Consider the following 57,157-nt stretch of genomic DNA (forward strand, 5'->3'; position numbering starts at 1 on the left):
CGGTCACGATGAGGAACGCCGGAACACCGCGGCGGTCGAGGAGCGTCGCGGCCAGCGGGTCGGTCTCGTGATGGTGCAGCACGACCTCACCGGTAGCGACGTCGACCCGGTGGACGTCGATGCGCCCGACGTCCGGGTTCATCGTGGCCAGCACGGTGCCGGGCGCCGAGGACAGCGTCTCGACGCCGAACACGCGCGAGCCCGGCCCCATCGGGGTGAGGTCGACCGCCGGGGCGGACGGGTCGTCGAGGTCGACGCGGTAGAGGTGGAAGTCCTCGTCGCCGTCGGTGTCCTGCAGGTAGAGCAGCCAGCGGGGGTCGTCGGTCCAGTGGTAGGTGGTGATGCCGCGGCGGGTGTCGTGGGTGACGGGGATGGCGTCGTCGTGGGTCTGGTCGACGCCGCGCACCCAGACGTTGCGCCGTCCGAGGTGCGGTGCCACGTAGGCGATCCGGATGCCGTCCGGAGAGATCGTGGGCACGACGAACGCCGGGTCGGCGAAGAACTCCTCGATCTCGACGAGCCTCGGCTGCGTGTCCGGGGCGGTGTCCGCGACGGTCATGTGATGTCCTCTCGTGGTGCAACGGGCGGAGCGGAGCCCGACCGGTCAGGTCGCTGGGGTGTGGCGCCATCGGAAGGGGTCGTCCTCGAGCCCGAGGCGGTCCCAGTACCCGCGGTTCGCGGCGGCTTCGTAGGAGCTGTGGAGGAACTCGGCGACCGCGCGATCCGGGTCGGGTGCGGCGCGGGCGACCTCGTAGGGCAGCAGGAACTGTTGGAACTCGGGGCTCCAGAACGCGCCTTCGGGAGCGACCGGATGGTCGGCGAACCCGTCGGGGCCGGGGTAGGCGTAGGAGTAGAAGGCGCCCTCCTCGCCGCCGCCGGGCCAGAACCCGCAGCTGGACAGCTCCCGGGAGTAGCCCTCGACCATCACCCAGTCCCCGCAGTTCGGTACGCCGCCGGGGTGCGGCGGGGCGGGCCGTCCGGAGAAGCGGGTGCAGGCCAGGTCCATGCCTCCCCAGAAGAAGTGCACCGGGGAGACCTTGCCGACGAAGTGCGACCGGAACTCCCCGATCACCCGGTTCGCCTGCAGTAGCTGCCGCCAGAACAGGGCGGCCGACTCGCGGTCGTAGGAGTCGTGGACGTGGTCCTCGGCGAACGGGATCGCCGGGTCGACCTCGTTGGGGTGCGGCCGGATCGGGGCCTCGATCGCGAGCTCATCGAGCGCGGCCATGACCCGGGCATAGAACTCCGCGACCGGCATCGGCCGCAGCGGGACGGTCCGGGTGCCGGTGTCGCTGCTGCGGATCTCCAGCCGGTGGGCGAGGAAGTCGAACTCGATCTCGAAGGCGCCGGTGCCGTACGGAACGGCTGAGGTCGTCAGCCCGCGCGGGGTGACGTAGAGAGCCACCTGCCACCAGTGATTGACCAGCGGGGCGTGCGCCATGCGGATCTTGCCCACGATCTGGGTCCACATGTGCACGGTCTCGCGCGTGGGCGTCCAGTCGCCGACCCGCAGGCTCGGCCAGTTCGTCGTCGATGTGGTCATCGGTCGTCACGTCCTTCGGCACCACGCGAGGTGGCAGTCGTCGTGTGGGTGTCCTGCGAGTCAGGTGCTCGATCCGTCACCCGTCGCCGGTCGGCGGAGTCCGTCCCGGTGGCCGCGCCTGAGAACAGGGCGGCGCCCGGTCGGCCGGGGTGAATCTGCGGCCCGGTGACCGCACAGTGCGCGTAGGAGGCGGGCCGGATGCGGGTGCCCGGCCCCGCCGCGCCCCGCTCTGCGACGGGGCGGCGGACGAACGCCGTCGCGAGCACGGCGGCGAGGACCATGAGCGTGGCGCTGATCAGCATCGCCGTCCGGAAGCCGGCGCCGAACGCGGTGGCGTCGGTGTAGTCCCCGCCGGTGATCCCGGCCGCGACCGGGATCACGGCGACGGCCAGAAGACCGGCCGCGCGTGCGATCGCGTTGTTGACCCCGGAGGCGACGCCGGCATTCCGGTCCGGCGCCGAGTCCAGGACCGTCGAGGTCAGCGGGGACACCACGAGCGTCAACCCGAGGCCGAACACGACCACCGGAACCAGCACGTCAGCGAGGACCGACGCGTCCGCCTCGATCCGGGACATGAGGACGAGACCGACGGCGGCGATCAGGGTGCCCCCCGCGATCGGGATCCGCGGGCCGATCCGCTGGCCGAGCCGCCCGGCGTGGGCGGACAGCGCGAGCATGATCACCGTCACCGGGAGGAGCGCCGCACCGGCCTGCAGGGGTGTGAGTCCGACTACCACCTGTAGCTGCAGCACCAGGAGCACGAACACTCCCCCGAGCGCGGCATAGACCATCATCGTCACGGCGTTTGCGGCGCTGAACGGCGCGTTGCGGAACAGCGACATCGGCACCAGCGGGTGGGTCGACCGGCGCTCGACCAGCACGAAGCCGACCAGCGCCAGCACGCCGGCCGCACCGACCGACACCACCACTGCGTCGACGCCCTGCTCACCGGCTGCGGTGAGGGCGTAGGTCAGGCCCGCCAGCCCCAGCACGGCGAGCGACGTTCCGGCGAGGTCGAGCCGCGGGGCGGCGTCGGGGTCGCGGGACTCCGGGACGTGCCGCGCCGCCACCACCACGATGAGGACGGCGACCGGCAAGTTCACCAAGAACACCGCCCGCCAGCTCCACTCGACCAGCCAGCCGCCGAGGAACGGGCCGAAGGCCCCGGCGATGCCACCGAGCCCCGACCACGCCCCGACCGCCGCCGCCCGGTCGGCGCCGTGGAAGGAGGCGGCGATGATCGCGAGGCTCCCGGGGGTGAGTAGCGCCCCACCGACGCCCTGCAGCGCCCGGGCGGCGATCAGCATCTCGATGTTCTGAGCCGCACCACACAGCAACGACGCGACCGCGAACCAGACGACGCCGATCACGAACACCCGTCGGCGGCCGAATCGGTCTCCCAGCGATCCACCGAGCAGGATCAGTGACGCCAGCGTGAGGGTGTAGGCGTTGAGCGTCCACTGCAGACCCGAGAAGCCGGTTCCGAGCTCGGCGCCGATCCGGCCCAGCGCGATGTTGATCACAGTGGCGTCGAGCATCGCCAGGCCCGACCCGAGCACGGTCGCGAGCAGCACCCAGCGGCCGCGCGAGGTTCCCATCCGCAAGTGCGGTTCTGCCGTGTCGGCCATGGCGGTTCCTTCCGGGTCAGGGGTCGGGAAGAAGCGGTACCGACGACCCCGGGGCCGCACTCCAGCGCCCGGTGCGCTCGGGCGGGCCGTCGACTCAGCGGTACTCGGGGTTGACGGCGTCCGGGTGGGTCCCGGCCTCCCACCGCGTGCGCTGGTTGCCGTAGGCGGGGAAGCCGCCCGCGGCCCGGATCATGGACGCGGTGTGGAGCAGGTTGTAGGTCATGAACGCAAGATTGCGATTGGTGAAGTCGTTGTCCGGGCCGCCCGAGCCCTCGTCGAGGTAGGACGGGCCGGGCCCGACCTCGCCCAGCCAGCCCGCGTCGGCCTGGGGCGGCACGGTGAACCCGATGTGCTGCAGGCTGTAGAGGATGCTCATCGCGCAGTGCTTGAGGCCGTCCTCGTTGCCGGTGAGCAGGCAGCCGGCGACCCGCCCGTAGTAGGCGTACTGGCCCTGTTCGTTCAGCACACCCGAGTAGCCGTAGAGCCGTTCGATCACCCGCCGGGTCACCGAGCTGTTGTCACCCAGCCAGATCGGACCGCCGATGACCAGGATGTCGGCGGCCAGGACCCGTTCCAGCAGGGCGGGCCACTCGTCGGTGGCCGCCCCGTGTTCGGTCATGTCCGGGCGGACGCCGGTGGCGATGTCGTGGTCGACCGCGCGGATCTGGTCGACGACGACGCCGTTCTTCTCCATGATCTCGACGCTGCGGTCGATCACGCCCTGGGTGTGGCTGCGGCCGGGCGAGCGGTTGAGGGTGCAGTTGATGTACATCGCGCGCAGCCCGGTGAAGTCGGGCTGCAGGGTCAGGGACGCAGCGGCGGACGATTCGGTGCTCACGGGCACAGTGTCGAGCGGAAGGCGCCGGGCCGAATCGGTCGTCCGATCGGTCGGTTCGTCCTGTTCCGGGCCGGGGAGCGCTATAACTGGACCGGGCCGCTGTCCTGCGCCCCGGGGGAAGGCGCGGTGACGATGGAGTTGTTCGGACGCAGCACCGAGACCGCGGTCCTGGACCGGCTGGTCGCTGCCGCAGCAGGCGGAGCGGGTTCCGGGCTGGTGCTGTGGGGCGAGCCGGGGATCGGCAAGACGGCGCTGCTCGACCACGCGGTGGGCAGGGCGTCCGGATCGACGGTGCTGCGGTGCCGGGGCACCCGGCTGGAGTCCGGGCTCGCCTTCGCCGCGCTGCACCAGCTGCTGTGGCCCGTCGCCGACCGCCTCGACACCCTCCCCGCGCCGCAGGCCGGGGCGCTGCGCGGCGCCCTGGGCCTGAGCGAGGAGAAGGCGAACCGCTTCCTCATCGGTGCGGCGGTGCTGTCGCTGGTCTCCGACCTGGCCCGGGAGCGCCCGGTGATCGTCGTGGTGGACGACGCCCAGTGGGTCGACGAGGCGACCGCGCATTCGCTGGGGTTCGTGGCACGGCGGGTGCGGACCGACGCCGTCCTGATCCTGCTCACCGGACACTCCGATCCCGCGTCGGGGCCGTGGGAGGGCCTGCCCGCGCTGGAGATCCGCGGCCTCGCCGACGACGACGCCCGCTCGCTCGTACGGGCTTCGATGCCGGGTGCCCGGCCGACGGTGATCGACGAGGTGACCCGCGCGGCAGGGGGCAACCCGCTTGCCCTGCACGAGCTGCCGACCCTCGACCGGGAGCCGGACGACACGCCGTTACCGTCGCTGGGCGACCCGGTGCCGATCGGCCCCCGGCTGCGGCGGGCGTTCCTGGCCCGGGTCGAGTCGATGTCGGGCCCGGCCCGTGCCCTGCTGCTCCTGGCCGCGGCCGAGGACCGGGGCGACCGCCTCGCCGTGCAACGGGCGGGGGCCGCATGGGACGTCGACGCATCCACCTGGGACGACGTGTCGCGCTCGGGCATGCTCCGCACGGCGGGGACACGCATCGAGTTCCGGCACCCCATGATCCCCGCGGCGATCTACGACGGCGCGTCGCTGTCGGAGCGGCACGCGGCGCACCGCGCGCTCGCCGCGGTCCTCCCCGCGGAAGCGATCGAGGAACGCGCCTGGCACCTGGCCGCCGCCGCCGAGACGCCCGACGAGGACGTCGCCGCGCTGCTCGAGCGCGCGGCCGAGAAGTCCCTGCGCTGCGGCGCGGGCCCGACGGCCGTGCGCACGCTGCGGCGGGCGGCCGAGCTGTCCCCGTCTGCGCCCGACGCCGCTCGCCGGCTCGCCGCCGCCGCCGGTGCCGCGTGGCACGCGGGCCACGCCGACGTCGCCAGGCGCCTGCTCGACGACGCCGGGCGCCTGGAGAGCGGGACCGACATCGCCCGGGCCAGCCGGGGGCTGCGCGGCATCCTCGAGTTCACCACCGGTATCCCGGAGCGCGCCCATCGCTATCTGGTCCACGACATGGACGCGGTGAGCGGCGCGCGGTCCACGGTCCGGCTGGGGTCGGTGGCGGTCCGCGCCGCCTGGTCCGCCGGGCGCAGCGACCTTCAGCTCGAGTCGCTGCAGCGGTTGCTGGCCGTGGACGCGGGCGAGGACGACTCGCTGGCCGAGCAGCTGCCCATGTTGCGAACCTGGTGGTCGTGCTACGACGAGTCCGGCGAGATCGCCCGGATCAGGCCGGACGGGGCCGGGGACACGTTCCGCAGGTTCTTCACCGCCGCGTGGGAGCTGCTGCCGCCGGTGCCGCTGGTCCAGGCCTGGGGTATCGAGGGTCCGCTGCGCGACGCTCTGCGTGTGCAGGCCGCCGAGCTCCGGCGTCGGCACGAGATCGCTGCCCTGGCCGTGGTGCTCTCCCAGGCCGCGGTCCTCGACCTGGCCGCGGGGCGGTGGGACGCGGTCGAGACCGAGGCGACCGACGGCCTGCACCTGGCCGAGGAGGTCGGCGCGGACCACGTGGCCACGCAGTGCCGCGGCACCCTGGGCTCCCTGGCCGCGGGTCGCGGCGACGAGGAGGGCGTCGAGGAGTACACGTCGAGCGCTCTGCAGGTGTCGGTCCCGCGGGGTGTGCGGGCCCTCACCGCGTCGGCGTACTGGCCCCGCGGACGGGCGGCTCTGTTCGCCGGTCGACCCGTCGAAGCGCTGAACCACCTGATGCCACTGGTCGGACAGGGCCACGAGGCCGCCCATCCCACCTTCGCGCTGCTCGCGGCCGCCGACACCGCGGAGGCCGCGGTGCAGGTCGGCCGGTTCGACGTCGCCGGGTCCCGGCTGAGCGCGGTGACGACGTGGGCACAACGGTCGGATGCTGCCTGGGCATGGGTGACCGTCCACCGGCTGCGGGCCCTCGTCGGGGACGGGCCGACGGTCGAGCAGTCGTACCGGGATGCGCTCGACGTGCCGGGGGCGGCGGACCGGCCCTTCGAGCATGCCCGCACCGGGTTGCTCTACGGCGAATGGCTGCGGAGGGCACGCCGTCGGGCCGACGCGCGGACGCAGCTGGCCGCGGCGGCGGAGGTGTTCGACCACCTCGGCGCGGAGCCGCTGCGCAAGCGCGCACTACGCGAACAGGGCCTAGCCGACGGGCCCACGGCCCGCCGCGGGCCCGGCCCGGCCGCCACCCTGACCGTCCAGGAGATGCGGGTGGCTCGCCTGGCGGCCGACCACATGACCAATCGGGAGATCGCGGCGCAGCTGCTGATCAGCCCGCGCACGGTCGGCCACCACCTGGCCAACGTCTATCCCAAGCTCGGCATCACCTCACGCGGAGAGCTCACCCGGATCGATCTCTCCGGCGACCTGCGACTCCGCGTGGGCGCCCACGACGGATGATCCGTTCGGCCGCGCGCCGGTGACCGATTGCGCGCCCGATTCGTGCGCATCGAGCCCGTCGTAGCGTCTGGCCCGTCGAGGAGTGATGCCCGACGTACCCACACGAGCATCACGCGCCCGGTCAGCATCCCCTTCACGCCCGAGGGCCGGGCCACACGGCCGGCGGCCACGAACCGGAAGGAACCACATGAGCACCGACGAACAGACCCGCGCCGCGCTCCGCAACGAGTTCCTGCAACCGCAGGAGCGGCGGCCGACCTCCAGCGCACGGGGCCTGCACCACACGGCCCTGATCTCCTCGGACGTCCGCACGACGATCGAGTTCTACCAGGGCGTCCTGGAGTTCCCGCTCACCGAACTGATCGAGAACCGGGACTACCCCGGCTCGTCGCACTTCTTCTTCGACATCGGCAACCGGAACCTGCTCGCCTTCTTCGACTTCCCCGGCCTCGACACGGGGCCCTACCGGGAGGTCCTCGGCGGGCTGCACCACGTCGCGATCTCGGTCGACCCGGACCGCTGGGAACACCTGCGCGACAGGCTCACCGCCGCCGGGATCGAGTTCGTCCTGCACAGCGAGGTGTCGCTCTACTTCAGCGACCCCGACGGCGCCCGACTGGAGCTGATCGCCGACCCGCTGGGCGAGATGTACGGCGAGATCGTCCTCTGACCGGCCCACCATCGAGCGCTGCCGCTGGAGGCACCATGACCACGATCGCCCCCGCCGGGCTGCACCACGTCACCGCCATCGCCGCGGACCCCCGGGAGAACGTCGCCTTCTACACCGATGTCCTGGGACTGCGGCTGGTCAAGCGGACCGTCAACTTCGACGACCCCGGCACCTACCACCTCTACTACGGCGACGCCTCAGGTTCACCTGCCTCGATCCTGACCTTCTTCCCCTGGCGCGACGTGCCGACCGGGCAGGTCGGCACGGGACTGACGACCGCGACCGCGTTCAGCGTCCCACCGAGCTCGCTGGGGTGGTGGCAGAACCGCCTGTCCTCGCTCGGAGTCGACGCCGACGCCCCGGTCGACCGCGACGGCGTCGAGATCCTGGCCCTGCGCGACCCGCACGGCCTCGTCCTCGAGCTGGTCGCCTCCCCGGGCGACCACCGTTCCGGATGGGACGGGGCGGCCGCCATCCCCGACGAGCACGCGGTGCGCGGCCTGCACTCGGTCACCCTCACCGAGGCGGTCACCGAGCCCACCCAGCGCCTGTTGACCGGGATGCTCGGCATGAGCCTGCTCGAGGAGAACGGCGACCGCAGCCGGTTCGCGATGGCCGACGGCGAGGCGGGGGCCCTCGTCGACGTCACCGGTTCCACCGGCCGCCGCGGGGTGCAGGCCGGCGGGACCGTCCACCACATCGCGTTCCGCGTGCCCGACCGGGCGATGCAGGAGGACTGGCGGCGGCAGCTGGCCTCGGCCGGGCTGCACGTCACCGACATCCTGGACCGGCAGTACTTCACCTCGATCTACTTCCGCGAGCCCGGCGGCGTGCTGTTCGAGATCGCCACCGACACACCCGGCTTTACCGTCGACGAACCGCTGCTGACCCTCGGCCGCACTCTGAAGCTGCCGCCGTGGCTCGAGCCGAGCCGGGCGCAGATCGAGCGGGTGCTGCCCACGCTCGAGCCGGCGGAGGACGCTGGGACGACGCCGTGACCGATGTCCTCGACCGCCCTCACGTGTGGCTGCCGGGCTCCCCGGGCCACCCGCCCCTGTTGTTCCTGCACGGGACCGGCGGGGACGAGCACGACCTGCTTCCACTGCGCGAGCACCTCGATCCCCGTGCCCCGGCGCTGTCCGTGCGCGGGACCGTGCTGGAGAACGGCGTGCCCCGCTTCTTCCGCCGGCTCGCCGAAGGCGTCTTCGACGAGGACGACCTCCATCACCAGGTCGACGCCCTCGCCGAGTTCCTCGTCGCCGCAGAACAGCGCTACGGGGTCCCGGCCGGGTCCTGGACCGCGGTCGGCTTCTCCAACGGCGCCAACATCGCCTCGGCGTTGCTGTTCACCCACCCGGAGCGTCTCGACGGGGCGATCCTGCTCGCCGCGATGATCCCGTTCCGCGACGGACCACCGCCGTCGGACCTGTCCGGTCGGCGGGTGCTGATCTCCAACGGCCGGCACGACCCGATGGCCACGGCCGTCCACACCTCGACGCTGCTCGACCAGTTCCGGTCGGCGGGCGCCGAGACGACGGCCGCTCCGCACGACGGGGGACACACCATCTCCCCCGCTCGGCTGCCGCGCATGGCGGCCTGGCTCGCATCACACACGACCGACAGGAAGAGGAACGACGATGGCCACCATCAGTGACACCTTCAACCACGACGTCCCGTGGGAGTCCGCCTACGGTTACAGCCAGGCGCTCCGGGTCGGCGACACCGTGTACGTCTCCGGCCAGCTCGCGCACGACGACCAGGGCCTGCTGGGCGAGAACGACATCGACAAGCAGCTCGAGGTGTCCTTCGCCCACCTCGACCGCGCGCTGGGGCACTTCGGTGCCACCCGCCGTCAGGTCATCGAGACCAGGGTGATCATGACCGAGTTCCGGGCGAACTTCGGCCCGGTCGCCGCCGCGCACAGCGCCTACTTCGGCGACCACCGGCCGACCAGCACGACATTCGGCGTCACGGAGCTGGCACTGCCAGGTCAGCTCGTCGAGATCGGCGCGATCGTGCTGCTCGACCTCCCGCGCTAGCCACGACCGCGACGGTCCTCACGGCGGAGACCCGTGCCGTGTCACCACGAGAGAGGCAGACATGTCCGATCCGATCCTGGTGCTGGGAGCGACCGGGGGTCAGGGTGGCGCCGTCGTCCGGGCCCTGCGCGGACGCGGGGCCACGATCCGCGCACTGGTGCGGGACCCGGCCGCACCGCGCGCGCGAGCTCTGGCCGAGAACGGGGTGGAGCTCGTCGCGGGCGACCTGTCCGACCGGGCCTCGGTGCGAGCGGCGATGGACGGTGCGGTCGCCGCGTTCGCCGTCACCACCCCGTTCGAGGCAGGCACGGACGCGGAGGTGGCTCAGGGCAGGGCCATCGTCGGCGCCGCCCTCGACGCCCGGCTCCCGCACATGGTGTTCAGCTCGGTAGCCGGCGCCGATGCGGGCACCGGCGTCCCGCACTTCGAGAGCAAAGGCCTGATCGAGACCGAGCTGCGCGCGTCCGGCCTGCAGCACACCGTCCTGGCCCCGACCTACTTCTTCGACAACGCCCTCGGCAGCCGCCACGAGGCGCTCGCCGGGGTGCTGCGGCTCCCGATCACCTCCGACCACCCGCTCCAACAGCTCGACCGCGCCGATCTCGCCGACCTCGCCGCGATCGGGCTGACCGACCCCGGGCGCCTGGCCGGGCGGCGAATCGAGGTCGCCGGCGACGCGCCAACGCCGGCGGAGATGGCCGAGGCACTCACTCGCGTCCTCGGGCAGGAGGTCCGCCACGACCGGCAGGACATCGCCACGATCGGTGACCCCGACATGCACGCGATGTGGACATTCCTCGCCGAGGAGGGCTACCAGGCCGACCCGGTCGCCCTGCGCGCTGAATTCCCCGAGATCGCTTGGACTCGGTTCGCCGACTGGGCCGGGAATGCGCTGACCCCGTTTACGTGACCGGCACCGGTGTCGTAGACCATTCTCCAGTGCAGCTGCTCGTCCACAGGCCACCACGCAGGGCCAGCATTGCGACCCGGTCCTATCGAGTTCCGTTGCGGCACACCGCGTGATTATCGGAGTCGGGTAGCTGGATTCGTGGCCACCGGCCTTCAAAGGATAGCCGTGAGGGACAGGGCTGAGCAGCGCTGAGAGCTCCGATCTCATCGCAGCGAAGCGGCGCATCGCCGAGTTGGGGTTCGAGCTGGCCGCGCACCGGCGGGCCGGCGAGCTACTGGTGAAGGCGGTGGCCAAGGGGCGCTGTGAAGCGACGGCGGTGTGGCCGGCGAGGGCCTGCCCGTCCAGGTCGCCGCCCGCGTGCTCACCGTGTCGAAGTCGCGCTACCTCCGGTTTCGCAGCCGCGGCCCCTCTGCCCGACAGGTGCGGTACGCCCTGTTGACCGACGTGATCCGGGAGCTGCACCAGCCCTCGTGCGGCACCTTCGGCTACCGGCGCGTGCTCGCCCTGGGCCGCGGCCTCGTGATCGCGCACGGCATCGTGGAGCTGCTGATGGCGCGCGCCGGCCTGGCCGGGTCAATTGAACGGCCGCGATGGGAGGAAACCCGCCCGGATCTGATTACAAGGACCTGGTGGATTGCCAGTTCCACCGCGATGGAGCCTACCAGATTGGACCGTTGGAGTCGTCGCCCGGCGACCGACTGCCCGGTCGTACCGGTGCGATCACGGCATTCCGACGGTGGGTCGGCAACCACTTGAGGTCGCGGCTACGCCGGATGGCTCTTAGCCAACTTACTTGACCAAAATGGAGGATGACATGACCGAGCACCTGTCTTTGACCGGCGGCACGATCGCCTACGACGTGAGCGGCGAGGGTCCGCTCGTGGTTCTGGCCCACGGCATGGGCGACACCCGCCGTTCCTACCGGTTCCTCGTGCCGGGGCTGGTGGCGGCCGGGTACCGGGTCGCCAACGTCGACATCCGCGGGGCCGGGGAGTCCAGCACCGGCTGGGACGGGTACAGCCGCACCGACGTCGCCGGTGACCTGGTCGCCGTTGTCCGTCACGTCGGCGGCCCCGCCGTCATCGTCGGCCAGTCGCTGAGCGGGGGCGCGGCCGCGATCGCCGCAGCGTCGGCCCCGGACGTGGTCACCGGGGTCGTGCAGCTCGCCCCGTTCACCCGCAAGCAGACGGTTCCCCTCGGCGGGCTGTTTCGCGTCGCCCGGTACCGGAAGGCGTTGACGCTCCTGACAAGGGTCGGGCTGTTCGGCAGCCTGTCGGCGTGGGTGCAGTACCTCGACCTCGCCTACCCCACTAAGCCAGCCGACTGGGCCGAGGAGCTGGGTCGGACGAAGGCGACGTTGAGCGACCCCGAACGCATGAAGGTCCTGCAGGCCATGGGCCGCAGCGCCCCCACCGATGCCGGCGCGCAGCTGCCCTACATCGTCTGCCGGGTCCTGGTAGTCATGGGCGGTCTGGACCCCGACTGGGCCGACCCCCGCGCCGAGGGCGAGAAGGTCGTCGCCGACCTTCCCGCCGACCTCGGCGAACTGGCCGTCATCGACGGCGCGGGCCACTACCCCCACGCCCAGACCCCGGACAAGGTCCTCGAGCTCACCCTGCCCTTCCTGAACCGGACCCTGGCCCGTGCCTAGGTGTACTGATCGGAGACGTTGGTCGAGGTCGTGTGACGACACGGTCTGACTGATCTTGATAGGTGAGGACCCCCTGGGGTGGTGTGGAGCTGTCTGACGGCACCCACACCACGACCCAGGAGGTCCTCACCGTGCACGCTAACGCCGCGCTGACCCCGACCGCACGACTACGGCTGGGGAAGCTGGTCGTCGAGCAGGACTGGCCCGTCGCCCGGGCTGCGGAACGGTTCCAGGTGTCCTGGCCGACGGCGAAACGCTGGGCCGACCGGTACGCCTGCGAGGGCGAGGCCGGCATGCAAGACCGGTCCTCCCGCCCGCACCACTCACCCTGCGCGACGCCGGCCCCGGCGGTGCGCAAGGTCGTGCACCTGCGCTGGAAGCAACGCCTGGGGCCGGTCGGAATCGCCGCGATCCTGGGGCTGTCGACCTCCACGGTGCACCGCATCCTGACCTCGTGCCGGATCAACCGGCTCTCCCACCTGGACCGGGCCACCGGGGAACCTGTGCGCCGCTACGAACATCCCCACCCCGGCGACCTGGCCCACGTGGATGTGAAGAAGCTGGGCAACATCCCCGACGGCGGCGGATGGCGCTTCGTCGGACGCGCCCAAGGCAAGCGTCATCGGGCCGCGACCCCGGGCAAGCCGCGCAACCGTCACCACCATCCCAAGATGGGCACCGGCTACCTGCACACCGTCCTGGACGACCACTCCCGCGTCGCTTACACCGAGATGTGCGACGACGAAACCGCCGCCACCGCGGTCGCCGTGCTGCACCGGGCAGTGGCCTGGTTCGCCGCCCGCCACGTCACCGTCCGGGCGGTCCTGACCGACAACGGCGCCTGCTACCGCTCACACCTGTGGCGCGAGGCCTGCGCCGAGCTTGAGATCCGCCACCGCCGCACCCGCCCCTACCGCCCGCAGACCAACGGCAAGGTCGAACGGTTCCATCGGACCCTGGTCGAGGGATGGGCGTTCCGCCGGCTCTACGCCAGCGAAACCCACCGCCGCAAAGCCCTACCGGGCTGGATTCACGAGTACAACCATCACCGACCCCACACCGCCTGCGGCGGACACCCACCGATCACCAGATTGACTAACCTGTCCGATCAGTACACCTAGGGCCGGGTTGATGGCAGCCTCGGTCACCGAGTCGGCCAGGGCGCCGGCGAATGACCATCGCGTCTGGGCCCGGCTCGGCGAAGTCGGCATTTCCCAGCGCATCGAGCACCGGGTCGAGGTTCGCCTCGAACAGCGCCAGCAGTGCCGCGTTCGCACCCCGGCCTTCGCCGTCCGCCACCTCCGCGATGCGCGCGTCGGTCGTGGGGTTGCCCTCCGGCAGCTCCGACGTGTGCACGACATGCAGGCCTGCGTCAGGCACGAACCGTGCGAGCCGAGCGGGGAGTTGCGCGTCGACGAGGAACTTCACGCCGCGCCGAGCGGAACCACCCGACCGCCGCCGCGAGCGCCCCGGCCTCCAGAGGTCCGAGCAGGTCGTCATGCTCAAGGTCCGGGTAGTCCTCGAGCACCTCGCCGATCGTCATCCCGGACGACAGCTACGAAGTCGACTCTCCTGGGCTGATGAAGACGCCCTACCTACATCGGAGGTGCCACCTGCAGGACCCAGCACTCGTCGCGGTCGCCCCAACGGAGCGCGGCCCGCTTGCCGATGACGAGGTACCGTGATCAATCACGGAACGCCGTGCCGACGACGGCATCGGGGGTCCGCGACGAGAGGGGCGTCTCGTGGCCCACCGAGTGGCGCTTCCGGAAGCGGTCCTGACCCTGGGGCTGGTAGACGGCGTCGACTACTGCGACTCCTACGCCTGCCCCCGCCGCGTCACCGATCCACCCGCCCGGATCCGCGACGGCCGGTCGGCCGACCAGGTCACCGCTCTGGCATTCGGCACACTTCCGACCTGGCTGCGCCAGATCATCGCCGGCGTCCACCGCCACGTGCTCAGACTCGACCTCGAGCGTCCGTCCACAGTGCCCGTTCCGGGGTGGCGCCGGGTGCACTCCGGGCCGGACCAGGCCGTCTACGCCGTCGACGGCTCGCTCCTCGCGGCCCGACTCGTGGTGTCGGTGACCCCCGCGACGGTCCAGGTCAGCACGCTCGTCCACTACGAGCGGCCGGTGGCCCGCATCGTCTGGGCCGGTGTCGGTCCGATCCACCGGATCATCACCCGCCTCGTGCTGGACCGCGGAGTCATCGCGGAGGGCCGCCGCGACGCTGACTTCCGGGACTCGTGAGCGAACGTCGCCGACGTCGTCACATCCGGTGCGCCCCCCGTTCCTGAACCGCGACGTCAGCTACACCCGCACCCCACCTCCCGAAGCCACGAGGGCGATCAGGATCCACGCCTGGGCGAGAGTGCGATCCCGGGCGCCGACAGCGTCACGCCCGCAGTTGCGGGAACTGATCGTCGCGCCACTCGGCGCTCGCAGCCGCGTCGGGCTCGTCCTGCTCGCGGCGGCGCAGGTCGACCCGCCGGATCTTCCCGGAGATCGTCTTCGGTAGCTCGCCGAACTCCAACCGCCGGATCCTCAGGTACGGCGCCAGGTGCTCGCGGGTGTGCCGGAAGATCGCCAGGGCGGTGTCGCGGTCGGGCTCCCAGCCGGGAGCCGGCGTCACGTACGCCTTCGGCACGGCCAGGCGCACCGGGTCCGGCTGCGGCACGACGGCGGCCTCGAGCACGGCGGGGTGCTCGATGAGCACGCTCTCCAGCTCGAACGGCGAGACCTTGTAGTCCGAGGCCTTGAACACGTCGTCGGTGCGCCCGACGTAGAACAGGTAGCCGTCGGAGTCCCGGGTGGCGGTGTCCCCGGTGTGGTAGTAGCCGCCCGCCATGACCTCGTCGTTCTTCTCGGGCATGTCCAGGTAGCCGACCATGAGGCTGGTCGGACGTCGCGACAGGTCCAGGCAGATCTCGCCCTCGGTCTCCGACGGCTCCCCGGTGACCTCGTCGACGAGGACGACCGGGACACCGGGCAGCGGGCGGCCCATCGATCCGGGCTTGACCACCGAGCCCGGGGTGTTCCCCACCGAGGCGGTGCCGGGCGTAGTTGTAGAGGAAGATCGTCGCTCCGGCGATCCACGGCGCGAAGAAGCAGCTCCAGGCGTGCTTCACCCAGCCCGGTGAGCTGATGTTGAGGTGCACGTCGCCCGGGGTGATCCCCAACCAGAACATCGTGGACAGGTGTCCAACCGGGTAGGACTCGTGGGTGTGCTGCACCAGCTTCGGGCGATGCGCGGGGTCATGTACAGCGCGGTGCGTGAGCACCTGCCCATCGGCGACATCGCCGTCCGCCACGCCGGCGTCGTCGTCGGCAAGATCGCCCGCGACGTCACGGCCCAGACAGGTCGGGAACCGCGCTCCGCGAACTGGCGGACATCGCCCGTTCGACGGTCGATCCATGCTCCGCGCCAAGCCGAACCGCGCCGCGCCGGAGTGCCTGAGCCGGCTGTTGACCGGGGAGGCCGGTGCGGCCTGGCGGACGACCCGTGCCATCGAGAGGCCCACCGTGTCACCGAGCGAACCGCGGGCACTACAGGTGGGGGTCGGCCGCACTGATGTCGGCGAGCACCGAATACGGATCCCGGTCCATGACCAGATCACCCAGGCTGACGACCCCGACGACACGACCGTCCAGCACCACCGGCAGCCGCCTCACCGCGTGCCGTCGCATGATCAACGCGGCCTCACGAACCGGCGTGTCCGGTCCGACTGCGACCACACCGCGCTCGGTGCACGCCTCCCGCACCGGGGTGTCGGGGCCCCGCTTCACCGCGGTGACCCGCACCGTGATGTCGCGGTCGGTACAGATCCCCAACAGCTCCCCGGCCTCGTCGAGGACGACGACGGAGCCGATGCCGTTCTCGGCCATCCGGCGAGCCGCCTCACTGACCGGCCAATCGGCCGGTACCGCGACCGGGTCGGACGCCATCACCTCGGCAACGGTCTCGGCCGGAACCGTGAGCCGCTCCTCGTTCGACGGACCCATCGTGCTCAACGAAAGCGCTCCCCCTCGTGGTCGGTGCAGTGGCGCATCTCCCGCAGTTCGGTGACTACCCCGTGCACACGGATCTACACGGCCCGCCAGACCCAGTTCCTCCAGCCGATCGGTGGCATGAGGCCAGAACAGACGCCTCGGCGGACGCGCGACAACGCTTCGCAACCCGATCCCCCGCCCCGGCGGCGCGATCCGCGCCGCGCACGCCGGAACGGCGCCGACGGGGATCCTGGCCACGAGACGGGCCCCCTCCAGGCTGCACAGTTCGAGCGGGCCGTTGCGAGCCGCGATACGACCGGGCTGGCATCTCGCATCCTGACGGACCGCCGCGCCATCGACGAGGCCGGGCGTCTGAGCACTCCGTTCGACGTCCCGGTGTCCGGCGCCGTCGAGGCACCGGCGAGGGACTGTCCGACGAACGGTGTAACTGGTCCGACACGCCGAGCGCAGCTCGGGGGAGGGATCAGCAATGACCGAGACGATCGAGCCTGTGCCGGATCGGATTGATCAGCAGCAGCTCGCCCAGCAGTTGGTGGAAGCAGCCCGGGCCGAGGGGGTGGAGCTTGTCGGCCCGGGCGGTCTGCTTACCGGGTTGACGAAGACGGTGCTCGAGACCGCACTGGAGGCGGAGATGACCGAGCACCTGGGCTATGACCGCCACGACCGGGCCGGGCAGGAGAACCCCAACTCCCGCAACGGGACTCGCGTCAAGACGGTGCTGACCGAGATCGGGCCGGTGCAGATCGAGGTGCCCCGTGACCGGGACGCCAGCTTCGACCCGGTCATCGTGCGCAAGCGCCAACGGCGTCTGGACGGCATCGACGAGATCGTGTTGTCGCTGACCGCCCGCGGCCTGACCACCGGGGAGGTGGCGGCGCATTTCGACGAGGTCTACGGCGCGAAGGTCTCCAAGGACACGATCTCGCGGATCACCGACAAGGTCCTCGACGAGTTGGGCGAATGGGCCCAGCGTCCGCTCGACGCGGTCTACCCGGTGCTGTTCATCGACGCCATCCACATCAAGGTCCGCGACGGCCAGGTCACCAACCGGCCCTTCTACGTCGTCATCGGCGTCACCGTGGACGGGCACCGCGACATCCTCGGGATCTGGGCCGGCGACGGCGGCGAGGGCGCGAAGTACTGGCTCCACGTCCTGACCGAGATCAAGAACCGCGGCGTGGTCGACGCCTGCATCGTGGTCTGCGACGGCCTGAAAGGCCTCCCGGAGTCGATCACCACCGTGTGGCCCCCACGCGCTGGTCCAGGCCTGTGTGCTGCACCTGATCCGCAACACCTTCCGCTACGCCTCCCGCCGCTACTGGGAACAGATGGCGCGGGATCTGCGCCCGGTCTACACCGCGCCCACCGAGGCGGCCGCCGAGGACCGGTTCGCCGAGTTCGCCGCGACCTGGGGCGGGCAGTACCCGGCGATCATCGCGTTGTGGCGCTCGGCCTGGTCGGAGTTCGTGCCGTTCCTCGACTACGACGTCGAGATCCGGAAGGTCATCTGCAGCACGAACGCGATCGAGTCGATCAACGCCCGCTACCGGCGCGCGGTCAAGGCCCGCGGCCACTTCCCGACCGAGCAGGCCGCGCTCAAGTGCCTCTACCTGGTCACCCGAGCGCTCGACCCGACCGGGAAGGGCCGGGCCCGGTGGGCGATGCGCTGGAAGCCGGCGCTGAACGCCTTCGCGATCACCTTCGCCGGACGTATCGTTCCCAGCAACGGAAGCTAGCCATCACGACCGGTTACACCGTTCATCTGACACTCCCACCGGCGATGACGTGATCGGCGCGTCAGGTGGTGCCGATGCGTTCGCGAAGCGTGGCGAGGGTCCGGCTGAGCAGGCGGGAGACGTGCATCTGCGTCACGCCGACCTGCGCACTGATCTGGGTCTGGGACAGCTCTCCGAAGAAGCGGAGCACCACGATGGTGCGCTCGCGTTCGGGCAGGTCGTCGAGGGCCTTGCGGAGTTCGTGACGGTATGCGGCCGCGTCCAGGGCGGTGTCGACCATGCCGACGATGTCCGCGAGGACCGTGTCGGTGCCGTTGTGGCCGACGATCGCGTCGAGGGAGTCGGGGTGGTGGGCCTGCCGGGCGCCGAGAGCATCGACGACTTCCTCGACGGTCGTTCCGAGGTGGGCTGCGATCTCGCTGGGTCGGGGCGCGCGGCGGAGTGTCGATGACAGGGTGGCCACGGCGTCGCGGATCGGGACCTGGAGATCCTTGAGGCGGCGAGGAACATGCATGCTCCACGTGCGGTCCCGGAAGTGGCGCTTGATCTCGCCGGTGATGGTCGGCACGGCGTAGCCCAGGAAGTCGATCCCGCGTTCGGGATCGAACCGGTCCAACGCCCCCAGCAGGCCGATCGCACCGATCTGCTGGAGATCGGCCAGAGGCTCACCGCTGTCTCTGTACCGGCGCGCGATGTGGACCACGACCGGCCAGTACCCGCTGGTCAGTTCATCGCGCAGCGCCCGCCGTCGCGGATCGCCTGCCGGCATCGCTGCGAACTCGGCGAGCTTGGGCCTCAGATGCTGGTACTCGTTCGGATACGGCCGGGTGGCCGTTGCGCTGAGTGCGCCCGCGGGCGAGGTCTCGTCGACCTGCTCGGTGACCACCAAGATCGCGGGTGGAGAGGAACGCTGCACCAGCGCACTCGGCTTGCGGGTGACGACCGCGGGGGAAGAAGGCCGCTTCATACTCACCAGCCCTTCACGATGAAGGACGCGCTGCTACACAGCCGAGTGGCGGCACAGTCCGACGCGTCGATGCCGGGCTGTGTGTTCAACCGTGCTCGACGCTAGATCGACCGCGCACAGTCGGCAACTGCACGCACGACCGCGCTCCCCACGAGCCCGCTCGCACCGGTCACGAGAACACGCATCTCGACGAGGGGCTGGGTGCCGTGGCCGGGGACAAGCCTCGCGGACGGTGAACGGCCGGGGAAGACGCGGACGGTGCGGGTGATGGCGGTGCCAGGATGGGTGACCTGCCGCCGCCGGTCGCGCCGTACTCGCCCTGCTCGTCGCCGACGATCCCGACTTCACCCGCTGGTGGACCGAGCACGAAGTGTCCGAGCGAGGACCCCGCCACCCGTCGCTCGACCCGGCGGTGCACTGAGCCGCCCTGCCGGGCCGGACCGGCCCGTTGTCGGTATTGTCCGACATTGCTGGTGGTGACCGGGTCCCCGTCGCCCCAGGCTGCTCCACGCGCACACCGGAGCACCGTTCTCCACCGCTCACGAAACCGGGACCCCGCTCTTGCACGCCACCTGCGATCGACGACGCCCCGTACGCCGATGCGCGCGGTCCGATCATCATCGGGCCGGACCGCGTGGTTGAACCGGGATCGGTGACCCGTGCCCTGTTGGCCATCGCCCGCGACGGCCTCGACGATCACGCACTGGCCGAACGGATCTGTCGAGCCTGCGTCGACGGGCTCGACGTTGACGGCGCAGCCATCTCGTTGTTCACCACGAGCAGCGCGCGAGAGACGTTGTGGGCCACCGACGCCACCGCGGCACTCCTGGAAGATCTGCAGTTCACCCTCAACGAGGGCGCCTGCATGGAGGCCGCGACCACCGGCCTCCCGGTCTTCGTGGCCGACCTCGGCCACAGCACCGAAGCGGCCCGATGGCCGGTGTTCGCCGGCGCGGTCGCCGAGCAGGCCCCGGTCGGCGCACTGTTCGCGCTCCCGCTGCACTGGGGCGCGATCAACCTCGGTGTGCTGGACCTATACCGCACGACTCCCGGCGAGCTCGACGAGACCCAGCGCCGCGACGCCCTCGCCGCCGCCGACACCGCGACCCTGATGCTGCTCGGACAGCGGACCGATCCCGCTCCGGACCGACCGGGACACGACACCGGGTGGGTCCACCACAACGGCGGCGGACCCCGCGCGGAGATCCACCAGGCCACCGGGATGGTCCTGGCCCAGCTCGACGTCAGCGCCACCAACGCCCTCGCCCGGCTCCGAGCCCACGCCTACCGGCACCGACGCCCGCTCCTCGACGTCGCCCGCGACGTCGTGGACCGCACGCTGGTCTTCACCGAGGATATGAACTAGACCGATGCCCGACGACGGAAGGGACACCTGAGGCAGCCCGCCGTCCCGGGGAGAATCTGCCCGCGTCGGCCGTGCCGAGCAAGACATGACGGGGTTTCGCACCGCTCCCGATCGGGCTACCTCGACGAACGGGCATCACGCTGGTCCGCAACGAGGTGCGGAGGAGTCGTCCGGATGGTCGATCATCGCGATGCACCACGGGTGCCGATCGCCATCCACGGAGGCAGAGGATCTCTGTTCGCCCTGCTGGTCTTCGGGCGCTCACCCTTCGGGTACGTGACGATGCTCGGTCGATTGACCGCCCGAGGGACACCGGTGCTCGAGGACGCTGCCCTGGGGCTGCGGCGCGAGGGCTTCCGCTACCTCACGATCGACGAGTCCGGACTGATCACGACCAACTCGGACGGCGCGATCTCGATGCGCCTGTTCCGGGAGCAGTTCGAGATCATGCCCGGCTCCGCGTCCGACCTGTCCTGACCGACTTCCGGTACCGCCCCCAGGTGCAGCGACGACTCGCTGCACCTGCGCACGTAGGGTCCCGGACTGATGGAACCGGACAGCATCACCACGGCGATGTGGATCGAGACGCTCACCCGGGTGATCGACGGCGGTCATCTGGCCCGGGGCGAAGACCTCTCCGGACTCATCGACCTCGCCGCCCGCCCCCTCGGGCTGAGGGTCGAGCTGTTGATGGTCGATCTGGCACAGCAGTCGCTCATCCCCGTCCGGACCGAGTCACGGCCCCCGGTGGGCATCGCCGGCACGATGGGCGGCCGGGCGTTCCAGCTCGGCGAGATCCTTCCCTGCCTCGACGACGGCATGCGGACGCTCTGGGTGCCCGTCCTCGACGGAACCGATCGAGCCGGGGTGATGCGGGTCGGGATCGGCGACCTGCGCGACGACGGGGACCTGCGGCGGCGGCTCTGGACCCTGGCCGGTCTGGCCGGTCACCTCCTCATGACCAAGCTCGCCTACAGCGACCGGCTCCGTCGCCTGCGCAGCAACGGCCCGCTGTCGCTGGCCTCAGAACTGCTCTGGCACCTGCTCCCACCCCGGACCTTCGCCACCGAACGCGTCGTGGTGGCCGCGCTGCTTGAGCCCCACGCGCAGGTCGCGGGCGACGCCTACGACTACAACATCGACGGCGACATGATCGACCTCGCCGTCTTCGACTCCCTCGGCCACGACATCCGCGCCGCACTCACCAGCACGCTCGCCATCACCGCCGTCCGCAACGCTCGACGCGACGGGGAGACAGACCTGGAGGTCATCGCCGCGCGGGCCGACGAAGCGATCCTGAGCCAGTCCGGACCTCGTCAGTTCGCCACCGCCGTCCTGGCCCGGTTCAACACGTCCGACGGAGCCCTGGAGTACCTGCTCGCCGGACACCCACCGCCGCTGCTCGTACGCCACAACCGGGTCGTCAAGGAACTCGTCACGACGCCCCGGCTGCCCCTGGGGCTGCAGATACCCGGGGTGCCTCTACCGGTCGTGGGCCGCGAGCAGCTCGAGCCCGGCGATCGCCTCCTGCTCTACTCCGACGGCATCGTCGAAGCACGTGACGGTGACGGCGCGTTCTTCGGCGAGGCACGCCTCGTCGAGCTCACCGAGCGCGCGGAGGCGGACGACCTCTCCGCCCCGGAGACGCTGCGCCGCCTCGGTGCGGCTGTGCTCGCTCATCAGGGTGGAGAACTCCAGGACGACGCCACACTCGTGATGCTCGACTGGTCCGACCGGGGGCACCTCCGCCTGTTTCCGTCTTCGACGTCAGAATCAGAGCCGCCGATGGACATACGCGACTCACCCACCGAGCGGTGACGGGCCTCTCCCACCTGGTCGTGGGTTGGGTCGTGAACTGTCGCAGTACCCCCATCCCCCGCTTCCCCGTTGTCGTCAGTACTGCACCGACGGCGCACTGCAGGGGAATCCGGGGGCCCACTCCGGCGGCGGCGAGGCCGCGTAGGCCGAGAACGGCGGATCTGCCCGGGGGGCATCACGCAGATCCGCCGCTCTTCTGTCTTGCCGCCTGCGCGGCGGAGCAAACGTCGGGTCGGTGCCCGTCGCCGCTGGTGATCACCTCGAGTTCGTGCGGGTCGACTGATGCCGGGCCCTGGCCGTTGGCCTGCGTCTCGGCGGATGTGGGGCCGTCGGCGGGGCTCCCCACTTCCTGACCGGATCGGTTCTCGCTCACGGCGACGCTTCTCAGTTCAGGACGGTCACGGTGCGCACGGTCTCGCCGAGGGCCGGGATGTCCTCCGGGATGCCGATGCCGGCGGTGAAGTACCCGATGAACCCGCCGTCCACGGCTCGGACGGCGACGATGGCCGTCGACCCGGCCTCCCCGTAACCGGTCGCGGTGCTGGTAGAACCACCAGCCCTACGACCCCGCCGACCACCGCGCCCTACGACCCCTGCTCCACCCCGACACCGTGGCGGCCTGACCTGGCTCTCCGAGGTCGGGTCCGGGCAACGCCCGGCACCCGGAGGGAGTCGGCCGCCAGGACCGGAGCTCGAAGCCTGTGCATGGGTGCACCACCGGCCGGATGATCAGCTGGTCTCTTCTCGCGTCGGCGCGACGGGATCTCGCCCGGGTTCGGGTGGCGGTCCAGGCTCGCCGGACGCGACCGCGCAGCGGCCGCAGAGCTCGGACCGGCGCCGGGTTCCCGGCACCGTCACAGCGTCGATGCGACGGGAGACCCATGCCTGGACCCGGCGACACCACCCCCGACGCCCGCCGGCCTGATACCGACCTGCGATCAGCCCAACGACGCAGCCCAGAGCTGGCCCTCCACCACTCCGCGCACGGTCCGCATCCGCGCCGAAACGGCCGCCCCGCGGCGATCCAGGCAAGGTCCGATGCTCGCGAACCTCGACCGAACAGATGAGTTCGATTCCGGGCAAACGTCTCAGACAGCACAAGCTCTCCAGCCCGATCTCCAGGAGACACCATGACCGCCCAGTTCCACCCACACCTGTACTTCGAGACCGAGTGCCGCGCTGCGATGACCCGGTACCAGGCGGTCTTCGGGGGCGACCTCCAGCTCAACACCTTCGGCGAGATCGGAATGGAAGGCGATCCGGACAAGGTTCTCGGGGCATCGCTGAGGACCCCCGACGGCCTCGTCCTGACGGCCGGCGACGTCACCCCGGGCTCCAGCGCGGGCACGGGCGGCTCCATCTCGATCACCGGCGACGAAGCGACGCTCCGCGGCTGGTTCGACGCTCTCGCCGAGGGCGGAGAGGTCCACATGCCGCTGGAGAAGCAGATCTGGGGCGAGGTCTTCGGACAGTGCGTGGACCGCTTCGGCATCACCTGGCTGATCAACGCCGAGACCGGCAGAAGCTGATCCGCGCTCGCCCCGGCGGCCAAGACACACACCAGCGTCCCGTCCCGGACGCGGAGACGACGGCAACGGATCGATTGCCTGGCGAACGCGACGGCGCCGACCCAGGCACTCGACCAGACCGACGCCGCGGAGTGTCTCCCAACACTGAGCGCTCGGCCACGGCTCTCGCTGCCCGCGACGAGCTCGGTGTCAGCCGCGATCGGACCTACAGAGACGCGCCGACGGGTGCATCCCGAGGGCCCCGTCCCGTCCGGGCAGAGGCGTGTCGAAGAACCGCGCGTTGTCCGCGACGAACGCCTCGTGCCCAGCTTCGACCGCCCGGTCCAGGTGCTCGGGTGCTCGGGTGCTCCGTCCATGCCCGCCTCGCGAGCGCCCTCAGGACTCGTCGATGGTCACAGCACCCACCGCAATTGTGGAGAACACTGCGCGCGAGGCTCTGGCCTGACCGATTCCCACCTCGCCCGGCCACAGATCGACCACCGGGTCGACCGTGTGGTTTTCTGGTGGTCGATCCGTGGTCAGAACGACTAGGACCGTGGTCCGGGTCGTGCTCCACATAGATCTTCCGGAGCTGCTGTCGCCCCTCCATCGCAGCCCGTCCGACGCGCAGATCCGGCGTGCTCTCCTCGTGCTCGTGCGCCCCAAATGCGCCCTAAACGGCCATTGGATCTTCATAAGTGCAGCTCAGAGGCCTACGACCCGCTCCACTACGACGTCTGATCGAGGCGTTCCGCTGACCTTCTGATCAGCGCCGGAACGGCGGTTGACCAGGCAACACGTCTCTCGACGGTTGCCGGTGTCAACCGCCGTTTCTCGTGCCCGTGTGCCACGGATGTGCCACGAGCCGAGATCACCTCTCGACCTGTCCGGTTCGACGAACGAATCGTCGGATCGGCATCTCCGACGGGCCGGCTGGGCGTGCGCGACCGGCTTGTCGATCCTCCACGACCACACCCGGCAACGACGCACACCTCGGCCGATCGCGCGCCGCAGGACGACAGGCATCACGATCCCTCGATCGGCGGCCTGACGAGCACGACCAGCCCGAATCGCCCCTGCGGGCTCCTCGTGCGTCACGACGACCACGCGGCGATCACTCCGCACCGGGGAACGCCCCCGTTCCCGCCCTCCGGAGGCAGAAGGCAGCCTTCTGCACATCTCGCTGCCCCCGTGGTCATGGCTGTCCCGTCAGCTCAGGACTCTGGCCGTCACCGGTCGCGGGAGCCGCGTCGGCCGGGCCGGCTGAGGTGGGCCAGCGCATCGCGCGGAAAGCGGCGGTCGGCGAGCGCGCCACCGTGGCCGCGGCCGGGGTAGAGGGCCAGCCGCCCGTCCGCGACGCCGTCGGCGGTGGCCCGGAACAGGGCCGCGGGATAGGCGAGGTCGTGGTCACCGCCGATGACGAGCGTCGGTGCCGTGATCTCGGCCAGGCGGTCACCGAGGTCGAAGCGGGCCTCGGCGCGCAGTGCGGCGACCCAGTCCGACCGGTCGATGTGGCGGCCGAACACCAGGGGTTCGGACAGCCACTGCAGGTCGCCGAGCAGCCGTTGTCCGGTCGGCGACGTGGTGCTCGCCCGGGCGAACGCACGGTAGGCCGCCCGGCTGTCCCCCCGCTCGTGCAGGTCGGCGACGGCGCGCAGCACTTCCCGCCCGAGGTCGCCCACCCGGTGGGCGGCCCCCACGACGACGAGCCTGCGCACGAGATCCGGCCGGTCCGCGGCCAACTGGAGCGCGACGGAGCCCCCGGTGGACACACCGAGCACGTCGACGGGGCCGTCGACCGCCGTCGCGAGCGCCGTCGCATGGTCGGCCGCCAGATCGGCGAGGGTGGTGTCCGCTGCGAGGCCGCGCCGCCGGTTGACGAGCCAGACCCGGCGGTCCCGGGCCAGGCCGCGGAAGGTGAACAACACGGCCCGGCGGGCCAGGCCGGTCGGGTTCGCGTGCACCGGCGTGGCGCCCCCGAGCACCACCAGAGGGCAGCCTGAACCGAAGCGCAGAACCGGAAGCCCGGCTCCGATCACACCTGACTCCACCGTCGGATCCACCCCGCAAGATTCGCACCCGACCGGCTCCGTGCAAAGGGCGCCGTCACCCCGAGGGGCACCGGGATCGCCCGACCCGGGATCGGTGACGTGGCCGGTGGCGCGCGGCCGGCGACTATCGCGTGCACAGTGCTTTGGCTTCCCTGCCCTCGCCACCTCATCCGCCCTCGACGGTCGGCTCTTCCCGTCTGACGGATCAGGTCCGATCGGTCGAGCACCGATAGAGACGAAGCCGACGATTCCCAGCGATCCGAAGCACGCGGACACACTCGAGTTCATCGCATTACGCCTTTCGGCGGCATGCCACCGGCCACACCCACTGAGGCGGTCGCGGCCGACAACCCCACGTGTCACCATTCCCGGAAAGTGGCCGCATCGCGAAGAGCTCCTTCGACGACGGCACGGCATCCACGATCCTCCGCCGGAGGCGACTCCTCGCCCCCTGTCCGACCGATCCGAAAGGACCAGAGGCACAGGTGCGTGCGGAGATCGAGCAGGCTGCCGATGACGATCCGTCCCCTGCGGTGGACGTCGTACCGCCCCCGCCCGGCCGCCGTGGGGCGTCGCACGAGTACGCACACCTGACACCGGTCCTGGTGGAGTTCGCCAACCTCTCCGCCACCGACCCCCGGCACCGGGAACTCGAAGAAGCGCTGCTGAGCGCCTTCCTCCCGGTCGTGCGGAACATCGCTCGTCGGTACCGCGACAGCGGTGAGCCGCTGGCCGACCTCGAGCAGGTCGGCGCCATCGGGCTCCTCGGCGCGCTGAAGCGGTTCGACCCCGGTACCGGCAACGACTTCCTGAGCTTCGCCGTACCGACCATCACCGGCGAGATCAAACGTCATTTCCGCGACCGTTCCTGGGCGATGCACGTCCCCCGCCCGATCAAGGACCTGCAATCACGCCTGCACGCCGCCGTCGAGGAACTGTCGACCACGTCCGGGCAGGCGCCACGGCCCAGCCAGATCGCCGCACACCTCGGCGTGAGCACCGCGAAGATCCTGGACGCACTGGACGCTCAGCAGACCACCCGGAGCAGTTCACTCGATGAGCACCTCGCCGGATCCGACACCGCTCTCAGCGAGTTCCTGGGCCATCCGGACACCGGCTTCGAACTCGCGGAGCACCGTTCCGGACTGCGCTCGGCCCTCACCGCGCTCTCGCCCCGGGAACGGCACATCCTCGGGCTGCGCTTCTTCGAAGATCTCAGCCAGACACAGATCGCGATGCGGGTGGGCATCTCGCAGATGCACGTTTCACGCACCCTCGCGAAGTCTCTTGCCACCCTCCGGCGCAGCCCCGCTCTGAACCACCAGGGGTCCTGAACGGTAACGGAGCACACCAACCGCCGCGCTCGGTGCGGTCAGCCGCAGAGTGCGGCGAAGAAGGCCGCGTTGTCGTCGGCGATCGGTGCACTCCCCCGCACGATCTGGCCGAACGGAACCGGCACCGTCCGAGCCGCTCCGGAGATCGCCTGCCCGTTCGCCCGGCAACCCCCACCGCTCCCGGCCGGGGTCTCACCCGGCGCCGCGGACGCCACCGCAGGGAACAACACCAGACCCACCAGCACCGCGCCGCCGCAGACGATCGCTCGCACCCGTCGCATCGTGCTCCTCCTCATCCGGTGACGCCGTCCCGGCACCACCGGAAGGGTCGCCCCGATCTTCCGCCTCGTTACCACCGGGGACGGGTGGGGCGGGAAACGCGGGAGTGTCAGATGAACGGTGTAACCGGTCGTGATGGCTAGCTTCCGTTGCTGGGAACGATACGTCCGGCGAAGGTGATCGCGAAGGCGTTCAGCGCCGGCTTCCAGCGCATCGCCCACCGGGCCCGGCCCTTCCCGGTCGGGTCGAGCGCTCGGGTGACCAGGTAGAGGCACTTGAGCGCGGCCTGCTCGGTCGGGAAGTGGCCGCGGGCCTTGACCGCGCGCCGGTAGCGGGCGTTGATCGACTCGATCGCGTTCGTGCTGCAGATGACCTTCCGGATCTCGACGTCGTAGTCGAGGAACGGCACGAACTCCGACCAGGCCGAGCGCCACAACGCGATGATCGCCGGGTACTGCCCGCCCCAGGTCGCGGCGAACTCGGCGAACCGGTCCTCGGCGGCCGCCTCGGTGGGCGCGGTGTAGACCGGGCGCAGATCCCGCGCCATCTGTTCCCAGTAGCGGCGGGAGGCGTAGCGGAAGGTGTTGCGGATCAGGTGCAGCACACAGGCCTGGACCAGCGCGTGGGGCCACACGGTGGTGATCGACTCCGGGAGGCCTTTCAGGCCGTCGCAGACCACGATGCAGGCGTCGACCACGCCGCGGTTCTTGATCTCGGTCAGGACGTGGAGCCAGTACTTCGCGCCCTCGCCGCCGTCGCCGGCCCAGATCCCGAGGATGTCGCGGTGCCCGTCCACGGTGACGCCGATGACGACGTAGAAGGGCCGGTTGGTGACCTGGCCGTCGCGGACCTTGATGTGGATGGCGTCGATGAACAGCACCGGGTAGACCGCGTCGAGCGGACGCTGGGCCCATTCGCCCAACTCGTCGAGGACCTTGTCGGTGATCCGCGAGATCGTGTCCTTGGAGACCTTCGCGCCGTAGACCTCGTCGAAATGCGCCGCCACCTCCCCGGTGGTCAGGCCGCGGGCGGTCAGCGACAACACGATCTCGTCGATGCCGTCCAGACGCCGTTGGCGCTTGCGCACGATGACCGGGTCGAAGCTGGCGTCCCGGTCACGGGGCACCTCGATCTGCACCGGCCCGATCTCGGTCAGCACCGTCTTGACGCGAGTCCCGTTGCGGGAGTTGGGGTTCTCCTGCCCGGCCCGGTCGTGGCGGTCATAGCCCAGGTGCTCGGTCATCTCCGCCTCCAGTGCGGTCTCGAGCACCGTCTTCGTCAACCCGGTAAGCAGACCGCCCGGGCCGACAAGCTCCACCCCCTCGGCCCGGGCTGCTTCCACCAACTGCTGGGCGAGCTGCTGCTGATCAATCCGATCCGGCACAGGCTCGATCGTCTCGGTCATTGCTGATCCCTCCCCCGAGCTGCGCTCGGCGTGTCGGACCAGTTACACCGTTCGTCGGACAGTCCCGGAAACGCGGCCGGCACTGCACCGGCCTGGAGACCGATGAGTCCGTGGGCGGTGTGTCGTCATCAGTCCGTGAGCGCGGTGTCGGGCCGCGCTGGACCGATCTGGCTACAGGGGGACGTCGTGACGGTTGGGGAAGTCCGTGAGGCTGTGGTCGCAGAGCGCCGCGCGCAGGTCGCCCTGTACGCCTCGCTGACCGAGGCGCAGTGGACGGCGCCGAGCCTGTGCGCCGGCTGGAGTGTGCACGAGGTGCTCGCCCACACCACGATGCCTTTTCGATACTCGTTGCCGCGGGTGCTGCTCGAGGTCGTCAAGGCGCGAGGGAACTTCGATCGCATGGCTGATCGTCGAGCGCGTCGGGATGCCGCGGACCTGGCTCCGGAGCAGCTGCTGTCGTCGTTGCGTGACAACGTGGGGCACCCGTGGGCGCCTCCGGGCGGTGGCCCGCTCGGTGCGCTGTCCCACGACGTGATCCACGGTCTCGATGTCTCGGTGGCGTTGGGGCGGGACGACCACGCCTCCCCGCAGCGGATCGCGATGGTGCTGGCGGGTATGGAGCCCGAGCATCGCGCCGTGTTCGGGGTGGACCTCACCGGCATCGAGTTGCGGGCGACCGATGCGGATTGGTCCTACGGCTCCGGGGACGTCGTCCGGGGCGGCGTCCAGGAGCTACTGCTGATCGTGTGTGGACGTCCGGTGCGGGCCGAGCGGCTCGACGGCGACGCGGTGACGCGGTTGGCCACGGTGCGGGCGTAGTGCGCTGGGCATGGGCGCTCCGTGGTGCTCGTCGGTTCACCGTTCGCGGGTCCCGGGTCGCCGCTCCCGCACGCTCGGTGTTCGGCGCTCACCTCTTGTCCACGGTCCGCGCGACCCAGGTGACCACCAGGCCCTGCGTTCTCAGGGCGGACGTCAAGCCATCGGCCTTACCGAGAAGGCGACCCGGTGCCCCCAGGTGCATCTCCGACGACGGCCGCCGACACTTCCCGGCCGCGCCCCATCGGTCAGGGGCCGATCCTCGCCGGCATCCGGATCGCCGCGCCTGCCCGGGAGCGATCGATTCGTTGCCGGGGACTCGGGTGCGTCTACACTTACCGTTCGTGGCAGCTTACGGAGACGCGGGGTTGGGTCTGCTCGGTGACCCGACCCGTCGCGCCATCTTCGAGCGTCTCGCCCGCGGACCGCTCTCGGTCCAGCAGCTCGCCGACGAGCTCCCGATCAGCCGCCCCGCGGTGTCCCAGCACCTGCGCGTCCTCAAGGACGGCGGCCTGGTCGACAGCCGGGCCGAGGGCACCCGCCGCATCTACCGCCTCAACCACGACGGCGTCACCGCGCTGCGGGCGTGGCTGGACGGGGTCTGGGCCGACGCATTGACCGGGTTCCAGAAGGTCGCCGAAACCCCTCCCGCACCCCGACAGGAGAGCCCATGACCACGACCGCGCCGATCCCCCCGATCACGGGCACCACCACCGTCGCCGTGCCGATCGAGGAGGCGTTCCGGGTGTTCACCGGCTCCATCGACGCGTGGTGGCCCCACCAGTTCCACATCGGCGCAGCCGAGGTCGCCGAAGTCGTCCTGGAACCCCGCGTCGACGGCCGCTGGTACGAACGCGGAGTCGACGGCACCGAGTGCGACTGGGGCCGGGTCCTGACCTGGGAACCCCCGCACCGGCTCGTGTTCACCTGGCAGATCAACGGCACCTGGCAGCTCGACCCCGACCCCGAGCACGCCAGCGAGATCAACGTCCGGTTCACCGCGACCGGCCCGGCCGAGACCACCGTCGAGGTCGAGCACCACTCCTTCGAACGCCTCACCGGCGGCGGGACGATCAACGACGCGATCCGCGGGGGCGGCGGCTGGGTCCTGCTGCTCGACCAGTTCACCACCACCGTGGCGGCCCGGTCATGACCGCGACCGTGGACGCGATGAGCCTGGCCCGCGACGAACGAGCCGACCTCGCCGACTTCCTCGCCACCCTGAGCCCCGCCCAGTGGGAGGCCCCGTCGCTGTGTGCCCGGTGGCGGGTCCGCGACGTCGTCGCGCACATGTTCAGCTACGAGGAGCTGGGCCCGATCGGGCTGGTCGGCCGGTTCATCAAGGGTGGTGTCCTGCCGGACCGGGTCAACGCCGTCGGTGTCGCCGCCTTCGCGGACAGCGGCCCGGACGAGCTGCTGGCGCTGGTGCGCGACCACCAGCAGCCCCGCGGCCTGACCGCAGGTTTCGGCGGGAAGATCGCCCTGACCGACGGCGTCATCCATCACCAGGACATCCGCCGCCCGCTCGGCCTGCCGCGAACCATCCCGGCCGAGCGGATGCGAACGGTTCTGGACTTCGCTCGCACCGCACCCACCATCGGGGCGTCGAAACGGGTCCGCGGGCTCACCCTCACCGCCACGGATCTCGACTGGACGGCCGGACGCGGCCCTGTGGTCGAAGGACCTGCGGAATCGCTGCTCATGGCCATCGCGGGCCGGCCCGGAGCCGTCGAGGAGCTGAGCGGCCCCGGCCGGCGAGTGATCGCCGACCGCATCGGGGGGTAGCGCGGGCTCAACGCCTGTCGTGGCAGCGCAGTCCCGACGCTCACGCGCCGCCTCCCGTCAACCCCTGCCGTGACCGGCCCGAACGGGCCACACCTCGGGTCGTACCGGAGTCGCGTTCCGTGCCGGTCCCGTGGCGACACCGTCGTCGATCGTGCTGACGAGGATGGACGGGGTCCGGCGACTCGGACACCGTCGTATCGATGGCTGGAGCGCGAAGCCAGTGCGAGGCCATGGGAGTGAAGGTCTGGTTCGAGCACCGCGGGCCCCGTTTCGGACGATGCCCGAGTCACCGAACCCGCCGTAGTCTCCCACCGTGGCGGTCCACCGTTCCCGGCTCCCGTTCTCCTGGCTCGTCGGTGGTCTCGCGGTAGCGGTCACGGCTGCGGTGGTCATCGCCCGGCAGGGCCCGGCACCCCTCGGGGGTGCGTCCTACCCGGTGCTCGCCGCCGCGCTCGCCGCCGCCGCCGCGCTCGTGCACACCCACCTCACCCTCGACCCGGGGTGGATCACCTGGCGGCGCGCGGTGGCCGGGCTCGCGCTGGCCGCGCTCGCGGTTCCCGGCTGGTCGGCACTCGCGACGCTCCTCTCCGCGGCGGCTCCGAACACACCACTCGCCTGGGCAACGGCCGTTCTCGCCGGGACGGCACACCTGCCCGTACTGGCCGCCTTCTCACTGCTGCCGCTGCTCGCCGTGCGCTACCTGGGCCGCGGGTCCACCCGCCGCCCGGTGGCGGTCGTCCTCGGGCTGCTCGCGGCGGCCGTCCTGTCCTTCGCGGCGTTCTTCGACGACTTCGCCCCGCTCACCGCCCGCGCACCGCTGGCCTGGCCACCGGGCGTCGTCATCGGGACGTCGCTCAACGCCGCGTTCCTGGCCACCGTCCTGCTCGGTCCGCTGGCGGCACTGCTCGCCGCCCGTCGTGCCGGGACCGAGGCCGTGCGCCGGCTCGCCACCGTCGGAGCGTCCTCGCTGGCCGGAGCGGCACTCGTCATGCTCTGCGGGTCGGTGGGCCCGTCCGACGGGGAGGGCGCTGCCGCCGTCGTGTACGGCGGGATGTACCTGGCGCTGACCGTCGCCGTCGTGTGCGCGTCGCGCGCGGTGACGGCCCGGCCGCGCGGGGCCGATCAGAACTCCGACGACGCAGCGGTACCGATGGTCTCCGCTGCGCCGGACCGGGCGGCGCCCGGCCACCTGAGGTCGCTGACCGGACGCGAGAACGAGATCCTCGCGCTGCTCGCCGAGGGCCTGTCCAACGCCGGGATCGCCGCCCGCCTGGTGCTGTCCCAACGCACCGTCGACGCCCACCTGCGTTCGGTGTTCGCCAAGCTCGACCTGCCGGACTCCCCGCAGGACAACCGTCGGGTGCACGCCGTGCTGGCCTTCCACGACGGCACCCGCACCCCGCGTGCGACCGGTTAGGCGATTTCGCCGATGCAGCCCTGAGCAGCGGATTCCTACGCTCCGACGCACTGCCACCCGTCCCGGAGGAGTGCCCCGTGGTGCGTCGCCTGCTCGTGTTGTCCGCGCTGGTCTGGCTGCCGTTCCTGTCCCTGTTCGTGTTCGCGTCCTTCGGGAACACCAGCCTGCTCCACATCGCCCACCACGTCATCGCCCTCGGTCTGCTGGTCCCCGCCGTCCTCATGACCTGGCGGCACCGTCGCGGCGCCACCACGCGCGCCACCCGCACGCTGGCCCGAGCGCTGGCCGTCGTCCTGCCACTCGGCACCCTCGGGCACGCCGTCGAACTCGCCATCGCCATCGGCAGGTACGCCTCCGACGGCTTCGCGAACCTCGACACCACCGACCTCTTCGACCACGGCCCGCACGCCACGGTCGCGACCGTCACCGCCCCGGCCATGCTCACGAGCATGCTGCTCGTCGTGGCGCTGACCGTCACCACTGCGGTGCAGAGCCGCCGCAGACTCGAGCCGGTCGCGGGCGAATAGCACTCCGCCCTGTCTCCCACATGGTCCGTCCTGGTGTCAGGGTCGGGTCCGCCGCCTGGAGTTCGGGAGGGAGGCCGTCGTTCACACCGAGCCGACCGCCGACGCGCCCTTCCGGCGAACCGCGATGATGATGCCTGCGGCGATGAGCCGGAAGGGCAGCAGGAGGTCGCCGACGAGGCCCCCGGGAGGGACCGAACAGGCACCCAGCAGGGCGAGCACGCCGATCCAGCACGGGCCGGCCACGGGGCCGGTCCAGTCCCGGCGGGTGCGCCGGGAGCAGCGAGACGAGTGCACCGAGACCGAGCAGCGCGGCAGCGCCGGTACGCAGGACGCCGCTGCGCCGGCCGACCACCGCGAGCGCCCCGAACCCGACCGGCCCGAGGACGGCCTTCGGGGCCATGAGGGCGAGCAGGCCGGCGGACGCACCGATCGACCGCGCGACAGCCGCGTGCGCCGGAGTTTCCGCCGTCGGGCCCGGCCGGAGATACTGGACGGATGGCGACGACGCCGCGCTCCCGGACCCGAGCGCCCGAACGGAGTCGACGACTCATCGTGGTCGACGACCACGAGGTCGTCCGTGAGGGCCTGGTCGCCGTGCTCGCCCAGGATCCCCGGTTCGAGATCGTCGGGACGGCGTCGACCGGGCGGGAGGCCGTCGAGCTGGTCCGCCGCACCCGGCCCGACGTCGCGATCCTCGACCTGCGGCTGCCCGACACCCCCGGCGACGCCCTGTGCCGGGAACTGCGGGCGCTGCTCCCGGACCTCGCCGTGATCGTCCTGAGCTCCTCCCTCAGCGAGGACAGCGTGCGGTCCGCGATCGAGGCGGGAGCGTCGTCGTACGTCACGAAGGCGGCGGGCATCGCCGAGCTGCGCGCCGCGCTCGCGCGGACCGGACCGGGTGCCGACGGTCCCCCGATGACCGTGTCCCAGATCGTCCGACGGCTCCAGCAGTTCGTGGAGGAGCGGGTCGACGACGACGCGCCGACCCCGCAGCAGGCGCGGGTGCTGCAGCTCGCGGCCGAGGGGATGACCTACCGGGAGATCGCCAGGCGGCTGGTGCTGTCCGAGGCGACGGTGCGGTTCCACATCCAGAACCTCAAGCTCAAGTACGGCGCGGCGAGCAAGACCGACCTCATCGTGCGCGCGATCCGCCAGGGACTGGTCGCGCCCGACGAGGGAGGCGGGCCGTGACGCCGTCGTCCGGGGCCTGCGGCGGGCTCGACCTCGTCGCGGTGTCCCGGCTGGCGATGGCCGAACTGGGAGCCGACGCCGTGCTCGTCGAGTGCGGGGCCGGGATCGCGGTGCTCGGCGGCCCGGCCGACGACGAGCTGCTGACCGCGGTCCGCCGCGGCACCGGGGACCCCCGGGTGACCTCGCTGACCGACGGCGGCGCCTCGGTGCACGTGCTGCACCGCACCGCCCCGGAGGACCCGGGCCGCTGCCGCGACCTGCTGCAGGCCTTCGCCCGGCACATCGCCGTCATCCTCGGCCGCGACGACGCCCCGCCGGACCCGGACGGCGACGGGGTGCTCGCCGTCGACGACCTGCCCCTGCTCCCCGACGCCGTCATCGCCATCACCGGCCGGGTGGCCGGGATGATGCAGCCGCTGACCGGCGCCACCGCGGCGGGCATCACCGTCTGGGACGCCGAGCACGGCATCCTGCGGGCCCTGCCCGGGGCCTTCGGGGCGAACGACGACGTGGTCGCCGCGTCCGTCACCGGGCGCGTCACGAACCTGCGCAGCGCCACGTCGCGGGTGCTCACCACCGGACAGCCCTACCTGTCCAACCGGGCGAGCGGGGACCCCGGCATCATCCAGTCCTACGTGGACATCTTCGAGATCACGCGCATCCTCTCGGTCCCGCTGAACAACGGCGGGCGCCGGATCGGGGTCCTGCACCTGGTCAACAAGCCCACCGACTTCACCATCGACGACATCACCGCCACCGAGCGGGTCGCCCCGCGGATCGCGATCGCCGTGGAGCTGGCCCTGGCCGTCGCCCGGATGTCCGCGCAGCAGCGCCTGGAGGGCGTCCTCACCTCCGTCGCGGTGGCCGTCGCGACCGGTCGCGGGGTGCAGGACGGGCTGCTGCCGGCGTTCCGGCAGCTCGCCGACGTGACGGCGGCGTCCCTCGTCGCGCTGGTCCCCCCGGACTCCCCGCCGCTGCTGTGCCGGCGCGGCGAGCCGGACCCCGAGCTGGAGCGACGCGTGATCGACGAGGGGCGCACCTTCGGCTCTCCCTCCTCGCACGGCGAGCTCCCCCGGGCGGCCGGGGACCCGGGCTGGACCGTCCTGCGCGCGCCCGTCGAGGTCCACGGCCACCGCACCGCGACGCTGGCCGTCCTGCGCCGCAGCGCGGAGCCGTTCACCGACGCCGAGTCCGACGTGGTGACCCGGCTGGCCGCTCTGGTGGGGCTGGCCTGGGCCACCGAGCAGTACCAGCGCCAGCTCGCCGAGATCACCCTGCTGCAGGAGCGCGAGCGCATCGCCGACGAGCTGCACGACCGCGTCTCCCAGATCCTCTACGCCGCGGGGCTCGGGCTCGACACCCTGCTGGAGCAGCCCGACACCGCCCCGGACGACCGGGAGCGGCTCCTCGAGGTCCGGCGCCTCGTCGTGGGCGGCGACGTCGCGATCCGGGACGTGATCCACGACCTCGCCCGGGCCCCGGGGGCGCAGCTGAGCCGGCGCCTGCGGCGGGAGGTGCAGGCCGTCGAGGAGGAGTTCGCCGTCGCGGTGCGCACCGAGATCCCCGACGACGACGTGCTCGCCCCGATCCCGCGCACGGTCGCCGACGCGCTGGTCCGGGTCGCCCGCGAGGGCACGGTGAACGCCGCGAAGCACGCCGGTCCGTGCCGGATCGCGCTGACCGTGCGGGTCGACCAGCGGCACGTCGGCCTGACCGTCCTCGACGACGGGCTGGGGCTGCCGGAGTCGCGGTGGCTCCGCGTCCGGGGGGACGCCCTCGACGACTCCCGCGGGCACGGGGTGGCCGCGCTCCGCCGGACCGTCGAGGACGCGGGCGGCACGATCGCCATCGCGAGCCCGGACGGCGGGTTCGGCACCCGCCTGGAGTGCCGGTTCGCCCTCTGAGGGACGGGCCCGGCGGGCTGCGCGGTCCGGGGCTGCGCGGTCCGGGGCTGCGCGGTCACCGCATCGAGAACGTGCCTCCCCCGGCCGCCAGGTTCACCGTCTTGAGCTCCATGAACTCCCGGATCCCCTCGACCCCGTACTTGCGGCCCACCCCGCTCGCCTTCACCCCGCCGAACGGCCGCTCCGCGTTGAGCACGAAGCCGTTGACGGAGAAGGTGCCCGTGTGCACCGCCCTGGCCACGGCGAGCGCGCGGTCGGGGTCCGCGGTGTACACCGCGCCGTGCAGGCCGTAGGGCGAGTCGTCGGCCATCGCGACGGCGTCGGCCTCGTCGTCGAACGGGATGACGCACACGACCGGCCCGAAGACCTCCTCCTGCGCGATGCGGGAGGAGTTGGCCATGCCGGTCAGCACCGTGGGCCGGTGGAACCAGCCGCGGTCCGGCAGCGGGCCGGGCGAGGTCGTCGCGACGGCCCCGTCCGCCAGCGCCGCGCGGACGTGCTCGGCCACCTTGTCGCGCTGGCGCCGCGACACCAGCGGGCCCAGGTCGGTGGCCTCGTCGAGGGGGTCGCCCACCACGAGCCTCCCGGCGGCGGCGGTCAGCGCCTCGACCACCTCGTCGTACCGCGACCGGGCGACGAGGACGCGCGACGTGGCCGCGCAGTTCTGCCCCGTGTTGCCGAAGGCCCCGGCGGCCAGCCCCGGGACGGCGACGGCGAGGTCGGCGTCGTCGAGCACGATGGCCGCCGACTTCCCGCCCAGCTCCAGCACCATGCGGCGCATCGCCGCCCCGCAGACCGCCCCGATCTTCCGGCCGGTCCCGGTGCTGCCGGTGAAGAACACGGCGTCCACGCCGGGGTGGGCGACGAGGTGCTCGCCGACCGACGGGCCACCGGGCAGGACGCTGAGCATCCCCTCCGGCAGCCCGGCCTCGACAAACGCCTCGGCCACCCCGAACGCGTCGAGCGGGGTCTCCGGGGCCGGCTTGAACACCACCGGGCACCCGGCGAGGAGCGGGTAGACGATCTTGTAGAGGGCCTGCAGGAAGGGGCCGTTCCACGGTGCGATCGACGCGACCACGCCGACCGGCTCCAGCCGGACCAGCGCGTCCACCGCACCCGTGCGGTGCTCCTCCACCACGACCTCGCGCGCGGCCGCGCAGGCGTGGCGCACGCTGCCGATCGCCATGGCCTGGTGCAGCGGCCGCGACGCCCGGATCGGCACCCCCATCTCGACGGTGACCAGGCGCAGCGTCTCCTCCAGGCGGGGTTCGAGCGACGCGCACATCCGCTCCACGACGGCGACGCGCTCCTCCATCGCCAGGTGCCGCACCCTTCCGCCGCTGGTCGGTGACGTGAGCAGTCAACATCGGGCGCTCCGCTATGGCGACTATCACAACTGCTAGTTGGGGCCTCCCGGGACCGGCCGTAGCGTGGCCGGAGTGGCGGAATGGAACTTCGCGGACGTCTGGGAAGCGGTGTCGGAGACCGTTCCGGACGAGCTGGCCCAGGTGCACGGCGACCGGCGCGTCCCGTGGGCGGAGTTCGACCGGCGGGCCGACGGCGTCGCCGCCGCCCTCCTCGGCGCCGGGCTCGGGCCCCGCGACTCCGTCGCGATCGACCTCTACAACGGCCCGGAGTTCCTGCAGACGGTCTTCGGGGCGTTCAAGGCCGGGCTGGTCCCGGTCAACACCAACTACCGCTACGTCGGGCCGGAGCTGCTGCACCTGTGGGACGACGCCGACGCCGGGGCCGTCGTCTTCCACGGTTCGCTGACCGAGACGGTCGCGTCGGTGCGCACCGACCTGCCGCGGGTGCGCCTCTGGCTGCACGTCGACGACGGGACGCACGCGTGCCCGTCGTGGGCCGTGCCGTTCGACGAGGCGGCGGGCTCCGCGCCGGGCCGGACCACCCCGCAGAGGCCCCGCTCCGGTGACGACCTGATCCTGATCTACACGGGCGGCACCACCGGGCGTCCCAAGGGCGTGATGTGGCGCCAGCACGACCTCTACCGCGCCTCCGACGTCGCCCGCGACCCCGCGCAGGCCGATCTCGGGCACGTGCGCTCCCGTGTCGCGGGCGCGCAGCCGCGGCCCGTCGGGCTGCCCGGGTCGCCGCTGATGCACGGCACCGGCCTCGTCTTCGCGGGCACGATCCTCAGCCGCGGCGGCACCGTGGTCACCACGACGTCGCGGGGCCTCGACACCGTCGAGATGCTCGATCTGATCGACCGGGAGCGGGTCTCGGCGCTGTGCATCGTGGGCGACGCGTTCTGCCGCCCGCTCGTCGACACCCTGAACGAGCACCCGGACCGCTGGGACCTCTCGCACCTCGCCGCCGTGTCGTCCTCGGGCATGGCGTGGTCGGCCGACGTCAAGCAGCAGCTGCTCGTCCACGCCCCCGGCGCGGTGCTCGTCGACCTCCTCAACAGCAGCGAGGCCAGCGGCATGGGCCGGTCCATCGTCTCGGCCCGCAAGGGCCGCGGCGCCGGCCGCTTCCGGCTCGGCGAGAACGCGTTCGTCATCGACGAGGACGGCAGGCCGGTCGGGCCGGGGCAGGTCGGCCTCGTCGCGGTCCGCGGCCACCTGCCGCTGGGCTACCACAAGGACCCGGAGAAGACGGCGGCCACGTTCCCCACGATCGACGGGGTCCGCTGCTCCGTGCCCGGCGACCACGCCGTCGTCGAGGCCGACGGCACGGTCACGCTCCTCGGCCGCGGCTCGACGAGCATCAACACCGGCGGCGAGAAGGTGTTCCCGGAGGAGGTCGAGGAGGCGCTGAGGTCCTATCCGGGCGTCCTCGACGCGGTCGTCGTCGGCGTCCCGAACCCCCGCTTCGGCCAGGCCGTCGCCGCGCTCGTCGCCACCGCGCCGGGAGCCGGGATCGACCGCGACGAGCTCACGGAACACGTCCGGGGGCGGCTGGCCCCCTACAAGACCCCCCGGCACGTGCTCGTGACCGACTCCGTGGGACGCGGCCCGAACGGCAAGGCCGACTACGTGGCCGTGCGCAAGCGCATCGACGACTGGATGGCCTCGGATGGGACGGTGCAGCGGTGACCTCCTCGACCCCCTCCCCCGTCCTGTTCGAACGGCGCGACGGCATCGCCCGCGTCACGCTGAACCGCCCGGACAAGATGAACGCGCTGACCCCGGAGATGGTGGTGCGCCTGGCCGCCTTCTGGGAGGAGGTGGCCGACGACGACTCCGTCCGCGTCGTCCTCGTCACCGGCGCCGGGCAGAAGGCGTTCTGCTCGGGCGGCGACCTCGGAGCGCTGATCCCGATCATGATGCGCACCCGCGAGCCCCGGGACGAGTGGGAGGAGCGCCTCGCGGCCCGCCGGTCGCTGCTCTACGCCGCGCTGCTGCGCAACGACACGTTCTTCAAGCCGGTCGTCGCCGCGGTCAACGGGCTGGCCTTCGCCGGGGGCGCGGAGTTCCTGCTCGGCACCGACATCCGGGTGGCCTCGACGACGGCACGGTTCGCGCTCACCGAGGTGCGCCGCGGCCTCATCGCGGGCGGCGGCTCGTTGGTGCGACTGGCCCGCCAGATCGCCTGGGCCGACGCGATGGAGGTCGCGCTGGTCGGCGAGCCGATCGACGCCGCGCACGCGCTGCGGATCGGGCTGGTCAACCGCGTGGTCGAACCCGACCAGGTGCTGCCCGTCGCCGAGGACCTGGCCCGCCGCATCTGCCTCGGGGCCCCCATCGCCCTGGCCAAGACCAAGGAGGCGATGGTCCGCTCCAACGGCCGCCCGCTCGACGAGGCGTTCGCGATCGAGAGCGAGTGCACGATCGCCAACGCCCGGACCGAGGACGCCCGCGAGGGCCCGCGCGCCTTCATGGAGAAGCGCGACCCCGTGTTCCACGGCCGCTAGGAGGAGACCGAGATGGATGTGCTGGCCGGCGTGCGCGTCGTGGAGATGGGCCTGTGGGTCGCGGGTCCCGCCGCGGGCGGGGTGCTCGCCGACTGGGGGGCCGAGGTCGTGAAGATCGAGCCGCCGTCCGGTGACCCGATGCGCGGGCTGTTCGGCGCGCTGTCGGGGTCGAAGGAGCAGCGCTGCCCGCCGTTCGACCTCTACAACCGGGGCAAGAGCAGCGTCGCCCTCGACATCAACACCCCCAAGGGCCGCGACCTGGCCGAACGGATCGTCGGCGACGCCGACGTGTTCCTCACCAACATGCGCCCGGCGTTCCTGGAGCGCGTGGGGCTGGGCCACGAGCGACTGGTGGAGAAGTACCCGCGGCTGGTCTACGCGAGCCTCACCGGGTACGGCCTGGAGGGGCCCGACCGCGACGCGCCCGGGTTCGACGTCGCCGCGTTCGCCGCGCGGGCCGGGGTGTCGGACCGGTCGACCCCGCCCGGGCAACCGCCCACCACGCTGCCCGGCGGCCTCGGCGACGCGGTGACGGGCATGTCGCTGGTGGCCGGCGTACTGGCGGCGCTGCTGCACCGCGAGCGCACCGGCCGCGGCCAGCTCGTCGCGACGTCGCTGATGCGCTCGGGGGCCTTCTGCATCGGCATGGAGCTCTCCACCCGGTTGGGCCTGGGCCGCCTCGCCGCCACCCGCCCCCGCTCCCACCCGCAGAACCCGCTGCTCAACTCCTACGCCTCGGCGGACGGCCGGTGGTTCTGGCTGATCGGGGCCGAGTCCGACCGCCACTGGCCCGCCCTCGTCACGGCGACCGGGGAGGAACGCCTCGCCGACGAGCGCTTCGCCACCGCGCGGGGCCGTCGGCGTGCGGGCGACGACCTCATGGCGCTGCTGGACGCCACGTTCGCGACGCGGACCCGCGACGAGTGGGGCCGGCTGTTCGACGAGCACGGCGTGTGGTGGACCCCGGTGAACAGCGTCGAGGACCTGCTCACCGACCCCCAGGCCGAGGCAGCCGGTCTCTTCGTCGACGTGCCCACGACCCGGGACGACACGACCGTCACCGAGCGGTCGCTCGCCAACCCGGCCGACTTCGGGTCGGCCGCCGACCGGGGGTTCTCCTCCCCGCCGGCCGTCGGGGCCGACACCGACGCGGTGCTGCGCCGCCTCGGACTCGACGACGCCGAGGTGGAGCGGCTGCGCAAGGACGGCATCGTCGCCGGACCCGCCGGGGCCTAGGACCCGACGTGCCGGACGAGCCCGAGCGCCAGCTCGACGTAGCGCTCGGCGATGTCCTCCGGCGTGGACGGGCCGGCCGGGCGGTACCACTCCGCGATCGACTTGCACATCGTCACCACGGCCCGCGACGCCTCCCGCGGGTGCGGGGTCCGCATCCGCCCGCTCGCCACCCCCGCCAGCACCTCGGCGTCGACGAGCCGCTGCTGCGTCGACCGGCGCGCGGTCATGTGGGACCGGGCGTCGGCGTCGAGGCTGCGCATCTCGCTCGCCGCGAGGAACCCGATCTCCCTGCGGTGCGTGTGGAACAGCGCCATCGTCTCGACCAGCAGTCCGAACCGCTCCACCTCGTCGCCGCCGTGGGCGACCGCGGCCCGGCACCGCCACAGGAGGTCGTCCATCCCCCGGTCGAGGATGCGCTGCAGCATCTGCTGCTTGCTGGCGTGGTGGTGGTAGATCCCCGACACCGACAGGCCCGAGCGGGCGGCCACGTCGCGGACCGACGCACCGTGGTAGCCGGTCCGCAGGAACACCTCCATCGCCGCGGTGAGCACCGGGTCGAGGTGCAGCGGCTCGTAGTGGCGCCAGTCACCGGCGGGCACCGCCGCGTGCTCGACGGCCGGGGCGGGCCGCTCGGCCGACAGCAGGTCCTCCACCGAGCGACCCAGCGTCGCGGCGATCCGGTGCAGGCGCACCACCGTCATGCGGGTCTTGCCCGTCTCGAGCTCGCTCATCGTCGCGGCGCTGACGCCCAGGGCCCGCGCGAGCGCCCGCAGGCTCAGCCCGGTCGCCTGGCGCGCCTCGCGGACGCGGCGCCCGACGTCCGGTCCGTCCACGTCCGGTCCGTCCACGTCGGCACCGTCCACGTCTGGGCCGACCCCGGTCGTCACGGTGTCCACGCTAACCGGCCGGGGTCGCGCCGCACCGGGCAGCACCGGCACCACGGACGGTTCGACGGGGCGGCCGGCCATCGCCGATCAGCCGCCCCTGACCTCGTTCGCGTACTTCTCGGTCATGTGGGCGATGCCCGCGGCGTGCGTGGTGAAGTGCTCGTCGCGGGTGTCGGTCGCGCGCTGCTTGGCCTCCAGCGACCGGTCGGTGAACGACGTGGCGCCGCCCTGGAAGCGCGGGAAGACCTGCTGCGCGAGGAGCTCGTAGGAGCGCACCGTCGCGGCCGGGTTCGCCCAGTCGTGGGCCTGGAGCAGGAACGCCCCGAAGCCGCCCGACTGCTTGACCAGCCGCTCGACCTGGGCGGCGGCGTCGTCGGGTGTGCCGATCACGCCGAACCCGCCGTTGTTGATGAAGGCCACCATCTCCTCGACGTCGCTGCCGTCGAGCTGGAACTGCGGGAACGCGGCCACCTTCTGGAAGTACCGGAACCACTCGACGATCCCGTACTCGACGTCGCGGATCGCCTGCTCACGGGTCTCGGCGATGTGCATCGCCCCGACGAGGCGCCACTCGTCGCGCGAGGGGGCCGGACGGCCGTAGTGGGCCGCACGCTCCTCGACGACGTCCCAGTGGAAGGCCAGCGCGTCGAACCCGTCCGTGGTGAGCGTGGCCCCGATCGACATCAGCCCGAAGCCGTACCGCCCGGCCAGCCGCGGGCCCGACGGCGAGGCCACCGCGGCGACGCTGATCGGGAAGCAGGGCTGGGTGAACGGCAGGTAGTGCAGCCGGGCGTCGACCAGGTTGTGGGTCAGCGTCTTCTCGGTGACCGTCTCCCCGGCCAGCAGGCGCACGATGATGTCGAGGTTGACCCCCAGCAGCTCGCGGGTGTCGGTCGGGGTGAGGCCGAGCATGGCGCCGTCGGTGGGCAGGGAGCCGGGCCCCGCGCCCATCATGATCCGGCCCCGGGTCAGGTGGTCGAGCAGCACCATGCGCTCGGCCGACCAGAGCGGGTTGTGGTACGGCACGGAGGTGACGCCGGTGCCGAACCGGATCCGCTTCGTCCGCTCGGCGGCGGCCGCGATGAAGATCTCCGGGTGGCCGATGATCTCGCTGCCCGCCGAGTGGTGCTCCCCGATCCAGACCTCGTCGTAGTTGAGGCGGTCGAGTCGTTCGACGAGTTCCAGGTCGCGCTGCAGCGCCACCGTGGGGTGCTCACCCGCGGAGTGGATCGGGGCGAGGAACGTGCCGAAGCGCAGGTTGCTCATGTCTCCTCCAAGACGGTGACTCGTCCGCAGAGTGTTCGGAGAAAGCGAACACTCACCTTGGTTCCGCGGAGCGCGACGAACCTTGACACGCTCGGAACGGTGATGCAAGCCTCTCGTCCGAACAGGGCGTGCGAACGATCGCACGGTGTCTGCCCGGTGAGAGTGCATTCAGGACGGAGTCGAGTGGCCCGCGACGATCCAGCCCCGCTGCACGGGATCCGCGTGCTGGAGGTGGGCACCCACCGCGCGGGCGCGTTCGCCGCCGCGATGCTGGCCGACCTGGGCGCCGATGTCGTCGCGGTCGCCTGCGGCACGGACGACCGCGACGAGGCGGCGCGGCTGGCCTTCGACCGCGGCAAGCGGTCGGTGTCGGTCGATCCCCGGCGCCCGGGTGAGGTGGAGCGCCGGTTGGTGGGCTGGGCCGATGTGGTCGTCGAGGAGGACCTCGCGTGGCGCTCGGCCGGGCCCCTCGACGGGCTGGACCGGCTGATCCACTGCACGATCACCCCCTACGGCCACGGCGGCGACCGGCCCGTCGCCGATCCCGGGTCACAGGACCTGCTGGTGCAGGCCCTGTCCGGGAACATGGACCTCACCGGGTTCGCGGGCGGCCCGCCCAGCGAGGCCGGGATCCCCGTCGCGGACCTCGCCACCGGCGTCTTCGCCGCGATCGGCGTCCTGGCCGGGGTGGTGGCGGGCGGCCCCCGCCGGGTCGAGGTCGCGAAGATCGACGTGGCGGTCGCCCTGCTGAGCTACATGGCGGTCGGGTACTTCGCCGACGGGGAGGCCCCGACCCGGGTCGGCACCGGCCACTCCACGATCTTCCCGTACAACGCGTTCGAGGCCGCCGACGGCGAGGTCGTCGTGGCCCCGTTCACCTCGCGGTTCTGGCGCAACTTCGCCACGGCGGCGGGACGTGACGACCTCGCCCGCGACGACCGCTACCGCAGCTTCTCGCGCCGGCTGCGGGCCAAGCACGAGCTCATGGCCGAGATCGAGCCGATCCTGCGCGGGCGCACGGTCGACGAGTGGGTCGCGATCTTCGCCGCCGCGGACGTGCCGGCCGGTCCGGTGCTCACCCTCGGGGGCGCGCTCGCGCTGCCGCACACGGTCGCCCGGGGGATGACGCCCGTGCTGACCGCCCCGGACGGCACGACCAGGCGGACCGTCGGCTCGCCGTTCCGGTTCCGCGCCCCGGACGGCACGACGTTCCGACCCGATCCCGGCGCGGTGCACGACGCCGGGGCGGACACCGCGGAGGTGCTCGCCGGCCTGGACGCGCGCGACCGACGGCCCGCGACCCCGCAACCGCCGTTGACCGGCGTCCGGGTGGTCGACCTGACGCGGATGTTCGCCGGGCCGTGCGCCACGGAGGTGCTGGCCGACCTGGGCGCCGACGTCGTCAAGGTCGAGGAGCCGCGCATCGGCGACCCGACCCGTCGCAACCTGCCGATGTGGGGCTCCGACGACGACGGGGAGAGCGCGTACTTCATGTCGCTCAACCGCGCCAAGCGCAGCGTCGCACTCGACCTCAGGAGCGAGGAGGGCCGCGCCGTCCTGCTCGAGCTGATCGACGGCGCCGACGTACTGGTGGAGAACTTCCGCCCGGGGGTGATGGCCCGGCTCGGCCTCGACCACGAGACCCTCGCCGCGCGCCGTCCCGGGCTCGTCTTCTGCTCCCTGTCGGGGTTCGGGGCCACCGGCCCGCTGCGGGACAAGATCTCGTTCGACCTGGTGAACCAGGCCATGGCCGGGATGATCGAGCTCACCGGCGACGTCGGCGAGCGACCGGTCCGGATCGGCGTCCCGATCGGCGACATGGCCGGGGGGCTCCACCTCGCCGTCGCGGTGCTCGCCGGGCTGGCCGGCCGCGCGCGCGCCGGGAAGGGGTGCTGGGTCGACCTGGCGCTGCACGACGTCCTGATCGGGCTGCTGTCCGACGTCGCGCAGCGCCACCTCCTCGGCGAGGAGGGCACCACCCGCGCGGGCAGCAGGGGTCGCGACACCGCACCGCACGGGCGGTACCGGGCCCGCGACGGCTGGCTGGTGCTCTCCGCGGTGCGCGACGAGCACTGGGCGGGCCTGGCCGAGGTGCTGGGCGTCCCGCCGGACGACCGGTTCACCGACGCCCGGCGGCGCAAGGAGCACGAGGCCGCGCTCGACGCCGTGCTGGCGCCGCGGTTCGCCACCGGCGACGTCGCGCAGTGGGTCCGTGACCTCACCGCGGCCGGAGTTCCCGCGGCTCCGGTCCGGTCGCTCGCGGACGCGCTCGGGTCGCCCCTGGTGACCGGCCGCGGCCTCGTCTACGAGTTCGACCACCCCGCCGTCGGGCGGGTGCGCAACCTGGCCTCCCCGCTGCTCGTCGACGGTCGTCGGCCGGGGACCGGCGCCGCGTCGCCGGTGCTCGGCGCCGACACCGACGACGTGCTCGCCGAGCTGGGTCACGACGGGCCCGACCGGGCCCGCCTCGCCGCCGAGGGGGTCGTCCGGTGCAGCTGAAGGTCACGACGGTCGACGTCGCCGACACCGGCGTCGCCACCGTCACCCTGAACCGGCCGGAGCGCGGCAACTCCTGGACCGGGCGCATGCACGCCGAGTACCGGTGGATCATGGCCGAGCTGGAGCGCGACGACCGCGTGCGCGTGGCCGTCCTGACCGGGGCCGGCCGGACGTTCTGCGTCGGCGCGGACACCAGGGCGCTGTCGGGCTACGTCGGTGGGGACGGCTACGACGGCGGCCTGCGCGACGAGGTCGCGAACCCCGGGTACGGGGTGCGGCCGGAGTTCGACGCCGACGTCAGCTGGCAGCTGGGGCTGCGGTTCCCGCTGATCTGCGCCGTGAACGGCGCCTGCGCCGGGATCGCGCTGGCCATGGCGGCGTACTCCGACATCCGGTTCGGCATGGTCGACGCCAAGATCACCACCGCCACCGCGAAGCTGGCCATGCCCGTCGAGTACGGGCTGTCCTGGATCCTGCCGCGCATCATCGGTCTCACCCACGCCGCCGACGTCCTGCTGTCCGGGCGCATCCTGCGCGCCCAGGAGCTCGGTGACATGGGGTTCTTCACCAAGGTGCTGGGGCCCGACGAGTTCCCCGGCGCGGTGACCGAGTACGCCGAGATGCTGGCGGCGCTGTCCCCCACCGCCCTCACCGTCACCAAGCGCCAGCTCTACGACGACCTGCTCGCCTCGAACCCGGCCGCGTCGGTAAACCGGAGCACGGAGCTGATCGGCGAGCTGATGCGCCGGCCCGACTACGGCGAGGGCGTGCGCGCCCTGGTCGAGAAGCGCGCCCCGAGGTTCGGCCGCAGTGAGGAGGAGCAGTGACCACTCCCCCGCCCTCGATCGTCGGCGTCGCCGAGCGGGCGCCCGTCCGCGACACCGGCGCGGAGACCGACCTGACCCTGTCCGCCGCCATCGCCGTCGAGGCGCTGGCGGACGGGGGGCTGGGGCCCGATGCCGTCGACGGCCTGCTGACCCACCCGATGGACACGGCGAGCCGGCTCGTCCCGTCGACCATCGGCGAGTACCTGGGCCTGCGCCTGGGCTACGCCGACTCCGTCGACCTGGGCGGGGCCACCGCGGTCGGGATGCTGTGGCGCGCCGCGGCCGCGATCCGGGCCGGGATGTGCTCGGTGGTCCTGTGCCTGACCGCGGTGCCGCGCGACCCGTCCGGTGCCGCCCACGGCGGGCCCACCCGGCGCACGGCCGACCTGTCGCCGTGGCGGGAGTTCGAGGTGCCCTACGGCAACATCGGTGCCACCGAGGGCTACGCGCTGATCGCCATGCGCTACGAGCACGAGTACGGCGACACCGCACGGGCGCGGGCCGCGGTCGCCGTCGCCCAGCGGGCCAACGCCGCTCACCAGCCCAAGGCGTACTTCTCCGGCACGCCGCTGGACGTCGACGAGGTGATGGCCTCGGAGATGATCGCCGACCCGCTGCGCAAGCTCGACTGCGTGCTGCCGACCGGCGGGGCGGCGGCGGTCGTCGTCGTGCGCGGCGACCTCGCCGAGCGCACGCCGCACCCCGCGGTGCCGATCCTCGGCGCGGGCGAGGCGGTCACCCACAAGACGATCACCTACGCGCCGTCGCTGACCGACACCGCGATCCGGCACTCGGCCGACCGCGCGTTCGCGACCGCGGGGATCGACCGCTCCGCGATCGGCCTCGCCTCGGTCTACGACTGCTACACCAGCACCGTCCTGCTCACGCTGGAGGACGCCGGGTTCTGCGCCAAGGGGAGGGCCGCGGAGTTCGTCGGGACCCACGACCTGACCTGGCGCGGCGACTTCCCGCTCAACACCCACGGCGGGCAGCTGTCCTTCGGCCAGGCCGACGTGGCGGGCGGGATGAGCCACGTGACCGAGGCGGTGCTGCAGCTGCAGGGGCGCGGCGAGGGCCGGCAGGTCCGCGACCTGCGGCACGCGTTCGTGCACGGCAACGGAGGGATCATGAGCGAGCAGGCCAGCGTGGTGCTGGGGGTGGTCCCGTGACGCGCCCGACCCCGCACCCCTCCCCCGTCACCCGCCCGTTCTGGGAGGCGTGCGCCCGGCACGAGCTGGTGCTGCAGCGCTGCGCCGCGTGCTCGGCGTCGGTGTTCTACCCGCGGTCGGTCTGCCCGGTCTGCGGGTCGTCGCGGCTGGGGTGGGAGGCGGCGTCCGGCACGGGGACGCTGTACAGCTACACCGTCGCCCGCCGGGCGACGCACCGGAAGCTGGCCGACCGGGTCCCGTACGTGATCGCGATCGTCGAGCTCGACGAGGGGCCGCGGCTGACCTCGACCGTCGTCGGCACCGACCCGGACGACCTGACGATCGGCGCCCGGCTGCGGGTCGACTTCGAGGACGACGGGACCGTCAGCGTCCCGGTGTTCCGGGTGGTGGCGCCGTGACCGGCCCGGGACGGGCGCTCCCGCTGGCCGGCGTCCGCGTCCTGGACGCCTCGACGGTCATCGCCGCGCCGCTCGCCGCGATGATCCTCGGCGACCTCGGCGCCGAGGTCGTCAAGATCGAGCACCCGGAGCACGGCGACCCGGCCCGCCACCACGGCCCCGAGCGCGACGGCGTCGCGCTGTGGTGGCTGATGCTCGGCCGCAACAAGAGGAGCGTGACGCTGCACCTCGGGCGCGAGGAGGGCCAGCAGATCTTCCGCACCCTCGCCGCGACGGCCGACGTCGTCGTCGAGAACTTCCGGCCCGGCACGATGGAGCGCTGGGGCCTGGGCTACGACGAGCTGGCCGCCGACAACCCGGGGCTGGTCGTCGCGCACGTCAGCGGCTTCGGCCGCACCGGGCCGCAGCGCGACGAACCGGGCTTCGGCACGATGGGCGAGACGATGTCCGGCTTCGCCTTCCGCAACGGCGACCCGGACGCCGAGCCGCACCTGCCGCCGTTCGGCCTGGCCGACGGCGTCACCGGCATCGCCACCGCGCTGGGCATCCTCACCGCGCTGTACGAGCGGTCCACCAGCGGGAGGGGGCAGGAGGTCGACCTCTCGATCATCGAGCCCCTGCTGACGCTGCTGGAGCCCCAGCTGATCGTCCAGGACCAGCTGGGGCGGACGCTGCAGCGCACCGGCAACCAGGCGGAGATGAACGCCCCCCGGGGCATGTACCGCACGCGGGACGGGTCCTGGGTGGCGCTGTCGGCGTCCACCGCGTCCACCGCGTCGCGGGTCGTCGCGCTGATGGGCGCCCCCGGGCTGGCCGACGAGCCGTGGTTCGCCCACGCGAACGGCCGCCGCGCCCACACCGACGAGATCGACGCCGCGATCGTGCCCTGGTTCGCGGCCCGCACCGCCGCCGACGCCGTGGCCGCGTGCCGCGACGCCGGGGTGCCGGTCGCCCCCGTCCACTCCGCCGCCGACATCCTCGCCGACCCCCAGTACGACGCGATCGGCGCGATCGGCAGCTTCGACCATCCCGAGCTCGGCCCGGTCCGCATGCCCGACGTGCTGTTCCGGCTCTCCCGCACGCCCGGCGCCGTCCGCAGGCTCGGCACCGCTCTGGGCCACGACACCGACGACGTGCTCGGTGAGCTCGGCATCGCCCCGGACGCCGTCGCGGCGCTGCGGGCCAGGAAGATCGTCTGACGCGCCCGGGACGGTGGCGCCGACCGACGACGCCGCGGGTGGCCACCGCGCGCGGGAGACGACCTGCGTCTACGCTGGGCCCAGCCCCGGACCTCGGCCTCTGGTGACGTGTCACACCAGACCGTGCTCACGAGTCCTGATGGACGGCGGCCCTGCCCATGTCGGAGTGTCCTCACCCCGAGCACCCGCCTCGTCGTGCGTGTCGTGACGCACCCGGACGACTGCGGACCGGGCGTTCGGCACGTCGCCCGTCCTCCGCTGCGGCTCGACCGGCGCGGCGGCCCACCCCCGAAGCACCTCCGGAGTCGTCATGACCGTCCTGATCTGCGAACGCTGCGGCGACGTCGCCGCAGCGCCCGAGCTGTGCCGCTGCTGCACCCCCTACGACCGGGTCGAGGTGCGCCGCAGGCTCACCGACGCGATCTCCCGCGCCCGGGCCACCGATGCGATGACCTCACCGGTCCGCAAGCCGCAGCGCGCCGCCTGACCCGGTCGGACCGGTTCAGGGGCGGGCGGTGCGGGACTTCAGCGTCTTGTCACCGCGGACGGCCAGCACGTCGACCGCGACCGGTCCGGCGTCGACGATCTCACGGGCGACGGTGGCGAGGCGCAGGTTGTGGTCGCGGGCGTACCCGCGGAGCCGATCGAACGCCTCGTCCATCCCCAGCCCACCTCGCTCGGCCAGCACGCCCTTGGCCTGTTCGATGATCACCCGGCTGGTCAGGGCGGTCTGCAGCTGTTCGTTGACCACCTCACCGCGGCTGATCGCGCGTTCGGCGAGGATCCCGATCGTCGCGACGTCGGCCAGTGCCTGACCCAGCGCCAGGTCGGCTGCGGGCAGTGGTCCGGGCCGGCGGTGGAACAGGTTCAGGGTGCCGATGGCCTCGCCCCGCAACCGCAGCGGCAGCGCGTGCACCGAGCCGTAGGTGCCCCGCTGGGCCAGCGCGGCGACGAACCGCGGCCAGCGGGCCGCGGCGGTGGTGAGGTCGGCGACGCTGACCGGCGCACCGCTGCGGTAGCAGTCCACGCACGGTCCCTCGTCGGCCTGCAGCTGGAGCAGTTCCATCCAGTCCGACTGCTCGTTGGTCGACGCCACCACCCGCAACCGGCGCTGGGCGTCGCCCAGCAGGATCCCCGCCGCGTCCGCGGCGAGCAGGTTGACGCTGTAGCCGGCCAGCCGGTCGAGCAGGTCGATGACGTCGTAGCCGTCGACGAGGGTGTCGGCCAGACCGACGAACGCCGAGATCACCGTCCCTTCGCGGGCGTCGGCTGTGGTGTCGGTCCGGTCCACGTCCGCGTTCTCCTCGTTCGTCATCGGTGGTTACCTCATCTCCTCGGTGAAGCGCAGCCGCCGCGCGACGACGTCTCGTGCGACGTCGACGAGCAGCCGTTGCGCGACGAAGGCGTGGGCGCGCAGCCGCGCCAGCGCCTCGATCGGGCCGATCTCGAGCTGGGCGATCACCATGCCGATGGCCTGGTGCACCTCCGCGCGGTGGCCCGACGCCTCGGTCAGCCAGCTCCCGCCGTCGCCGCCGGTCGCGGGGTCGGTCCGGTGGCCGAGCATCATCAGCGCGGCCAGGTCGGCGGCCGCGACGGCGTCGCGGTACTGCGCCGGGTCGAGTGCGCCCGCGGTGAGCCGGTAGAGGTCCAGGACGCCGAGGTTCTCGGTGCCCCACTGCAGCGGCAGGGCGAACAGTGCGCGCACACCGGTGCGTTCGGCGACGGCCGCGGCGAACACCGGCCAGCGGCGGGTGTCGGCGCTGTCGTGCAGGTCGGGCACGAGGACCGGGCTTCCGGTCGCCGCGGCCTCCATGCAGGCGCCCTCGTTGAGGGTGAACTGCAGCTCCTCGATCAGCTCGGCGGTGGGGTCGGAGGCCCAGAGGGTCACCCGGGACTCGGTCGCGGTCAACAGGGACAGGACCGCGCCGTCGACGTCGAGCCCGGCGATGCACGCGCGGCAGATGCGCTCGGCGAGGGCGGTGTCGTCGGTGTGGTGGCGGTCGATGGCCAACAGGGCGCTGGTCGCCGTACCCGGGTCAGCCACGCGGACCGATCTGCGTCGACCGGTGCGCCGCGTCGTCGCGCAGGCGCTGGTCCCGCTCGGCCTCCGACAGCCCGCCCCACACCCCGTAGGGCTCGTGCACCGCGAGCGCGTGCTCGCGGCAGCGGTCGACGACCACGCACCCGCGGCACACCTGCTTGGCCCGTGCCTCGCGCGCGGCCCGTGACGGGCCGCGTTCGCGTTCGGGATGGAAGAACAGGTCGCCGTTCATGCCGCGGCACGCACCGCGGAGCTGCCAGTCCCAGATGTCGGTGACCGGGACGGGGAGCCTGCGGACGTCGGCCATCTCGGCCTTCCTCTCGACGACGGGAAGCGTCACCGAGAGTCTGGAGCGACACAGGAACCGTACCCGCCCGCTCGGCGGATGAACCACCCGTGAAGCGGCTTTCGGCTCCGGGAGCGGATCAGAGTTCCGCGACGACGGCCCGACGGGACAGGGCCGCCACGGCCTCGGCCAGGGAGTCCACGTGGACCGTCGACCCGGAGCGGCCCTGACGCCGCCATCCCGGCCCGCCGACGACGACGGGGACGGGTGGGCGCCGCGGCGGGAGCGCGCTCAGGTCGGCCGACCGGGCGGTCGCCGCGGTCTGCGACCAGACGAACACCGCCCGGGGAGTGATCCGCAGGGCGGCGGCGGCCAGTTCGTCGGCCGGGACGGACGCGCCCAGGACCCGGCACGGGCAGCCGACCTCGGCGAGCGCGGCGGCCAGTGCGTGCAGCGGGAGACTGTGCTGCTCCTGGTCCGGGCAGGCGAGCAGCACCGGCGGGTAGCCGTCCCAGTCGTGCTGCCCGGCGACGACCGCGGCCAGTGCGGCGCGCACGCACCCGGTGAAGAGGTGCTCCACCGCGATGCAGTCCCCGTGACGGGCGTGGCGCACCCCCAGCGACGTCAGTACCGGGACGATCAGCTCGGTCCAGGTGGGGACGACTCCGTCGCGCCGCAGCGCGGTGGCGAGGACGGGCTCGACGACGGCCTGGTCCCAGGCCATCGCCGCTCCGGTCAGCCGGCGCACCTGCGTCCGCCGTACCGCGGCGGTGACGGATGGGCGGCGGACCGGCACCGCTCGCCGCCCCGCCGGTGGTGCCGCGCGCACGTCGGCCGACGCCCGGGCCGCCTCCCCCGTGGGCGCGCCGCCCAGCATCAACCGGCGCATCCGCATCAGCCGCTCCAGATCGTCGGCGAGGTAGCGGCCGTGCCCTCCCTCGGTCCGGCCCGTCGGCCCGACCTCATAACGCCGCTGCCAGGTGCGCAGGGTCGACGGCGACACCCCCAGCCGCCGTGCGGCCCCTCCGGTCGAGTACGACGGCCGGTCGGGACCGGTGACGCCGTCGAACCGGCCGGTGTCCACCCGGACATCACCACCCATCGGATCGGTACCCGCCCGAGCTGCCGGGCGGCGCCCCTCCGGGCCGGCGGCCGGGGTCGTCGGCGGGCATCGAGGGGTCCCCCGGGCCGTCGGACCGTGCGTGGTCGGGAGCACTCACGCGGGCTCCTCCGTCCGGTGTCGGCTGGGGGGCGCGTGGTGGTCGGTCCGGTCGGCGCGGACCGTCGGCAGGACCCCGGTCGGGCCGCCGCCCGGGTGAGGTCCCCGCCGGTGGACGTTGTTCGTCGGGCGCCGGGCGATGAACCGCCCGTACGCGCCCAGGACGAGCAGGATCCCGCCGGCGACCAGGCTGAAGACCACGTTCGACGGTCCGAACGCCAGGAGGTTGAGCTCCGTGCCCAGCACCAGGACGCCACCCGCCCCGGAGAGCACGAACAGTGCGCCGATGACGACGATGACCGTCGACGCGGTCCGGCCACCCCGCACGGCGGCAGCGATCAGCACCGCCCCGACCACGAGCGAGACGACCGACAGCAGCCCGTTGGAGGACAGGCCCAGCACGGGTTCCCCCCGGGCGGAGAACGGGTCCAGCCGGTTCACCAGCCCCAGCGTCCCGAACAGCCACAGGACGAGTCCGAGGACCACCGCCCCGACCCGGTGGAGCAGGTCCAGGTTCCGCGGCGAGTCGAGCCACGTGGGCGGGCGCTGCTCCCGGTGCCGGCTCATCCGGGCCGACCGACCGTCGTGGCACTCATGGAACGTCCTCCTGGGGTGTTCGGGTACTGCCGGGCGGGCGTCGCGGTCATCGCGGATCACCGCGGGGGTCCGGGGGCGGGCGGTCCGGTCCGGTCGGCGCCCGGTCGGGGCGGTCCATCAGGTCGCCCGGCGTCACCTGCACCCGGGCGGCCCTGATCCGGTCGTGGACCGGACCGGTCAGGAACCGGCGGGCCCCGGACAGCACCGCCGACCACGCGGATCCACCGAGGGGGTCGAAGTCCGCCGCGGTGCGCCACACCTGGAGGTAGACGGCCTCCGCGGCCCGCTCCGCCTCGGCGGAACGGGGCAGCACGCTGCGGAGGAGCCCGAACACCGCGGGCGAGGTCCGGTCGTAGAACGCGGCGAACGCGTCCCGGTCACCCCGGCCCGCCGCGACCAGCAGCTCGTCGGTGTCACCCGACCGCGGGTCGACGCCCTCCGGGGCAGGCGGAGGGCGCCGACCGGGGACCCGGGCCGGTCGCGGCGCGTCCGGGTGCGGGTTCATCGGTCACCGGCGAGGGGGCGGCCTCCGAGCAGCACGCCGGCGCCGACGACCGTGACGGCGAGGACACGGGTGGGCATGGGACCTCCGGTCACCTGGGGTCGGGCAGAGGGTGGAGCGGCGGTCGGCACGCCAGGCCGGCTGTCGTCGACAGACCTGGCGTACCGGGCTTCACCGCGGGGTCGGACGAGAGGGAGCGGTCGGGCCGGTCGTCGGGACGGCCGCCCGGATCGCCGCGAGAGCCACGAGCACGACGGACACCCCGACGGCCGTCGCACGGATCGGCGCGCTCGACCAGGCGAGCCGCACCGCGCCACGCGGAACGACGGTGACGCGTCGGCTGCCGGTGAGCGCGCGGCCGAGCCGGTCGGCGGCGCCGGCACCCACGACGGCGACCGGCCCGTGCGGCCCCGTCCACGTCGACCGTGACCCCGGCGGCGCCGAGCAGGTCCGCGACCCGGCCGACGTCGACGTGCTCGTCGAGGTCAGACACCGACGAGGGACCCGGCGTCGTCCTCGTCGGAGGTCCGGATCCGGATCGTTCCGGACCGCTGGTCGCCCTCGGTGCTGGACGTCATGCGCTCTCCTCGAGTCGGGTGCCGGCTCGTCACCGCGCACACGGAGGAGGACGCAGATCGTGCGCCGGTCGCCCGGCCGCACGGGATCTCCGCGGAACCTGCCCCGTCCTGCAGCGGCCACGAATGACGCGATACACCGGGTCCGGGGCATAACGCTGAGCGGTGATCACGCTCAGGAACTCACCGTAAGGACGCGTCACAGGCGCGGCAACTCGAGGACGACCCGAGGGTGGTCCGACGGTCCGCCGTCCGACGCCGCGTCACGCAGTGTTCGTTCGACAGCGCTCCGCCGTGGACGGTAGCGTCCACGCGTTGCTCCGGACCCGGGTGACCCCGTCGTCGCCCGCGCGGTTCATCCGGAGGTGCATGGTCATGTCGGTTCAGCACGACGGCATCGGGGCGGCAGCGAGGTCCGCCCCCACCGCCATCGGCACCCGGGGAGAGCCCTACAGCGGGTGCCGGTGCGCGCTGACGGCACTGCCGTCCCCCGTCGGGAACATCGTCGTGCTGCGGATCGCCGGCGAGCTCGACCTGTCGACCGTCGACCTGGTGCAGACCACGCTGAGCAGCGCGTTGTCCGCGCGGCCCGACACCCTCGTCGTCGACATCTCCGAGGTGACCTTCGCCGGTGCGCGCGGGTCCGGCGTCCTCTTCGAGGCCGCAGCCGTCGCCGTCGACCGCGGCACCCGCTACGTGATCAGCGGCGCGTCGGCACAGGCCCGGCGCACCTGGCCCCTGCTCTGGCCGGCCGATCGGATCCCGGAGCAGTTCCCGAGCGCCCGCATGGCGGTGCTCGCCGCGATGACCCGCCGGACGGACCGCCGTGACCGCCTCCGCCCGCCGGCCACGTCGCCGCTCCGGCTGGTGCCCGACCCCCGACCGGCTCCGGACACCGACCGGCAGCTGACCGAGCGGGCCCGAGCCGGCGACACCGAGGCCTACCGCGCGCTCGTGCAGCGCCACCGCACCCGCATGTACAGCAGCGTCCTGCACGCGCTGGGTGCCTCCGACGATCCCGACGACGTCGCCGACGACATCGCCTCCCGGCTGCACACCGCGCTGGAGGCGTTCGGCCGGGCCACCCCGCCCTGACGCGGGTGCACGTCCTGCTCGACGGCGGCGAGCCCGTCAGGACCGTCAGCGCGGGCCCCGGCCACGCCGACCCGGCTCCACCTGCGCACCGGCACCCACCTGCTGCCGCAGAGCGGGACCCGCGCCCGTCATCGACGGCGCCGAGCAGGCGCTGCCCGTGCGCACGGGACGCACCTCCGGATCGTGCGGCGGCGACCGCTCCGGCGCACCGCCTCCGGTGTGCCGCAACAGGTGCGACGCGAGCTGCGCGGGTGTCACCTGGGCGGGGTCCCGGTCCCACGGCGCACCGGTCGCCGCCAGCGCGTGGGCGACGAATCCCGAGCACGTGTAGGCACCGTCCCAGGACAGGGCCAGGGAGAACCCGGTCAGGGCCGACACCGCGATCCCCAGGACCGCCGGTGCGTCGTAGATCGCCCCCTGCGCGCAGGCGTCCTCGGCGCGTGCGACCACGCGGCGACGCACCTCGTCCGACGCCGTGATCGGGAGGATCCGCAGCGGCCGGGTCCGGTACTCCCGCAGGTGAGATCTCCGCAGCCTGCCGCCGGAGACCTCCACCAGATCCCCGTCACCACTGACCACCAGCGCGGCGTGGGTGAATCCGGCCAGAGCCCGATGCGCGCCGCCGGCGTGGGACTGCTGGACCCGTCTGATGAGCCGGTGCTTGAGACGACCGCGGGCGATGCTGAGCACCACGTCACCCGGCCTCCCCCGAGGAGGATCACCGAGCACGAGGCCACCTCCGGATCGCCCACGGCCACGAGCTGTCACCGATACCCGAGGCCGGCACCGGGACGCAAGAGGCAGCCCACCGACCTGACAGGTGCAGCCACCACGACCGCCCGGGGACGTCACGGCTCGGTGGTGCCGGAGCAGCCCGTCCCGTCGTCGACACCATCCCGCCGCGGGCTCCTCCGGTCCGTCACCCGCCCGCGCGTCCCCACAGCGCCGTCAACGCCGCGGCGAGGCGACGGGGCTCGGCCCGGTGCGGCGCGTCGAGGTGGTGGCGGCCCTCGTAGCGCTCGACGGTGCAGTCGACGAGGACGTGGGGGATCCGCTCGGCCATCCGCTCCCACAGCTCGTTGCTCAGTGATCCGTAGCTGAAGTAGGCCGGTCCCCGGAAGCGGCGTAGATCGTCGACGTCGACGCGGTGGGTGTAGACGGCCGGGAGTGCCACCGCCATGCCCGTCGGCCTCCTGGCCATC

55 protein-coding genes and 2 pseudogenes (2 of these 57 only partly in view) are annotated in these 57,157 nt (G+C 72.5%); 34 read left to right on the forward strand and 23 right to left on the reverse strand.

Annotated features, from left to right (window positions below; translation table 11 throughout):
• The 4 genes from H6H00_RS29080 to H6H00_RS29095 all read right to left on the reverse strand — a co-directional run.
• Window positions 1–559, reverse strand: the beginning of a protein-coding gene (locus H6H00_RS29080; protein WP_185718818.1) for a S9 family peptidase. It extends 1,415 nt beyond the left edge of the window; 559 of the gene's 1,974 nt are visible here — the first part of the coding sequence; it begins with the start codon at window positions 557–559; its stop codon lies off the left edge, out of view.
• Between the two features lie 45 nt (window positions 560–604).
• On the reverse strand, window positions 605–1,543 hold the full coding sequence (locus tag H6H00_RS29085) for a DUF5996 family protein (RefSeq protein WP_185718819.1): 939 nt from the start codon (window positions 1,541–1,543) through the stop codon (window positions 605–607).
• Window positions 1,540–3,171 carry an MFS transporter gene (locus tag H6H00_RS29090; protein ID WP_185718820.1) on the reverse strand — a complete coding sequence of 544 codons (1,632 nt, stop codon included), beginning with the start codon at window positions 3,169–3,171 and terminating at the stop codon, window positions 1,540–1,542. Before H6H00_RS29090 ends, H6H00_RS29085 begins: the two co-directional genes overlap by 4 nt.
• Before the next feature lie 94 nt (window positions 3,172–3,265).
• Complete coding sequence (locus H6H00_RS29095) at window positions 3,266–3,943, reverse strand: flavodoxin family protein (protein WP_185722860.1); 678 nt, start codon at window positions 3,941–3,943, stop codon at window positions 3,266–3,268.
• Between the two features lie 198 nt (window positions 3,944–4,141).
• Here H6H00_RS29095 and H6H00_RS29100 point away from each other — a divergent pair, with 198 nt between their 5' ends.
• The 9 genes from H6H00_RS29100 to H6H00_RS29140 all read left to right on the forward strand — a co-directional run bounded on the left by H6H00_RS29100 (window position 4,142) and on the right by H6H00_RS29140 (window position 13,289).
• Window positions 4,142–6,898 (forward strand): AAA family ATPase, encoded by a 2,757-nt coding sequence (locus H6H00_RS29100; protein ID WP_185722861.1) that lies wholly within the window; start codon window positions 4,142–4,144, stop codon window positions 6,896–6,898.
• A 187-nt stretch (window positions 6,899–7,085) separates the two neighbouring features.
• Window positions 7,086–7,568 carry a VOC family protein gene (locus tag H6H00_RS29105; protein ID WP_185718821.1) on the forward strand — a complete coding sequence of 161 codons (483 nt, stop codon included), beginning with the start codon at window positions 7,086–7,088 and terminating at the stop codon, window positions 7,566–7,568.
• Between the two features lie 35 nt (window positions 7,569–7,603).
• Window positions 7,604–8,566 (forward strand): ring-cleaving dioxygenase, encoded by a 963-nt coding sequence (locus tag H6H00_RS29110; protein ID WP_185718822.1) that lies wholly within the window; start codon window positions 7,604–7,606, stop codon window positions 8,564–8,566.
• A complete protein-coding gene (locus H6H00_RS29115; RefSeq protein ID WP_185718823.1) occupies window positions 8,563–9,222 on the forward strand; it encodes an alpha/beta hydrolase in 660 nt (219 codons plus the stop codon). The genes H6H00_RS29110 and H6H00_RS29115 overlap by 4 nt, the downstream gene beginning before the upstream one ends.
• Entirely contained in the window at window positions 9,206–9,607 is a 402-nt protein-coding gene (locus H6H00_RS29120) for a Rid family hydrolase (RefSeq protein ID WP_185718824.1), read from the forward strand. Before H6H00_RS29115 ends, H6H00_RS29120 begins: the two co-directional genes overlap by 17 nt.
• Window positions 9,608–9,668: 61 nt before the next feature.
• A complete protein-coding gene (locus H6H00_RS29125; protein WP_185718825.1) occupies window positions 9,669–10,517 on the forward strand; it encodes an NmrA/HSCARG family protein in 849 nt (282 codons plus the stop codon).
• A gap of 318 nt (window positions 10,518–10,835) precedes the next feature.
• Entirely contained in the window at window positions 10,836–11,273 is a 438-nt protein-coding gene (locus H6H00_RS29130; RefSeq protein WP_185718826.1) for a hypothetical protein, read from the forward strand.
• Window positions 11,274–11,331: 58 nt separating this feature from the next.
• On the forward strand, window positions 11,332–12,168 hold the full coding sequence (locus tag H6H00_RS29135; RefSeq protein WP_185718827.1) for an alpha/beta fold hydrolase: 837 nt from the start codon (window positions 11,332–11,334) through the stop codon (window positions 12,166–12,168).
• A gap of 131 nt (window positions 12,169–12,299) precedes the next feature.
• Window positions 12,300–13,289 carry an IS481 family transposase gene (locus H6H00_RS29140; protein ID WP_185722862.1) on the forward strand — a complete coding sequence of 330 codons (990 nt, stop codon included), beginning with the start codon at window positions 12,300–12,302 and terminating at the stop codon, window positions 13,287–13,289.
• On the opposite strand, the gene H6H00_RS29145 is transcribed toward H6H00_RS29140, so the two are convergent.
• On the reverse strand, window positions 13,264–13,596 hold the full coding sequence (locus tag H6H00_RS29145) for a DUF5615 family PIN-like protein (protein ID WP_185718828.1): 333 nt from the start codon (window positions 13,594–13,596) through the stop codon (window positions 13,264–13,266). The two genes, H6H00_RS29140 and H6H00_RS29145, sit on opposite strands and share 26 nt — an antisense overlap.
• A gap of 329 nt (window positions 13,597–13,925) precedes the next feature.
• On the opposite strand from H6H00_RS29145, the gene H6H00_RS29150 reads away from it, so the two are divergent.
• The gene (locus H6H00_RS29150) at window positions 13,926–14,420 is read left to right on the forward strand and encodes a DUF2867 domain-containing protein (RefSeq protein WP_185718829.1); all 495 of its coding nucleotides are present in this window, start codon (window positions 13,926–13,928) and stop codon (window positions 14,418–14,420) included.
• Window positions 14,421–14,565: 145 nt separating this feature from the next.
• On the opposite strand, the pseudogene H6H00_RS29155 reads toward H6H00_RS29150, so the two are convergent.
• A pseudogene (locus tag H6H00_RS29155) lies at window positions 14,566–15,616 on the reverse strand (AMP-binding enzyme); the annotation flags it as partial.
• Window positions 15,617–15,716: 100 nt separating this feature from the next.
• On the reverse strand, window positions 15,717–16,418 hold the full coding sequence (locus H6H00_RS32580) for a CBS domain-containing protein (RefSeq protein WP_255425429.1): 702 nt from the start codon (window positions 16,416–16,418) through the stop codon (window positions 15,717–15,719).
• A 232-nt stretch (window positions 16,419–16,650) separates the two neighbouring features.
• Between H6H00_RS32580 and H6H00_RS29165 the strand changes: the two are divergent.
• Window positions 16,651–17,917 (forward strand): annotated as a pseudogene (locus tag H6H00_RS29165) (IS256 family transposase).
• Between the two features lie 61 nt (window positions 17,918–17,978).
• Here H6H00_RS29165 and H6H00_RS29170 read toward each other — a convergent pair.
• On the reverse strand, window positions 17,979–18,884 hold the full coding sequence (locus H6H00_RS29170) for a SigB/SigF/SigG family RNA polymerase sigma factor (protein ID WP_185722864.1): 906 nt from the start codon (window positions 18,882–18,884) through the stop codon (window positions 17,979–17,981).
• Between the two features lie 652 nt (window positions 18,885–19,536).
• On the opposite strand from H6H00_RS29170, the gene H6H00_RS29175 reads away from it, so the two are divergent.
• The 4 genes from H6H00_RS29175 to H6H00_RS29190 all read left to right on the forward strand — a co-directional run bounded on the left by H6H00_RS29175 (window position 19,537) and on the right by H6H00_RS29190 (window position 23,597).
• Entirely contained in the window at window positions 19,537–20,250 is a 714-nt protein-coding gene (locus H6H00_RS29175) for a GAF and ANTAR domain-containing protein (RefSeq protein ID WP_185718830.1), read from the forward strand.
• A 315-nt stretch (window positions 20,251–20,565) separates the two neighbouring features.
• A complete protein-coding gene (locus H6H00_RS29180) occupies window positions 20,566–20,727 on the forward strand; it encodes a hypothetical protein (RefSeq protein WP_185718831.1) in 162 nt (53 codons plus the stop codon).
• 69 nt (window positions 20,728–20,796) lie between these two features.
• Window positions 20,797–22,068 (forward strand): PP2C family protein-serine/threonine phosphatase, encoded by a 1,272-nt coding sequence (locus H6H00_RS29185; protein WP_185718832.1) that lies wholly within the window; start codon window positions 20,797–20,799, stop codon window positions 22,066–22,068.
• 1,130 nt (window positions 22,069–23,198) lie between these two features.
• On the forward strand, window positions 23,199–23,597 hold the full coding sequence (locus tag H6H00_RS29190; protein ID WP_185718833.1) for a VOC family protein: 399 nt from the start codon (window positions 23,199–23,201) through the stop codon (window positions 23,595–23,597).
• A 1,208-nt stretch (window positions 23,598–24,805) separates the two neighbouring features.
• Here the strand turns inward: H6H00_RS29190 and H6H00_RS29195 are convergent.
• Window positions 24,806–25,564 carry an alpha/beta fold hydrolase gene (locus H6H00_RS29195; RefSeq protein ID WP_255425430.1) on the reverse strand — a complete coding sequence of 253 codons (759 nt, stop codon included), beginning with the start codon at window positions 25,562–25,564 and terminating at the stop codon, window positions 24,806–24,808.
• Between the two features lie 548 nt (window positions 25,565–26,112).
• Between H6H00_RS29195 and H6H00_RS29200 the strand changes: the two genes are divergently transcribed.
• Complete coding sequence (locus tag H6H00_RS29200; protein ID WP_255425431.1) at window positions 26,113–26,961, forward strand: SigB/SigF/SigG family RNA polymerase sigma factor; 849 nt, start codon at window positions 26,113–26,115, stop codon at window positions 26,959–26,961.
• 38 nt (window positions 26,962–26,999) lie between these two features.
• Here the strand turns inward: H6H00_RS29200 and H6H00_RS29205 are convergent, their stop codons facing one another.
• Window positions 27,000–27,242 (reverse strand): hypothetical protein, encoded by a 243-nt coding sequence (locus H6H00_RS29205; RefSeq protein WP_185718835.1) that lies wholly within the window; start codon window positions 27,240–27,242, stop codon window positions 27,000–27,002.
• Between the two features lie 137 nt (window positions 27,243–27,379).
• A complete protein-coding gene (locus H6H00_RS29210; RefSeq protein WP_185717264.1) occupies window positions 27,380–28,645 on the reverse strand; it encodes an IS256 family transposase in 1,266 nt (421 codons plus the stop codon).
• A gap of 135 nt (window positions 28,646–28,780) precedes the next feature.
• Here H6H00_RS29210 and H6H00_RS29215 point away from each other — a divergent pair, with 135 nt between their 5' ends.
• The 6 genes from H6H00_RS29215 (at window position 28,781) to H6H00_RS29240 (ending at window position 33,190) form a co-directional block, all read left to right on the forward strand.
• Complete coding sequence (locus H6H00_RS29215; protein ID WP_255425432.1) at window positions 28,781–29,464, forward strand: maleylpyruvate isomerase family mycothiol-dependent enzyme; 684 nt, start codon at window positions 28,781–28,783, stop codon at window positions 29,462–29,464.
• 341 nt (window positions 29,465–29,805) lie between these two features.
• Window positions 29,806–30,135 carry an ArsR/SmtB family transcription factor gene (locus H6H00_RS29220; protein ID WP_185718837.1) on the forward strand — a complete coding sequence of 110 codons (330 nt, stop codon included), beginning with the start codon at window positions 29,806–29,808 and terminating at the stop codon, window positions 30,133–30,135.
• The gene (locus H6H00_RS29225) at window positions 30,132–30,614 is read left to right on the forward strand and encodes an SRPBCC family protein (protein WP_185718838.1); all 483 of its coding nucleotides are present in this window, start codon (window positions 30,132–30,134) and stop codon (window positions 30,612–30,614) included. The genes H6H00_RS29220 and H6H00_RS29225 overlap by 4 nt, the downstream gene beginning before the upstream one ends.
• Complete coding sequence (locus tag H6H00_RS29230) at window positions 30,611–31,246, forward strand: maleylpyruvate isomerase family mycothiol-dependent enzyme (RefSeq protein ID WP_185718839.1); 636 nt, start codon at window positions 30,611–30,613, stop codon at window positions 31,244–31,246. Before H6H00_RS29225 ends, H6H00_RS29230 begins: the two co-directional genes overlap by 4 nt.
• Window positions 31,247–31,559: 313 nt before the next feature.
• A complete protein-coding gene (locus tag H6H00_RS32585; protein ID WP_255425433.1) occupies window positions 31,560–32,663 on the forward strand; it encodes a helix-turn-helix transcriptional regulator in 1,104 nt (367 codons plus the stop codon).
• A 77-nt stretch (window positions 32,664–32,740) separates the two neighbouring features.
• A complete protein-coding gene (locus H6H00_RS29240; RefSeq protein ID WP_185718840.1) occupies window positions 32,741–33,190 on the forward strand; it encodes a hypothetical protein in 450 nt (149 codons plus the stop codon).
• A gap of 81 nt (window positions 33,191–33,271) precedes the next feature.
• On the opposite strand, the gene H6H00_RS29245 is transcribed toward H6H00_RS29240, so the two are convergent.
• A complete protein-coding gene (locus H6H00_RS29245) occupies window positions 33,272–33,409 on the reverse strand; it encodes a hypothetical protein (protein WP_185718841.1) in 138 nt (45 codons plus the stop codon).
• A gap of 333 nt (window positions 33,410–33,742) precedes the next feature.
• On the opposite strand from H6H00_RS29245, the gene H6H00_RS29250 reads away from it, so the two are divergent.
• Together H6H00_RS29250 and H6H00_RS29255 are read left to right on the forward strand one after the other, a co-directional pair.
• On the forward strand, window positions 33,743–34,381 hold the full coding sequence (locus tag H6H00_RS29250) for a response regulator transcription factor (protein ID WP_185718842.1): 639 nt from the start codon (window positions 33,743–33,745) through the stop codon (window positions 34,379–34,381).
• Window positions 34,378–36,285, forward strand: a complete 1,908-nt coding sequence (locus H6H00_RS29255; RefSeq protein ID WP_185718843.1) for a GAF domain-containing sensor histidine kinase — start codon at window positions 34,378–34,380, stop codon at window positions 36,283–36,285. The genes H6H00_RS29250 and H6H00_RS29255 overlap by 4 nt, the downstream gene beginning before the upstream one ends.
• A 55-nt stretch (window positions 36,286–36,340) precedes the next feature.
• Here the strand turns inward: H6H00_RS29255 and H6H00_RS29260 are convergent, their stop codons facing one another.
• Window positions 36,341–37,615, reverse strand: coding sequence for an aldehyde dehydrogenase family protein (locus H6H00_RS29260; RefSeq protein ID WP_255425434.1), 1,275 nt, complete (start codon window positions 37,613–37,615; stop codon window positions 36,341–36,343).
• A 109-nt stretch (window positions 37,616–37,724) separates the two neighbouring features.
• Here H6H00_RS29260 and H6H00_RS29265 point away from each other — a divergent pair, with 109 nt between their 5' ends.
• From H6H00_RS29265 to H6H00_RS29275, 3 genes are read left to right on the forward strand one after another with little or no spacing between them, the layout of a single operon-like run.
• Window positions 37,725–39,341, forward strand: a complete 1,617-nt coding sequence (locus H6H00_RS29265) for an AMP-binding protein (protein WP_221775712.1) — start codon at window positions 37,725–37,727, stop codon at window positions 39,339–39,341.
• Complete coding sequence (locus H6H00_RS29270) at window positions 39,338–40,159, forward strand: enoyl-CoA hydratase/isomerase family protein (protein WP_221775713.1); 822 nt, start codon at window positions 39,338–39,340, stop codon at window positions 40,157–40,159. The genes H6H00_RS29265 and H6H00_RS29270 overlap by 4 nt, the downstream gene beginning before the upstream one ends.
• A gap of 12 nt (window positions 40,160–40,171) precedes the next feature.
• Complete coding sequence (locus H6H00_RS29275) at window positions 40,172–41,395, forward strand: CaiB/BaiF CoA transferase family protein (RefSeq protein ID WP_221775714.1); 1,224 nt, start codon at window positions 40,172–40,174, stop codon at window positions 41,393–41,395.
• Here H6H00_RS29275 and H6H00_RS29280 read toward each other — a convergent pair.
• The gene (locus H6H00_RS29280) at window positions 41,392–42,243 is read right to left on the reverse strand and encodes a TetR-type transcription factor C-terminal domain-containing protein (RefSeq protein WP_221775715.1); all 852 of its coding nucleotides are present in this window, start codon (window positions 42,241–42,243) and stop codon (window positions 41,392–41,394) included. The genes H6H00_RS29275 and H6H00_RS29280 overlap by 4 nt on opposite strands.
• A 126-nt stretch (window positions 42,244–42,369) precedes the next feature.
• A complete protein-coding gene (locus H6H00_RS29285; RefSeq protein ID WP_185718847.1) occupies window positions 42,370–43,548 on the reverse strand; it encodes an LLM class flavin-dependent oxidoreductase in 1,179 nt (392 codons plus the stop codon).
• A gap of 183 nt (window positions 43,549–43,731) precedes the next feature.
• On the opposite strand from H6H00_RS29285, the gene H6H00_RS32035 reads away from it, so the two are divergent.
• The 6 genes from H6H00_RS32035 to H6H00_RS29315 all read left to right on the forward strand — a co-directional run bounded on the left by H6H00_RS32035 (window position 43,732) and on the right by H6H00_RS29315 (window position 50,127).
• Window positions 43,732–46,047, forward strand: coding sequence for a CaiB/BaiF CoA transferase family protein (locus H6H00_RS32035; protein ID WP_221775716.1), 2,316 nt, complete (start codon window positions 43,732–43,734; stop codon window positions 46,045–46,047).
• Window positions 46,038–46,874, forward strand: a complete 837-nt coding sequence (locus H6H00_RS29295) for an enoyl-CoA hydratase-related protein (protein ID WP_185718848.1) — start codon at window positions 46,038–46,040, stop codon at window positions 46,872–46,874. The genes H6H00_RS32035 and H6H00_RS29295 overlap by 10 nt, the downstream gene beginning before the upstream one ends.
• Entirely contained in the window at window positions 46,871–48,043 is a 1,173-nt protein-coding gene (locus H6H00_RS29300; protein WP_185718849.1) for a thiolase family protein, read from the forward strand. The genes H6H00_RS29295 and H6H00_RS29300 overlap by 4 nt, the downstream gene beginning before the upstream one ends.
• Window positions 48,040–48,441: a Zn-ribbon domain-containing OB-fold protein gene (locus H6H00_RS29305; RefSeq protein ID WP_185718850.1), complete on the forward strand. Its 402-nt coding sequence runs from the start codon at window positions 48,040–48,042 to the stop codon at window positions 48,439–48,441. The genes H6H00_RS29300 and H6H00_RS29305 overlap by 4 nt, the downstream gene beginning before the upstream one ends.
• On the forward strand, window positions 48,438–49,640 hold the full coding sequence (locus H6H00_RS29310) for a CaiB/BaiF CoA transferase family protein (protein ID WP_185718851.1): 1,203 nt from the start codon (window positions 48,438–48,440) through the stop codon (window positions 49,638–49,640). Before H6H00_RS29305 ends, H6H00_RS29310 begins: the two co-directional genes overlap by 4 nt.
• Window positions 49,641–49,950: 310 nt before the next feature.
• The gene (locus tag H6H00_RS29315; RefSeq protein WP_185718852.1) at window positions 49,951–50,127 is read left to right on the forward strand and encodes a hypothetical protein; all 177 of its coding nucleotides are present in this window, start codon (window positions 49,951–49,953) and stop codon (window positions 50,125–50,127) included.
• Between the two features lie 15 nt (window positions 50,128–50,142).
• Here the strand turns inward: H6H00_RS29315 and H6H00_RS29320 are convergent, their stop codons facing one another.
• The 6 genes from H6H00_RS29320 to H6H00_RS29345 form a co-directional block, all read right to left on the reverse strand.
• Window positions 50,143–50,955, reverse strand: a complete 813-nt coding sequence (locus H6H00_RS29320; RefSeq protein ID WP_185718853.1) for a GAF and ANTAR domain-containing protein — start codon at window positions 50,953–50,955, stop codon at window positions 50,143–50,145.
• A 6-nt stretch (window positions 50,956–50,961) separates the two neighbouring features.
• Window positions 50,962–51,684 carry a GAF and ANTAR domain-containing protein gene (locus tag H6H00_RS29325; RefSeq protein WP_185718854.1) on the reverse strand — a complete coding sequence of 241 codons (723 nt, stop codon included), beginning with the start codon at window positions 51,682–51,684 and terminating at the stop codon, window positions 50,962–50,964.
• Window positions 51,677–51,988: a WhiB family transcriptional regulator gene (locus H6H00_RS29330; protein WP_185722870.1), complete on the reverse strand. Its 312-nt coding sequence runs from the start codon at window positions 51,986–51,988 to the stop codon at window positions 51,677–51,679. The genes H6H00_RS29325 and H6H00_RS29330 overlap by 8 nt, the downstream gene beginning before the upstream one ends.
• Before the next feature lie 118 nt (window positions 51,989–52,106).
• Window positions 52,107–53,051 carry a MerR family transcriptional regulator gene (locus tag H6H00_RS29335; protein ID WP_185718855.1) on the reverse strand — a complete coding sequence of 315 codons (945 nt, stop codon included), beginning with the start codon at window positions 53,049–53,051 and terminating at the stop codon, window positions 52,107–52,109.
• 132 nt (window positions 53,052–53,183) lie between these two features.
• Window positions 53,184–53,753 (reverse strand): DUF4383 domain-containing protein, encoded by a 570-nt coding sequence (locus H6H00_RS29340; protein WP_185718856.1) that lies wholly within the window; start codon window positions 53,751–53,753, stop codon window positions 53,184–53,186.
• 76 nt (window positions 53,754–53,829) lie between these two features.
• Entirely contained in the window at window positions 53,830–54,288 is a 459-nt protein-coding gene (locus H6H00_RS29345) for a sigma-70 family RNA polymerase sigma factor (protein WP_185718857.1), read from the reverse strand.
• A 947-nt stretch (window positions 54,289–55,235) separates the two neighbouring features.
• Between H6H00_RS29345 and H6H00_RS29350 the strand changes: the two genes are divergently transcribed.
• The gene (locus H6H00_RS29350) at window positions 55,236–55,955 is read left to right on the forward strand and encodes an STAS domain-containing protein (RefSeq protein ID WP_185718858.1); all 720 of its coding nucleotides are present in this window, start codon (window positions 55,236–55,238) and stop codon (window positions 55,953–55,955) included.
• 45 nt (window positions 55,956–56,000) lie between these two features.
• Here the strand turns inward: H6H00_RS29350 and H6H00_RS29355 are convergent, their stop codons facing one another.
• Both H6H00_RS29355 and H6H00_RS29360 read right to left on the reverse strand, forming a co-directional pair.
• Window positions 56,001–56,645: a hypothetical protein gene (locus H6H00_RS29355; RefSeq protein ID WP_185718859.1), complete on the reverse strand. Its 645-nt coding sequence runs from the start codon at window positions 56,643–56,645 to the stop codon at window positions 56,001–56,003.
• A 229-nt stretch (window positions 56,646–56,874) separates the two neighbouring features.
• Window positions 56,875–57,157, reverse strand: partial view of an alpha/beta fold hydrolase gene (locus H6H00_RS29360; RefSeq protein WP_185718860.1) — the 3' end only. Its footprint extends 449 nt past the window's final position; the window shows 283 of its 732 coding nt (coding positions 450–732); the start codon falls outside the window, past its right edge; the stop codon is at window positions 56,875–56,877.

This window comes from Pseudonocardia petroleophila (genome assembly GCF_014235185.1).
Lineage (GTDB): Bacteria > Actinomycetota > Actinomycetes > Mycobacteriales > Pseudonocardiaceae > Pseudonocardia > Pseudonocardia petroleophila.

What these genes read in the sequence shown, in the direction of transcription:
- H6H00_RS29110 (WP_185718822.1), top strand. Translation starts at nt 7,604, where the DNA reads ATGACCACGATCGCCCCCGCCGGGCTGCACCACGTCACCGCCATCGCC.
- H6H00_RS29210 (WP_185717264.1), bottom strand. Translation starts at nt 28,645, where the DNA reads ATGACCGAGACGATCGAGCCTGTGCCGGATCGGATTGATCAGCAGCAG.
- H6H00_RS29095 (WP_185722860.1), bottom strand. Translation starts at nt 3,943, where the DNA reads ATGTACATCAACTGCACCCTCAACCGCTCGCCCGGCCGCAGCCACACC.
- H6H00_RS29285 (WP_185718847.1), bottom strand. Translation starts at nt 43,548, where the DNA reads ATGAGCAACCTGCGCTTCGGCACGTTCCTCGCCCCGATCCACTCCGCG.
- H6H00_RS29350 (WP_185718858.1), top strand. Translation starts at nt 55,236, where the DNA reads ATGTCGGTTCAGCACGACGGCATCGGGGCGGCAGCGAGGTCCGCCCCC.
- H6H00_RS29340 (WP_185718856.1), bottom strand. Translation starts at nt 53,753, where the DNA reads ATGAGCCGGCACCGGGAGCAGCGCCCGCCCACGTGGCTCGACTCGCCG.
- H6H00_RS29085 (WP_185718819.1), bottom strand. Translation starts at nt 1,543, where the DNA reads ATGACCACATCGACGACGAACTGGCCGAGCCTGCGGGTCGGCGACTGG.
- H6H00_RS29330 (WP_185722870.1), bottom strand. Translation starts at nt 51,988, where the DNA reads ATGGCCGACGTCCGCAGGCTCCCCGTCCCGGTCACCGACATCTGGGAC.
- H6H00_RS29090 (WP_185718820.1), bottom strand. Translation starts at nt 3,171, where the DNA reads ATGGCCGACACGGCAGAACCGCACTTGCGGATGGGAACCTCGCGCGGC.
- H6H00_RS29135 (WP_185718827.1), top strand. Translation starts at nt 11,332, where the DNA reads ATGACCGAGCACCTGTCTTTGACCGGCGGCACGATCGCCTACGACGTG.
- H6H00_RS29100 (WP_185722861.1), top strand. Translation starts at nt 4,142, where the DNA reads ATGGAGTTGTTCGGACGCAGCACCGAGACCGCGGTCCTGGACCGGCTG.
- H6H00_RS29170 (WP_185722864.1), bottom strand. Translation starts at nt 18,884, where the DNA reads ATGAAGCGGCCTTCTTCCCCCGCGGTCGTCACCCGCAAGCCGAGTGCG.
- H6H00_RS29205 (WP_185718835.1), bottom strand. Translation starts at nt 27,242, where the DNA reads ATGCGACGGGTGCGAGCGATCGTCTGCGGCGGCGCGGTGCTGGTGGGT.
- H6H00_RS29120 (WP_185718824.1), top strand. Translation starts at nt 9,206, where the DNA reads ATGGCCACCATCAGTGACACCTTCAACCACGACGTCCCGTGGGAGTCC.
- H6H00_RS29105 (WP_185718821.1), top strand. Translation starts at nt 7,086, where the DNA reads ATGAGCACCGACGAACAGACCCGCGCCGCGCTCCGCAACGAGTTCCTG.
- H6H00_RS29345 (WP_185718857.1), bottom strand. Translation starts at nt 54,288, where the DNA reads ATGAACCCGCACCCGGACGCGCCGCGACCGGCCCGGGTCCCCGGTCGG.
- H6H00_RS29185 (WP_185718832.1), top strand. Translation starts at nt 20,797, where the DNA reads ATGGAACCGGACAGCATCACCACGGCGATGTGGATCGAGACGCTCACC.
- H6H00_RS29230 (WP_185718839.1), top strand. Translation starts at nt 30,611, where the DNA reads ATGACCGCGACCGTGGACGCGATGAGCCTGGCCCGCGACGAACGAGCC.
- H6H00_RS29275 (WP_221775714.1), top strand. Translation starts at nt 40,172, where the DNA reads ATGGATGTGCTGGCCGGCGTGCGCGTCGTGGAGATGGGCCTGTGGGTC.
- H6H00_RS29225 (WP_185718838.1), top strand. Translation starts at nt 30,132, where the DNA reads ATGACCACGACCGCGCCGATCCCCCCGATCACGGGCACCACCACCGTC.
- H6H00_RS29125 (WP_185718825.1), top strand. Translation starts at nt 9,669, where the DNA reads ATGTCCGATCCGATCCTGGTGCTGGGAGCGACCGGGGGTCAGGGTGGC.
- H6H00_RS29315 (WP_185718852.1), top strand. Translation starts at nt 49,951, where the DNA reads ATGACCGTCCTGATCTGCGAACGCTGCGGCGACGTCGCCGCAGCGCCC.
- H6H00_RS29190 (WP_185718833.1), top strand. Translation starts at nt 23,199, where the DNA reads ATGACCGCCCAGTTCCACCCACACCTGTACTTCGAGACCGAGTGCCGC.
- H6H00_RS29320 (WP_185718853.1), bottom strand. Translation starts at nt 50,955, where the DNA reads ATGACGAACGAGGAGAACGCGGACGTGGACCGGACCGACACCACAGCC.